The sequence below is a fragment of the Caballeronia udeis genome (assembly GCF_044909315.1).
Classification (GTDB): Bacteria; Pseudomonadota; Gammaproteobacteria; order Burkholderiales; family Burkholderiaceae; genus Caballeronia; species Caballeronia udeis_A.
Genome location: NZ_JBIYEB010000017.1, coordinates 57,092 through 114,762 on the forward strand (window position 1 = coordinate 57,092; position 57,671 = coordinate 114,762).

Annotated in this window: 53 protein-coding genes and 2 pseudogenes (2 of these 55 running past the window's edge); 26 read left to right on the forward strand and 29 right to left on the reverse strand. The window is 60.3% G+C overall.

The genetic code is table 11. The features are described from left to right. From ABH944_RS25315 to ABH944_RS25330, 4 genes are all read right to left on the reverse strand, one after another. Positions 1–880, reverse strand: partial view of a dicarboxylate/amino acid:cation symporter gene (locus tag ABH944_RS25315; protein ID WP_404610126.1) — the 5' portion only. Its footprint begins 449 nt before the window's first position; the window shows 880 of its 1,329 coding nt (coding positions 1–880); the start codon lies at positions 878–880; its stop codon lies off the left edge, out of view. A gap of 105 nt (positions 881–985) precedes the next feature. Continuing rightward, entirely contained in the window at positions 986–1,603 is a 618-nt protein-coding gene (leuD, locus tag ABH944_RS25320; protein WP_404610125.1) for a 3-isopropylmalate dehydratase small subunit, read from the reverse strand. Next, positions 1,596–3,017: a 3-isopropylmalate dehydratase large subunit gene (gene leuC, locus ABH944_RS25325; RefSeq protein WP_404610124.1), complete on the reverse strand. Its 1,422-nt coding sequence runs from the start codon at positions 3,015–3,017 to the stop codon at positions 1,596–1,598. The genes leuD and leuC overlap by 8 nt, the downstream gene beginning before the upstream one ends. Before the next feature lie 5 nt (positions 3,018–3,022). Beyond that, on the reverse strand, positions 3,023–3,901 hold the full coding sequence (locus tag ABH944_RS25330; protein WP_404610123.1) for an alpha/beta fold hydrolase: 879 nt from the start codon (positions 3,899–3,901) through the stop codon (positions 3,023–3,025). A 94-nt stretch (positions 3,902–3,995) separates the two neighbouring features. Here ABH944_RS25330 and ABH944_RS25335 point away from each other — a divergent pair, with 94 nt between their 5' ends. The 5 genes from ABH944_RS25335 to ABH944_RS25355 all read left to right on the forward strand — a co-directional run bounded on the left by ABH944_RS25335 (position 3,996) and on the right by ABH944_RS25355 (position 9,982). Then, a complete protein-coding gene (locus ABH944_RS25335) occupies positions 3,996–4,934 on the forward strand; it encodes a LysR family transcriptional regulator (RefSeq protein ID WP_404610122.1) in 939 nt (312 codons plus the stop codon). A 105-nt stretch (positions 4,935–5,039) separates the two neighbouring features. Next, on the forward strand, positions 5,040–5,552 hold the full coding sequence (locus tag ABH944_RS25340; protein WP_404610121.1) for a sigma-70 family RNA polymerase sigma factor: 513 nt from the start codon (positions 5,040–5,042) through the stop codon (positions 5,550–5,552). Between the two features lie 5 nt (positions 5,553–5,557). Further along, a complete protein-coding gene (locus ABH944_RS25345) occupies positions 5,558–6,544 on the forward strand; it encodes a FecR domain-containing protein (protein ID WP_404610120.1) in 987 nt (328 codons plus the stop codon). A 119-nt stretch (positions 6,545–6,663) separates the two neighbouring features. Then, the gene (locus tag ABH944_RS25350; protein WP_404610119.1) at positions 6,664–9,141 is read left to right on the forward strand and encodes a TonB-dependent siderophore receptor; all 2,478 of its coding nucleotides are present in this window, start codon (positions 6,664–6,666) and stop codon (positions 9,139–9,141) included. 85 nt (positions 9,142–9,226) lie between these two features. Beyond that, positions 9,227–9,982: a hypothetical protein gene (locus ABH944_RS25355; RefSeq protein WP_404610178.1), complete on the forward strand. Its 756-nt coding sequence runs from the start codon at positions 9,227–9,229 to the stop codon at positions 9,980–9,982. Between the two features lie 143 nt (positions 9,983–10,125). Here the strand turns inward: ABH944_RS25355 and ABH944_RS25360 are convergent, their stop codons facing one another. After that, entirely contained in the window at positions 10,126–10,380 is a 255-nt protein-coding gene (locus tag ABH944_RS25360) for a hypothetical protein (protein WP_404610118.1), read from the reverse strand. A 517-nt stretch (positions 10,381–10,897) separates the two neighbouring features. On the opposite strand from ABH944_RS25360, the gene ABH944_RS25365 reads away from it, so the two are divergent. From ABH944_RS25365 to ABH944_RS25380, 4 genes and pseudogenes are all read left to right on the forward strand, one after another. Continuing rightward, complete coding sequence (locus tag ABH944_RS25365) at positions 10,898–11,209, forward strand: hypothetical protein (RefSeq protein ID WP_404610117.1); 312 nt, start codon at positions 10,898–10,900, stop codon at positions 11,207–11,209. A 205-nt stretch (positions 11,210–11,414) separates the two neighbouring features. Further along, on the forward strand, positions 11,415–11,768 hold the full coding sequence (locus ABH944_RS25370) for a hypothetical protein (protein WP_404610116.1): 354 nt from the start codon (positions 11,415–11,417) through the stop codon (positions 11,766–11,768). 457 nt (positions 11,769–12,225) lie between these two features. After that, complete coding sequence (locus ABH944_RS25375) at positions 12,226–12,750, forward strand: hypothetical protein (protein ID WP_404610115.1); 525 nt, start codon at positions 12,226–12,228, stop codon at positions 12,748–12,750. A gap of 308 nt (positions 12,751–13,058) precedes the next feature. Continuing rightward, positions 13,059–13,250 (forward strand): annotated as a pseudogene (locus ABH944_RS25380) (DUF2000 family protein); the annotation flags it as partial. An 89-nt stretch (positions 13,251–13,339) separates the two neighbouring features. Here ABH944_RS25380 and ABH944_RS25385 read toward each other — a convergent pair. From ABH944_RS25385 to hpnD, 4 genes are all read right to left on the reverse strand, one after another. Continuing rightward, entirely contained in the window at positions 13,340–13,993 is a 654-nt protein-coding gene (locus ABH944_RS25385) for a phosphorylase (protein WP_404610177.1), read from the reverse strand. Positions 13,994–14,082: 89 nt separating this feature from the next. Further along, a complete protein-coding gene (shc, locus tag ABH944_RS25390; protein ID WP_404610114.1) occupies positions 14,083–16,062 on the reverse strand; it encodes a squalene--hopene cyclase in 1,980 nt (659 codons plus the stop codon). Next, entirely contained in the window at positions 16,062–17,345 is a 1,284-nt protein-coding gene (hpnE, locus tag ABH944_RS25395) for a hydroxysqualene dehydroxylase HpnE (protein ID WP_404610113.1), read from the reverse strand. The genes shc and hpnE overlap by 1 nt, the downstream gene beginning before the upstream one ends. Then, positions 17,345–18,190 (reverse strand): presqualene diphosphate synthase HpnD, encoded by an 846-nt coding sequence (hpnD, locus tag ABH944_RS25400; protein WP_404610112.1) that lies wholly within the window; start codon positions 18,188–18,190, stop codon positions 17,345–17,347. The genes hpnE and hpnD overlap by 1 nt, the downstream gene beginning before the upstream one ends. A gap of 607 nt (positions 18,191–18,797) precedes the next feature. On the opposite strand from hpnD, the gene ABH944_RS25405 reads away from it, so the two are divergent. Both ABH944_RS25405 and ABH944_RS25410 read left to right on the forward strand, forming a co-directional pair. After that, positions 18,798–21,059 (forward strand): hybrid sensor histidine kinase/response regulator, encoded by a 2,262-nt coding sequence (locus tag ABH944_RS25405; protein WP_404610111.1) that lies wholly within the window; start codon positions 18,798–18,800, stop codon positions 21,057–21,059. A 224-nt stretch (positions 21,060–21,283) separates the two neighbouring features. After that, on the forward strand, positions 21,284–22,597 hold the full coding sequence (locus tag ABH944_RS25410) for a hypothetical protein (RefSeq protein ID WP_404610110.1): 1,314 nt from the start codon (positions 21,284–21,286) through the stop codon (positions 22,595–22,597). A gap of 78 nt (positions 22,598–22,675) precedes the next feature. Here the strand turns inward: ABH944_RS25410 and ABH944_RS25415 are convergent, their stop codons facing one another. After that, on the reverse strand, positions 22,676–23,230 hold the full coding sequence (locus ABH944_RS25415) for an NADPH-dependent FMN reductase (protein ID WP_404610109.1): 555 nt from the start codon (positions 23,228–23,230) through the stop codon (positions 22,676–22,678). Positions 23,231–23,625: 395 nt separating this feature from the next. Next, positions 23,626–23,766 (reverse strand): hypothetical protein, encoded by a 141-nt coding sequence (locus ABH944_RS25420; protein WP_404610108.1) that lies wholly within the window; start codon positions 23,764–23,766, stop codon positions 23,626–23,628. Positions 23,767–24,077: 311 nt separating this feature from the next. On the opposite strand from ABH944_RS25420, the gene ABH944_RS25425 reads away from it, so the two are divergent. Continuing rightward, complete coding sequence (locus ABH944_RS25425; RefSeq protein WP_404610107.1) at positions 24,078–24,365, forward strand: DUF4148 domain-containing protein; 288 nt, start codon at positions 24,078–24,080, stop codon at positions 24,363–24,365. 131 nt (positions 24,366–24,496) lie between these two features. Here the strand turns inward: ABH944_RS25425 and ABH944_RS25430 are convergent, their stop codons facing one another. From ABH944_RS25430 to ABH944_RS25450, 5 genes and pseudogenes are all read right to left on the reverse strand, one after another. Further along, positions 24,497–25,825 (reverse strand): type II toxin-antitoxin system HipA family toxin, encoded by a 1,329-nt coding sequence (locus ABH944_RS25430; RefSeq protein WP_404610106.1) that lies wholly within the window; start codon positions 25,823–25,825, stop codon positions 24,497–24,499. Continuing rightward, positions 25,822–26,154: a helix-turn-helix transcriptional regulator gene (locus ABH944_RS25435; protein WP_404610105.1), complete on the reverse strand. Its 333-nt coding sequence runs from the start codon at positions 26,152–26,154 to the stop codon at positions 25,822–25,824. Before ABH944_RS25435 ends, ABH944_RS25430 begins: the two co-directional genes overlap by 4 nt. Positions 26,155–26,349: 195 nt before the next feature. Further along, positions 26,350–27,302 (reverse strand): annotated as a pseudogene (locus ABH944_RS25440) (AEC family transporter). A gap of 784 nt (positions 27,303–28,086) precedes the next feature. After that, on the reverse strand, positions 28,087–28,380 hold the full coding sequence (locus ABH944_RS25445) for an H-NS histone family protein (protein ID WP_404610104.1): 294 nt from the start codon (positions 28,378–28,380) through the stop codon (positions 28,087–28,089). Positions 28,381–28,459: 79 nt separating this feature from the next. Then, entirely contained in the window at positions 28,460–29,683 is a 1,224-nt protein-coding gene (locus tag ABH944_RS25450; protein ID WP_404610103.1) for a serine hydrolase domain-containing protein, read from the reverse strand. Between the two features lie 94 nt (positions 29,684–29,777). On the opposite strand from ABH944_RS25450, the gene ABH944_RS25455 reads away from it, so the two are divergent. Both ABH944_RS25455 and ABH944_RS25460 read left to right on the forward strand, forming a co-directional pair. Further along, entirely contained in the window at positions 29,778–30,251 is a 474-nt protein-coding gene (locus ABH944_RS25455; protein ID WP_404610102.1) for a hypothetical protein, read from the forward strand. A 417-nt stretch (positions 30,252–30,668) separates the two neighbouring features. After that, on the forward strand, positions 30,669–31,409 hold the full coding sequence (locus tag ABH944_RS25460) for a helix-turn-helix transcriptional regulator (RefSeq protein WP_404610101.1): 741 nt from the start codon (positions 30,669–30,671) through the stop codon (positions 31,407–31,409). Positions 31,410–31,435: 26 nt separating this feature from the next. Here ABH944_RS25460 and ABH944_RS25465 read toward each other — a convergent pair whose 3' ends face one another. The 3 genes from ABH944_RS25465 to ABH944_RS25475 all read right to left on the reverse strand — a co-directional run bounded on the left by ABH944_RS25465 (position 31,436) and on the right by ABH944_RS25475 (position 33,533). Further along, positions 31,436–31,702, reverse strand: coding sequence for a hypothetical protein (locus tag ABH944_RS25465; protein WP_404610100.1), 267 nt, complete (start codon positions 31,700–31,702; stop codon positions 31,436–31,438). A 120-nt stretch (positions 31,703–31,822) separates the two neighbouring features. After that, positions 31,823–32,071, reverse strand: coding sequence for a DUF2164 family protein (locus tag ABH944_RS25470; protein ID WP_404610099.1), 249 nt, complete (start codon positions 32,069–32,071; stop codon positions 31,823–31,825). Positions 32,072–32,087: 16 nt separating this feature from the next. Continuing rightward, positions 32,088–33,533 (reverse strand): sigma-54 interaction domain-containing protein, encoded by a 1,446-nt coding sequence (locus ABH944_RS25475; protein ID WP_404610176.1) that lies wholly within the window; start codon positions 33,531–33,533, stop codon positions 32,088–32,090. Between the two features lie 318 nt (positions 33,534–33,851). Here ABH944_RS25475 and ABH944_RS25480 point away from each other — a divergent pair, with 318 nt between their 5' ends. From ABH944_RS25480 to ABH944_RS25490, 3 genes are all read left to right on the forward strand, one after another. Next, the gene (locus ABH944_RS25480) at positions 33,852–35,252 is read left to right on the forward strand and encodes a GntP family permease (protein WP_404610098.1); all 1,401 of its coding nucleotides are present in this window, start codon (positions 33,852–33,854) and stop codon (positions 35,250–35,252) included. Between the two features lie 138 nt (positions 35,253–35,390). Continuing rightward, positions 35,391–36,191 (forward strand): 3-hydroxybutyrate dehydrogenase, encoded by an 801-nt coding sequence (locus tag ABH944_RS25485; protein ID WP_404610097.1) that lies wholly within the window; start codon positions 35,391–35,393, stop codon positions 36,189–36,191. A gap of 75 nt (positions 36,192–36,266) precedes the next feature. After that, positions 36,267–36,500: a hypothetical protein gene (locus ABH944_RS25490; protein ID WP_062085319.1), complete on the forward strand. Its 234-nt coding sequence runs from the start codon at positions 36,267–36,269 to the stop codon at positions 36,498–36,500. 157 nt (positions 36,501–36,657) lie between these two features. Here ABH944_RS25490 and ABH944_RS25495 read toward each other — a convergent pair whose 3' ends face one another. Further along, entirely contained in the window at positions 36,658–38,673 is a 2,016-nt protein-coding gene (locus tag ABH944_RS25495) for an AI-2E family transporter (protein ID WP_404610096.1), read from the reverse strand. Positions 38,674–38,933: 260 nt separating this feature from the next. Continuing rightward, positions 38,934–41,441: a PAS domain-containing protein gene (locus ABH944_RS25500; RefSeq protein ID WP_404610095.1), complete on the reverse strand. Its 2,508-nt coding sequence runs from the start codon at positions 41,439–41,441 to the stop codon at positions 38,934–38,936. A gap of 209 nt (positions 41,442–41,650) precedes the next feature. Here ABH944_RS25500 and ABH944_RS25505 point away from each other — a divergent pair, with 209 nt between their 5' ends. Then, the gene (locus ABH944_RS25505; protein ID WP_404610094.1) at positions 41,651–41,833 is read left to right on the forward strand and encodes a DUF1289 domain-containing protein; all 183 of its coding nucleotides are present in this window, start codon (positions 41,651–41,653) and stop codon (positions 41,831–41,833) included. 138 nt (positions 41,834–41,971) lie between these two features. Then, positions 41,972–42,313 (forward strand): hypothetical protein, encoded by a 342-nt coding sequence (locus ABH944_RS25510; protein WP_404610093.1) that lies wholly within the window; start codon positions 41,972–41,974, stop codon positions 42,311–42,313. A gap of 50 nt (positions 42,314–42,363) precedes the next feature. Here the strand turns inward: ABH944_RS25510 and ABH944_RS25515 are convergent, their stop codons facing one another. Both ABH944_RS25515 and ABH944_RS25520 read right to left on the reverse strand, forming a co-directional pair. Beyond that, complete coding sequence (locus ABH944_RS25515; RefSeq protein ID WP_404610092.1) at positions 42,364–42,714, reverse strand: VOC family protein; 351 nt, start codon at positions 42,712–42,714, stop codon at positions 42,364–42,366. Between the two features lie 2 nt (positions 42,715–42,716). After that, positions 42,717–43,238 (reverse strand): hypothetical protein, encoded by a 522-nt coding sequence (locus ABH944_RS25520; RefSeq protein WP_404610175.1) that lies wholly within the window; start codon positions 43,236–43,238, stop codon positions 42,717–42,719. Positions 43,239–43,627: 389 nt separating this feature from the next. Here ABH944_RS25520 and ABH944_RS25525 point away from each other — a divergent pair, with 389 nt between their 5' ends. From ABH944_RS25525 to ABH944_RS25535, 3 genes are all read left to right on the forward strand, one after another. Next, the gene (locus ABH944_RS25525) at positions 43,628–44,425 is read left to right on the forward strand and encodes an SDR family oxidoreductase (protein ID WP_404610091.1); all 798 of its coding nucleotides are present in this window, start codon (positions 43,628–43,630) and stop codon (positions 44,423–44,425) included. Between the two features lie 50 nt (positions 44,426–44,475). Then, positions 44,476–45,408, forward strand: coding sequence for a 3,5-dioxohexanoate:acetyl-CoA acetone transferase (gene kce, locus ABH944_RS25530; RefSeq protein ID WP_404610090.1), 933 nt, complete (start codon positions 44,476–44,478; stop codon positions 45,406–45,408). Positions 45,409–45,616: 208 nt separating this feature from the next. Then, positions 45,617–46,969, forward strand: coding sequence for an MFS transporter (locus ABH944_RS25535; RefSeq protein WP_404610089.1), 1,353 nt, complete (start codon positions 45,617–45,619; stop codon positions 46,967–46,969). A gap of 256 nt (positions 46,970–47,225) precedes the next feature. Here ABH944_RS25535 and serA read toward each other — a convergent pair whose 3' ends face one another. Then, positions 47,226–48,446, reverse strand: coding sequence for a phosphoglycerate dehydrogenase (gene serA, locus ABH944_RS25540; protein WP_062085308.1), 1,221 nt, complete (start codon positions 48,444–48,446; stop codon positions 47,226–47,228). Between the two features lie 418 nt (positions 48,447–48,864). Between serA and ABH944_RS25545 the strand changes: the two genes are divergently transcribed. The 3 genes from ABH944_RS25545 to ABH944_RS25555 all read left to right on the forward strand — a co-directional run bounded on the left by ABH944_RS25545 (position 48,865) and on the right by ABH944_RS25555 (position 51,560). Beyond that, complete coding sequence (locus ABH944_RS25545) at positions 48,865–49,836, forward strand: helix-turn-helix transcriptional regulator (protein ID WP_404610088.1); 972 nt, start codon at positions 48,865–48,867, stop codon at positions 49,834–49,836. A gap of 109 nt (positions 49,837–49,945) precedes the next feature. Further along, a complete protein-coding gene (locus ABH944_RS25550; protein WP_404610087.1) occupies positions 49,946–50,647 on the forward strand; it encodes a fumarylacetoacetate hydrolase family protein in 702 nt (233 codons plus the stop codon). 373 nt (positions 50,648–51,020) lie between these two features. Then, positions 51,021–51,560: a DUF1003 domain-containing protein gene (locus ABH944_RS25555; protein ID WP_404610086.1), complete on the forward strand. Its 540-nt coding sequence runs from the start codon at positions 51,021–51,023 to the stop codon at positions 51,558–51,560. 121 nt (positions 51,561–51,681) lie between these two features. Here the strand turns inward: ABH944_RS25555 and ABH944_RS25560 are convergent, their stop codons facing one another. From ABH944_RS25560 to ABH944_RS25580, 5 genes are all read right to left on the reverse strand, one after another. After that, positions 51,682–52,260 (reverse strand): GNAT family N-acetyltransferase, encoded by a 579-nt coding sequence (locus ABH944_RS25560; RefSeq protein WP_404610085.1) that lies wholly within the window; start codon positions 52,258–52,260, stop codon positions 51,682–51,684. Between the two features lie 5 nt (positions 52,261–52,265). Beyond that, positions 52,266–52,832, reverse strand: a complete 567-nt coding sequence (locus tag ABH944_RS25565; protein ID WP_404610084.1) for a helix-turn-helix domain-containing protein — start codon at positions 52,830–52,832, stop codon at positions 52,266–52,268. A gap of 114 nt (positions 52,833–52,946) precedes the next feature. Further along, a complete protein-coding gene (locus ABH944_RS25570) occupies positions 52,947–55,067 on the reverse strand; it encodes a phosphocholine-specific phospholipase C (RefSeq protein WP_404610083.1) in 2,121 nt (706 codons plus the stop codon). An 862-nt stretch (positions 55,068–55,929) separates the two neighbouring features. Continuing rightward, positions 55,930–56,451, reverse strand: coding sequence for a hypothetical protein (locus ABH944_RS25575; protein WP_404610082.1), 522 nt, complete (start codon positions 56,449–56,451; stop codon positions 55,930–55,932). Between the two features lie 680 nt (positions 56,452–57,131). Next, positions 57,132–57,317, reverse strand: coding sequence for a CsbD family protein (locus ABH944_RS25580; protein WP_404610081.1), 186 nt, complete (start codon positions 57,315–57,317; stop codon positions 57,132–57,134). Between the two features lie 256 nt (positions 57,318–57,573). Here ABH944_RS25580 and ABH944_RS25585 point away from each other — a divergent pair, with 256 nt between their 5' ends. After that, positions 57,574–57,671: the beginning of a DUF2471 family protein gene (locus ABH944_RS25585; RefSeq protein ID WP_097268892.1), read on the forward strand. The gene runs 262 nt beyond the window's last position; the window shows 98 of its 360 coding nt (coding positions 1–98); its start codon is at positions 57,574–57,576; the stop codon falls past the right edge of the window.

Consider the following 57,671-nt stretch of genomic DNA (forward strand, 5'->3'; position numbering starts at 1 on the left):
GCCCCACGATGCCGCGCGAACATCCCAGCCGCTCAAGCTTCTCCATCAACTGCGGCAACGCGGCTTCCGATGTCGATGTGCCCAGCACGATCAGCAACTCGTCCTTGATAACCGCGAGGAAGCGAAAAATGCTGAACCCGCAGGCTTTCGCCACCATGCCCAGTCCGAAGATCACGAATAAAAACGCGGTGAGATAGAACGTGCCGATCAGCTTCATCATCGGCAGCAGCGATTCAATGCCGTACTTGCCGATAGTGAATGCCATTGCGCCGAACGCCCCGATTGGCGCGAGACTCGTGATCACGTGGACGATCCTGAAGAACGCCTTCGACAGGACCTCGATCAAGCCGATCACCGGCTTCGCCGGTTCGCCCATCACGGCCAGCGCGGAGCCGAACAGCATAGCGATCAGCAGCACCGGCAGGATGTCGCCCTGCGTGAATGCGCCTACAAAGGTGTCAGGGACGATGTGCATGAAGAAACCGGCCAGCCCTTCGCCGTGCGTGGCCTGTGCGGCGTAACCGGATACGGCGCTGGCATCGAGCGTGGAGGGATCGACATTGAACCCCTTGCCGGGCTGAAGCATATGCGCCGCCAGCAGGCCAATAGCGAGCGCGGCCGTGGAAACGATTTCGAAATACAGCAGCGCCTTGCCACCCACGCGCCCGACCTTGCGCATGTCGTGCATGCTCGCAATCCCCGTCACGACCGTGCAGAAAATCACCGGGCTGATGATCATGCGAACGAGTTTGATGAAGGCATCGCCGAGGGGTTTCATCGCGATGCCGTCGACGGGAAGGAAATGCCCCAAGAGCACTCCGGCGAAGATCGCGGCGATCACCTGCAGGTACAGAATCCGGTAGAACGGCTTGCGTTTCATGTCTCCTCCTGTTTTGGGCAAAACGTGTCCCTGCCGCTTTGGCTTGGCTTTCGCCAAAGCGGTCGGGTTGTACGGTGTTTTGATGTGCGGCCGCAGCCGCGTTGGCTACATCACCGCGGCCCAGGGATAGCGCTCGAAGTGGCGCTTTTCAAAGGCTTCTATGTCGGCGAGAGCGGTCAGCGTCAGGTCGATGGTGTCCATGCCTTCGATCACCATGCGCTTGTGGCGCGCGCCCAGGGGGAACCTGAAAACCTGCGCGCGGGTTGTCGAGCGAACCGTTTGTGCTTCCAGGTCGATAAGAATCTTCGACGCCGGATCGTCCGTCGATTCGCGCAGCAACACATCCACCGCTTCACGTTCGAGTTGCACGAGCAGCAGGCGATTGTTCATCGCGTTGGAGTAGAAGATTTCGGCGAAGCTGGGTGCAATCACGGCATCGAAACCGTATTGCTGGAGTCCCCACACCGCATGTTCCCGGCTCGATCCGCACCCGAAATTCGCGCCGCCGATCAGGATGCGCGCGCCGTTATAAGCGGGCTGGTTAAGCACGCAGTCTGCGAGCGGTTCACCGTGTTCATCGAAGCGAAGGTCGTAGAGCAAGCCTTTGCTCAAACCCGCTTTGTCGATGATGCGAAGGAACTGCTTCGGCATGATCTGATCGGTGTCGAGATTCTCGATTGGCAACGGCACCGCGCCGCCTTCTATCGTGGTCACATTAGTCATGGCGATTCTCCAGCGAACGGACGTCGGTGATCTTGCCGGTCAGCGCGGCAGCGGCGGCCATCGCGGGACTCATCAGATGCGTGCGGCCGCCGCGTCCTTGCCGGCCTTCGAAGTTGCGATTCGTCGTTGACGCACAGCGCTTGCCCGCTTCGAGGAAGTCATCGTTCATCGCGAGACACATCGAGCAGCCCGGCTCGCGCCATTCGAAGCCGGCGGTTTTTAAAATCTCCGCGATACCTTCCGCTTCAGCCTGCCGGCGCACCGAGCCCGAGCCCGGCACGACCATCGCGCGTACGCCTGCTGCCACTTTGCGCCCGCGCACGATCGACGCGACGATACGCAAATCCTCGATCCGCCCATTCGTGCATGAGCCGATAAACACACGGTCAATCGGCGTTCCCGCTATTGGCCGATTCGATTCAAGACCGATGTAGTCGAGCGCACGACGCAATGCGGCGGCAGCTTCCGGCGTGGCTTGTTGGGCGGCGTCGGGCACGAGTGCATCAACGCGCATCGCCTGGTCGGGGCTCGTGCCCCATGTGACAAAGGGGGCGATGTCGCGGGCATCGAAGATGTATTCGGCGTCGAAGGTGGCGTCGGCGTCGGATTTCAAATCGCTCCAGTCGGCGAGCGCGGCTTGCCATGCGGCTTCATCGAGCGATGTGGCATGCGCGCGGACATAGTCGAACGTGGTTTTATCCGGCGCGATCAATGCCGCTCGCGCGCCCGCTTCCACGGTCATGTTGCACAAGGTCATGCGCGCTTCCGCCGAGAGCGACGCGATGGTCGTGCCCGCGAACTCCACCGCATAACCGCGTGCGCCTTGAGCGCCAATCTGGCTGATGATCCAGATGATCACATCCTTCGATGCCGTGCCATAAGGCAAGACGCCATCGATAGTGATCCGCATGGTCTGCGCCACGCGATACACCAGCGTCTGCGTCGCGAGGACGTGTTCAACCTCCGACGTGCCGATACCAAACCCCAGTGCGCCCAACGCGCCGTAGGTGGTCGTGTGGCTATCGCCGCAGAGCACCGCCATGCCGGGGCGGATCAACCCCAGTTCCGGCGCAATGATGTGCTCAATACCCTGCAGCGGATCGTTCGCGGCGTACAGCCGGATGCCCGCCTTGTCGCAATTGCGCGCGAGGTTTTCAGCTTGCAACAACGAGGCAGCGTCGCGAATCACACGCGGCGATTCGGCGTGCGTCGGAATGATGTGGCTCACCACCGCGAGTTGCTGCTTCGGACGACGCACTGGCCTGGCTTTTTCAGCGAGACCGCTGAACGCTTGCGGACTCGTGTACTCGTTCATCAGATGCAGATCGACATAGAGCAGCACGTTCTGATCGTCGATACGGGTAACCGTATGCGAGTCGACGAGCTTCTTATAGAACGTAGTGTGGTTCGACATGATGCTCAGTCTCGAAGAAACGGCAGCACACACTCGAGCAGCAACTCGGGCGCCTCTTCCGGAATGTAGTGGCCACATGGCAGCGAGTGGCCGCTGACGTTATGGGAGAAATGCTTCCATTCGGCGACAGGATCGAAGCACTTTTCGATCACGCCTGCTGCACCCCATAGCGCGAGAAAATCGCAGGCGATCTTCTGGCCTTTCGCCAGCGATTCGCGGTCGTGTTCCAGATCGATCGTGACGCTCGCGCGATAGTCCTCGCAGATGCCATGAGCAGTGCCCGGCTGTTGCAGGCAACGCAAATATTCGGCGTATGCCTCGGGCGTGAACGGCTTCAACCCCGCACTGCGGGCACCGATTGTCTGCTTCAGATACAGGTCCGCGTCGGCGCGAATCAGTGTCTCGGGGAACGGTGCGGGACGGACCAGGAAAAACCAGTGCCAATAAGCGCGAGCGAATTCGAACGAGGTTTTCTCGTACATCGCGAGCGTCGGTGCTACGTCCAGTGTGATCAGTTTCCTGACGACCGCCGGATGATCCAGCGCCATACGCGCCGCCACTCGCCCGCCGCGATCGTGAGCGAGCACCGCGAACGATTCGTAACCCAGCGTGCGCATCAGGTCGACCTGATCCTGCGCCATGCGGCGTTTCGAATAGTTGCTGTGATCCGGAAGACCTGGCGGTTTGCCGCTGTCACCGTAACCTCGCAGATCCGCGGCCACGACGGTGAAGTGTTTCGTCAGTTCAGGCACGACCTTGTGCCAGATCGCGTGAGTTTGCGGATGGCCATGCAACAGCAGCAACGCGGGGCCATTACCGCCTTGTATTGCCTTGATCCTGACGCCATCGACGGTTGCCGATACGTCCTTGAAGTCATCGAACATGATTGTCTCCAGCAGTTTTATGAAGTTTAATTGATGCATACCGCGATACAGTTTCTATTCAGGCAATCCAGACTTAACTTCCAGGAACTAATCGATGGACAGTTTTTCGGACCTCAACCTGTTCACGCTGGTCGCGCGGCATCGCAATCTGGCGGCGGCTGCGCGTGATCTCGGCGTGACGCCGCCTTCCATCAGCAAACGGCTCGCGCAACTCGAGCGGCGGCTGGGCGTGCGGCTTTTAAACCGCACCACGCGCCGTGTCAGCCTCACGCCCGAGGGAGAGTTGTATCTGGCGGACGGCTCGCGCATCCTTGACGAGCTCGCCGAACTGGAACAACTCGTCACGAAAAGCCGGGCGGAGCCGACAGGTTTGCTGCGCGTGAATGCATCGTTTGGATTTGGGCGCAGCCGGATTTCGCCGGCGGTGTCGAAGTTCATCGAGCGCTATCCGGCAATCAAGATCCAGCTTCATCTGTCGGACCGGCCGGTGAACTTGCAGGAGGAAGGGTTCGACCTGGGCATCCGTTTCGGCGATGTTCCCGACGCCCGCATCAACGCGCGTCTGCTGCTCAGGAACCGGCGAATTGTGTGTGCATCGCCGGGATATGTGGAGAAACACGGGCTGCCCGCCATGCCTCACGACCTGACGAGGCACGCGTGCCTCGTGCTGCGCGAGAACGAATCCGCCTATGGGGCATGGCATTTCACGCGCGGCAAAAAGATGGAGACCGTTAAGGTCGATGGCTCGCTCAGCAGCAATGACGGGACTGCGGTGCTGCAATGGGTGCTGGATGGACGCGGCATTGCCGTGCGCTCGCAATGGGAAACCGAAGCGCTGGTGCGTGACGGCAAGCTGGTCGTGCTGCTCAACGACTGGGCGCTCCCGAATGCGGATATCCACGCGATCTATCTGGAGCGGCATCAGTTGTCCGCGAAGCTGCGGACGTTCGTGGAGTTCCTGGGGGAAGAACTACGCACCGGGGCGGGTCAGAAAGGCCAGCCGACCACAGCCATCACGACAAGCAAGCTGTAAAAACACTGAAAGACGAATCGAACATAAGAAAACTCTCGTGTTATTATCGCGAATCATTCTCATTTACGATTTTTGGCGCCAGGCGACTGGTCGGGGCAGGCAAGCGTGCCGGCAAACAAATCGCCTCTGCATGGCGACGTGCAGACGCTCTACAGCAATCATCACGGCTGGCTGCAAGCGTGGCTGCGCAAGAAGCTCGGCTGTGCGCATCGTGCGGCGGACCTTGCACATGACACGTTCGTGCGTCTGCTGGCGCGTGACGAACCGCTCGCGCTCGACGAGCCGCGCGCTTTCCTGACCACCGTCGCGCAGCGCGTACTGTTCAATCACTGGCGGCGCGAGCAGATCGAGCGCGCTTATCTTGAAGCGCTGGCGCACAGGCCCGAAGCGCTGGTTTCATCGCCGGAAGAACGGGCGGTGCTGCTCGAAACCCTCTGCGAAATCGATGTCCGGTTGAACGGCCTGCCCGTCGCCGTCAAACGCGCATTCCTGCTCGCCCAGCTCGACGGCGCGAGCCATGCCGACATTGCCACGCAACTCAAGATATCGATATCCACCGTCAAGCGTCATCTGGTGCGTGCCGGTGCGCAATGTTTCTTCGCGTTGTCGATGGAATAACGCGCATGAATGCAAACGCTCACCCCGATATTGCGCCGGAGATCGCACGCAGCGCCGTTGAATGGTGGATGGAGCTGCAATCCGGCGATACCACGGAATCACAACGCAACGCCTTCGAGCGCTGGCTCGCTGCACATGCCGATCATGAGCGCGCGTGGCGGCATATCCAGTCCGCCAGCAGCCGCTTTCACGGTTTAAGCGATGCGATTGGCGCGAAAGTCGCGCGCGCCGCCCTGATGCCGCCTCGCTCGGCCAGGCGGCGTGCGAGCGTCAAGGCGTTGGCGGTGCTGCTGTTCGCCGGCAGCGGCGCGTGGATAGCGGAAGAGCGCGTGCCGTGGCGCGCGTGGACCGCGGACGAGCGGACAGCCGTGGGCGAGCGGCGCACGCTGACGCTCGCTGACGGCACCGTGGTGACCTTGAACACAGATAGCGCCGTGAATGTCAGCTACAGCAGCACCGAACGCCGCCTGCGCCTGCGGAGCGGCGAGATCATGGTCGTTACCGGCCATGCCGATGGCCCCATGCCACGCCCGTTCGTGGTCGAGACGGCGCAAGGCACATTGCAACCGCTCGGCACCCGGTTCGCCGCGCGGCAGCAGACGGATGCGAGCCTCCTGGATGTCTTCGATGGCGCCGTGCGGATCGAGCCAGCCGATGCGGCGCACCGCGCGACCGTGGTGCGCGCCGGGCAACGGGCGCGCTTCACGCGTTTCGATGTGGGTCCTGTCGACACGATCACCGAAAACGACGCAGCGTGGACCGATGGTCTGATCGTCGCGAGCAGCATGCGGCTGGGGGATTTTGTCGCGGAGTTGAGCCGTTATCGGCGGGGAGTGGTGCGTTGCGCGCCGGAGATTGCGGACCTGCGTTTATCGGGCACCTTCCCTCTCGCCGATACCGACCGGGTGCTGGAGACGCTCGACAGCACCCTGCCCGTCCAGCTCGAATTCGTCACGCGGTATTGGGTCACGGTGCAACCCGCGCGGTCGTGATGCGCGGTCACGAATCAAGGCATCGATAAAAAATTTGAGCTGCGTTGAGCTGTTTTCGATTCTCGCGGGACAAGGGAGATGAGAGCACTACATCGTCTATCTTCCTGCGAGCGTTGAACATGGGACAGTATCGAAAGGCCGGCTTCTGCCGTCGAATCAAAACGAGGAAAGCCGGACCGGCGCGCCGCCGGCTTGTGCGCGTGATGACAGCCACGCTGATTGCGGCCGGCGTGCCGTTCAATCTGGCGATGGCCGCCGACGTTGGCGGCGCCACGCAGACACCGCAACGCAGGACCTACGACATTCCCCCCGGGCCGCTGGAAACCACCCTTAACCGCTTCGGCCGCGAAGCCGGCATTCTGTTGTCCTTCCCAAGCGCGATCACGGCCAACCGTCAAAGCGCCGGCCTGCGCGGTGAATACGATGTCCCTCAGGCATTCGCGCAAATCCTGCACGGGACAGGGGTTGCTTCAGTGCAGCAGGCCAACGGCGGTTACACGCTCGTGGAGATCGTCGGTGCAACGGCGTCCGACGGCATGACCCTGCCGCCGGTTGCGGTGAACGCGAGTGCCCTTCATACCGCGGGCTATCAGTTGCCGAAAGAAGCGGTAGTGATGCGCTCGGACACTCCGTTGATCGATACGCCGCAAGTGGTCAACGTCGTGCCATCGCAAGTGCTGCACGACCAGCGGCCGCGCAATCTCGACGACGCGCTCGCGAACGTCAGCGGCATCGTGCAGGGCAATACGCTGGCGGGTACGCAGGACACGTTGCTCAAGCGCGGTTTCGGCGGCAACCGCGATGGCTCGATCATGCGCAACGGCATGCCGATCGTGCAGGGGCGCTCGCTCACCGCCTCGGCCGATAGCGTCGAAGTGCTCAAGGGTCCGACCTCCCTGCTCTACGGGATCATGGACCCGGGCGGCGTGGTCAACGTGGTCAGCAAACTGCCGCTGCTTACGCCTTATCACGCGATCTCTATGTCGGGTTCGACCTACGGCCACGGCCGCAACGGTGCGGGCGGGACGTTGGACACCACGGGTCCTGTCGGAGATTCGGGTCTGGCTTACCGGCTTGTTGTCGATCAGGTCAACGAGCAATACTGGCGCAACTTCGGCGAACATCGCGAGACGATGGTGGCGCCCTCGGTCGCGTGGTACGGACGCGATACGCAAGTCGTGGTGTCGTATGAATATCGCAGGTTCCTGTATCCGTTCGACCGCGGCACCGCGCTCGATCCGAAGACCAACGAACCCCTTGCCATTTCCGCCCGCGAGCGCCTTGACGAGCCGTTCAACCAGATGGCCGGCGAGTCGCATCTCGCGCAGCTTTCGGTCGATCACCAGATCAACGCCGACTGGAAAGCGCACGTGGGCTACAGCTATAACCGCGAAAGCTACGACGCCAACCAATTGCGCGTGCAGGGCATCAACAGCACCACCGGCGCGGTGTCGCGCAGCAACGACGCCACGCACGGCGCGCTCAGCACCGACAGCTACGCCATTGCTTACGTGGATGGCCACTTCACCGTCGGCGGGTTCCGTAACGACCTGCAGGTGGGCGTGGACGATGAATACCGGCGGATCTATCGTCGCGATCTGCTGCGGCAGGCGACCCAATACACCTTCAACTACCTGAATCCGGTGTACGGGCTGGAGAGCCCGTCGAGCACCATCTCCGCCAGCGACAGCGATCAAACCGACACGCTGCACGACACATCCCTCTTCTTCCAGGACAGCTTCCACCTGACCGACAAGTGGATTCTCGTGGGCGGCGCGCGCTTTCTTTCGTACAACCAGATTGCCGGAAAGGGACGGCCGTTCAAGGCGAATACGGATATAGACGACACGAAATGGCTGCCGCGTGCGGGCGTGGTTTACAAGTGGACGGATACGGTTTCGCTGTATGGAAGTTATACGAAGTCGCTCAAGCCGACGTCGACCATTGCGCCGCTGAGTTCCGGCGTGGTGATCGATTCTTCCGTGTTGCCGGAAGAGGCGACGTCATGGGAATTTGGAACCAAGGTCGCCATGCCGGGCGGGCTGACCGGGACGCTGGCGCTGTTCAATATCAATAAATCGAACGTGCTCGTATCGCAGTACAACGACACGACCAAGCTCACCGACTGGCGCACGTCGGGCAAGGCGCGCTCGCGGGGTGTGGAGCTGGATGTGGCGGGTCAGATCGGCCAGCACTGGAGCGTGATTGCAAGCTATGCGTACATTGATGCAAAGACTACGGAGGATCCGCTCTACGCCGGCAACCAGCTTTGGAACGTGGCGGCGCATACGGCGTCGCTGGCGGCCGTGTACGACTTCGGCGCGATCTTCGGCGGCGATGAATTCCGTCTGGGCGCAGGCGCGCATTACGTGGGCCGGCGCCCCGGCGATTCCGCCAACAGTTTCACGCTGCCCGCTTATACCGTCGCGGATGCCTTCGCCACCTATGACACGAAGCTCGGCGGCCGCAGGCTCTCGTTCCAGCTCAACGTCAAGAACCTCTTCAACAAGACTTACTACCCGTCGAGCGTGAACAAATATTTCGTGTCCGTGGGCGACGCGCGGCAGGTTTCATTGCTCACGACGCTGGAGTTTTGAGCGTCGGTTTGATTCGATCGATTGCTGTTTTCCGGGGATGACGATGAAGATTTTGAAGCGGTGGCTGGGTGTAGGTGGTGTCCAGATGGCGCGTCGTCGGGCGATGTTGCTCGCGCCTGCGTTGGGGTTCGTGTTGATGTCGACGACGATGCCTTTTGCTTTTGCTTCGGCTGCGGATCCGGCTTCTGTGCAGGCGGCTCGTGGCGGCACCGGCGCAGGTCGGAAGGTGGTGATGGTCGTGCAGATGAACGGGCCGAATCTTGGTGTCGACCAGAAGGCTGCGGCTCATCTTGAAGCGCGCGGGTATTCGGTTCGGATGGTGGATCAGGCGCAGACGCCGAACTCGGTGGGCGGCGTGGATCTGGTCATCATCTCGTCGACGGTTTCATCGAAGGACGTGCCGAGCGGCTGGCGCGCATTGCCCGTGCCGCTCCTCACCTGGGAAAACGATCTCCTCGATGACTTCGCGATGACCGGCAAACGCCATGACGTCGATTTCGGCGAGGCACCGAAAGAACGTTATCTGTGGCTCGTCAACGCGCCGCATCCGATAGCCGCCGGATTGCCTGCGGGCGTGGTGAACGTGTATGGCAAGCAGGCGCCAATGAGTTGGGGCAAACCAGGCCTGGGCGCGACGATCATCGCGACACTTTATGGACAGCCGGAGAAAGCCGCCATCTTCGCTTACGAAAAAGGCGCGACGATGGACTACGAGGCGCTTGCTCCCGCGCGCCGCGTGATGTTTTTCCTGAGTAACGAGACGTTCACCAATTTGTCGTCGCCGGGTATTGCTTTATTCGATGCGGCTGTCGATTGGGCAGGGAAAACAGCGTTTAATTAATTGATTTAACGCGATGGTTTGCATCGCGAATAAGCGAATGCGAAGTGCAACACGCCCGCTTTTTGGCGGGCGTGTTTTATCTATACCTATGCGGTTTGTTTCAAAACAACTTCTGTTTCGCTTTCGATTCTGGAAGACCGCTTTTATGCGGCCTGATCGAAAGACTGCTCCATGATTCGCTGTTGCGGCGAATGCCGACGTTGATCAATCTCCGCCATGCCGTACGCAAGGGCAAACTTACGCGCATCGACAGGGCAAGGGAAATGTCCGAGCACGCCAGTCGCGCGCTGCAGGCCATCAACCTCCCTGACGATCAGCATGGCTGCGTACAAGCCATCGTCATACGCGGCCAGCGGAATCAAGACGACATTCTCGTAAGCGATCTCAGCGTATTGCATGACTGATTCCCCCCAAGTTGACGACTCACTACTCTCTCAGCGCACCAGTTGGTCTGGCGCGGCATTGTGTTTAGGCATTATCAATAAACAGAAACCAAGAATCAACCGGATTTGCCCTATTGAGGGTTTATACGTGGGATTACGCCGTGGTTATGTGGCGATTACTTCATTTATTTGCTGCATTTGGTGCATGCAGCAGGGTGAACGCACGCTTATACAGACAGAGTATGTCAATTTGATGAGATACGTGGGGCAACGCATGGATGCACTGATGTTGTGCGAGTGATGCTTGCGCGTGGCGGAGGAGGTTATTGCGGGGCTTGGCAGGGTATTCCGGCCGCCGATGGCACGCAGCGCTCAGGGAGATTCTGTTGTGCCTTTTTACCCTGGCGTAGTCTGACGCTTAGGTTTGCTTGACGAATGTGTCGGCGTGGGACGCTTAGGTCCCGATGTCAGGCACGTGATATGCGCAATCCTTATACCGACAGCAATGTCCTGATGATCTATGGGGGAGCTTGTGAAACTCGATCCGACTGCATGGTTTCCGTTGAGCGACTACACGCCAGTGCGCGACGGATGGTACGAGGTGCAACTCGCGAGCGGCGAAACCGCATTCGCGAAGTTTGGTACGGACGGATGGACCGAAAAACCGATGCTCATCTTCACTCACTGGCGCGGCCTTTCCGGCGATCCAAGTAAGGTTGAGGGTGCGGAAACTATTGATGCCGAAGCGACTGCGGCCGAAGGGGTTAGGGCCGTTTGGGATACGTTCTTTCCTGGGTCTGGAGCGGAGCAGCATAAGCCGTTGGATGCGGGGCATGGAAAGTAGTATTAGTGTGATCTGATGACCCGGTGAGGGTCGATAGACTGGCGAGAGTGGATGGCTCGCCAGTTTTTTTGTTTTTGGGGTGGGTGGTTGGGGCGGCTTGGCAGCTTTCTCGCCGATGTTGGTTCCGCGTCTTCGAGGGATGCCGCTTGCCGTTGTGTGACAATCAAAGTTCTCGATCCACTCACCTACGGCACGGCGGAAGAACATGAACACGAACAAGAAGGTGACGTATCTGGTCAGCATATTTATCGGTACTCCGACGCAGCAGCACGCACAAATCAAAGACATCGCGGCGCAAGTGTCAGGTGACGACTATGAGTTCTTGCACCTGCATCAAATGGGCGCGTTCCTCGTGTTGAACACGGATCGAAATGCCAAGGAACTCGCCGGTTCGTTTTCGCGTGCAACGGCAGCCGATGATCGAGTGTTCATCTCCGAAATGGGCCAGGACTGGCACGCGCTTGGATTGAATAAAGCGATGTTCTGGTTGCAGAACCATCTGGCTACGAAGTCGCAAACACCAGCGACGAAAAAGGGGAATCCGTTTGGGGATGCGTGATTGTGGGTCAGACGGACTGTTGGGCGGCTTTTGGATAAAAAGATCTAGCTGGTTTTCCGATGATGAAGTTGTCGTCATCGACTGACAGACGGGCTGGGACAGATTTTTGACTGTCTGGCGTCAAGCACCGCCGATTAGAGCCAGCAGTCTCATTGCAAAAAGAGTCAGGGGTGCAATGCAACACCTTTCCACGCTCAGCTTCCTCTGCCCGGGAATCTCCGTCGAAAGCAAGGGCACCCCAGTCACTTCATCGACTAGAAAGGGGAAATACCCAGTATGGGCGAGCTTAATTTATCTCAAAGCGAACACGAAGCGCTAGACGCGATCGACACGGGTTTATTAACACGCCTTTGCGCAATGCCTGCGGGAAATGCGACCAGATGCCCTGGGGGTGCTTTCCCTCGGACGATGCGGGCTGTACATTAGTAAGACCCTTCAAACCTTCAGACAGGCATTGTTGGAATATGCCGAAGCAAAATCGCCGCATAAGCGTGCGGAAATGGTGCGCCGCGCCCGTCTCGCCGGTGATGATCTGCGAGCAGCCATCCAGCATATGAAGCACCGAGCTGAAAAGGAGCAAAACGAGGCGCAGTTCTTCAAGGTCGACGATATAGTCGTTCCGCCATTGCGATACAGCCAACCCGTATTCGTTCGAGTGACGTTCCAGTGGCGAAAAGCAATCGACGATCAATGGCAGTACAGTAGTATCACTTTCTCTCACACTGTCGATCTGCAACCCGACTATTCTTTGCCAGCGCCCAAACGAAAATCGAGCACCGCCGCACGGGAGCAGGAAAGACAAGATAAGCTGTGCCGCGACTGGGAACACCTGAAAAGCTTAGGCCTTCAGTCGGTTCAGGAATATTTCCGAAAAGGCGGCGATGGCGTATCCATACCCTCGACGTTTGAAGCCAAGTCCGACGCCTATACTCGTGAGTTGAACAACTACAGCGCTCAATTCTGGCCGGGGCGCGGGTCGTAGGTGCCAACGGAATAGAGATTTGAACTCGCGGTTCCGAGCTGGCCTCACAGTACCGAACATCTAATTTGGGGTGAGCGGCTGTACCGCTTACTCTTGGCATGCGTACTCGCTTCCCCTTCCCTACTGCAGTTCCGACTCGCCAGGATCGAGCGGGGTCATCCGTGACCGTATCCAACGGTCTGAACACTTTATGCAACAAGGCTTCTCGTATTCGATCTCGGTACGTTCGTTGCGATGAAACGTATCGGATTCCAATGCGCGGTGCAAAGCGGCCGTCCCGCTGCTCAAGGCTACCACCGCCAGAAGTCCGCCAAGCGATAGAACGAGAAGTAACCCGCGCCGTCTACGTCCGCGCGATGTTTTCCACTGCCCACGACGAAGCCAATCGAGAAGTGTTTCTAAAGGAGCCGGCTGATACGCCCGATCTGGTCGGACTGGCCGTGAGAGGCCAGAAGAAAGCAGTCGATAAAGCCATCAAAGGCTTATCGCTGCATGAATGACTGAAACAGAATCGAAACGCGGTCACACGCCAACCACCAACCGCCATTCCCTACTCAGCCGCGCAACGGCCAAGGCAAAACAAAAAACCCTACCCCCCCAACGCCCCCGTCACACCCATCGCATGCCGCGCCTGCACCAACGACGTCCTTGCCGCCCGCGCATCCCCCGCAACCTTCAAAAGCGCCCCCAACTGCGAGGGCTGCTTTAACAACTCGCGCAATATCGGCAGAATCGTCGTCGTCCCATCATCCCGCAACCCCGCCGTCGCAGCGCTCGGCAAACTCCGCCAAGCCGGATCAACGATCGCCCTGCAAACCGCAAACGGTAACCCTCGCGCCGTGGCAATCGCCCCGGCAATATGCGACTCCATATCGACCGCAAGCGCCCCGGTAGCCCGATAAAGCGAGCTCTTCTGCTGCTCGCCGGTCAAAGGTGCACCGACCCCGGCCATCTTCCCTCTCACCGCCCGCGCTTCCAGCGGCGTCCCCGCAAAAGCCGCAAACAGCCTCGCAGACCACTCAGGATCAGTATCAAGCACACCGAACGACCCCGACACAGAGCTAGCGATAATCAACGTCCCCGGCTCTAACTCCGGCGAAAGCCCGCCGGCCGTTCCGAAGCTGATAACCCCGGAACACCCCCGCGCCAACGCTTCACTCAACGCGCGCTCGAGCAAATCCGACCGTGCAGCAAACACCGCTTCCACACCCGGCCCGCGAGCGATACGCGCTTCAAACGCCATCCCTGTTACGGCAATGATGGGCAACCGCGCATCGCCAGAACTGGAGCCGGAGCCAGAACCCAAACCAACACCGGACCCAGATCGCGAACTCACATGCCCGCCGTCACGCGCGAAGCGCCATCGCGCATCATGTTCCTGTACCGCGCCAGCGCCCAAAGCGGGAAGAATTTTCTATACCCGTGGTATCGCAGATAAAACACTCTCGGGAATCCAGTCGCCGTAAATCGCGTCTCGTCCCACAACCCATGTTCACGCTGCGTCGCATGCAGATACTTCACGCCCTTCGCCACCGCCGGATGATCGACAAACCCCGCCGCCATCAACCCGAGCAACGCCCACGATGTCTGCGAAGCCGTGCTCGGCGCCGCTTCGTATCCGCGATAGTCGAGCTTGTAACTCTCCCCGCCCTCGCCCCAGCCGCCATCGGCGTTCTGGATGCTGATGAGCCAATGCGCGGCGCGCTGCATGCGGCTATCGGTAAGAGGCAATCCCGCTGCATTCAGAGCGCACAGCGCCGTCCACGTCCCATAGATATAGTTCAGCCCCCAACGCCCGTACCAGCTTCCATCGCGTTCCTGACCGCGCAGAATGTAGTCGAGCGCACGCTTCGAAGGCTCGCTCGTTGCCGGCTGCTCGCCCAACTGCGCGAGCATCGAAAGACAACGCCCCGACACATCAACCGTAGGCGGATCGAGCAACGCGCCGTGATCGGAGAAAGGAATGTTGTTGAGGTAATACTGCGTGTTCTCAGGCTCGAACGCGCCCCATCCGCCGTCGCTGCTCTGCATGCCGACGACCCACTCCCGCCCGCGCGCAATCGCTTCGCCATACAACGCGGTACCGTTTTCCCGATCGGCACGTTCCATCGCCATCGCGACCACGGCCGTATCGTCCACGTCCGGATAATGCGGATTCGCGAACTGGAACGCCCAGCCGCCAGGCCGGATATTCGGCCGGCGCGAGATCCAGTCGCCACGTACATCCAGAATCTGAAGCGGCACGAGCCAGTCCAACCCACGCGATACGGCAGCCCGCGCCTTGGGCGTGTCGGCTTCGAGCAACGCATGCGCGGCGAGCGACGTGTCCCATATCGGCGATAAACACGGCTGACAGTAAGCCTCGCCATCCGGCGCTTCATCGATGATCACCAGCTTCTCAATCGACTTGCGCGCAATCGCCCGGTTCGGATGATCTTCCGGATAACCCAGCACGTCGTACATCATCACGGAGTTGGCCATCGCGGGGAAAATCGCGCCGAGACCATCTTCGCCATTCAAGCGTTCATCCACAAAACGCACCGCCGCTTCCACCGCGCGTTGCCGCGTGTGGCGCGGGAACAGCGGATCAGCGGCACGCAGCACTGCATCCACGCAACGGAACAGCAGGAACCAGCCCTGATGCTGATGCGGTGCACGCGAAGCCATGCCGACGTTCACGGGGGCATCGAAGAACAGTTCATCAATGCGCACGCCCTTCGGATTGTGCGCGCGCGGCCGCTTCGCGTTGAGCACGAGCAGCGGCACGATCACGGTCCGTGCCCAGTACGACACCTTCGACAAATGAAACGGGAACCACTCGGGCAAGAGCGTGATTTCCACGGGCATCATGGGCACCGCGCGCCACGACACCACGCCGAACAGCGCGAGCAGAATCCGCGTGAACACGTTCGATTTCTCCGCGCCGCCGGCCGCGAGAATCGCGCGGCGTGCCCGCTGCATGTGTTCAGCTTCGGGCGAATCGCCGATCATCTTCAGCGCGAAATACGCCTTCACGGTGGCGCTGACGTCCATGGCGCCATCGGTGAAAAGCGGCCAGCCGCCGTCCGCCCGCTGGATCCTGCGCAAGTACCGCGCGATCTTCGCTTCGAGTTCGAGATTCGGCGTCTCGGCAAGGTAATGCACGAGGAGCACGTACTCGGCGGGAATGGTGGCGTCGGCTTCGAGTTCGTAGAGCCAGTAGCCTTCGGGATGTTGGTCGGCAAGAATGGCATCGGCAGCACGCGCCACCGACGCTTCCAGCGCCGCCGCCGTCACCGACTGGATACCGGGCGGCTGGACAGTTTCGTTCATCAGCGTTGCACCGAGAAATCAATGGAGGGATTCATAAGCAGGTCCGCAGCCTTCTGGCCGGAGCGGATCGAGCCTTCTATGGTGGCGGGCAGCCCGTTGGCCGTCCAGTCGCCGGCCAGCATCAGATTGGACCAGCGCGTACGCGTGCCCGGCCGGAGGTTTTCCTGGCTCGGCAAAGCAGCGAAAGTCGCACGCTTTTCTGTGACGATTTGCCACGTCGGCATGCGCTCGGCGGGCAAGCGCGCCGCCTTCGCCACTTCTTGCCAGATGCCATGCGCAAGCGTCTCGCGCGGGGTATCGAGAAGACGATCCGCGCCACTGATGGTCACCGAAAGACGTCCATCGAACGCGAACAGCCATTCGGCGGTGCCGTTCAGGAGGCCCGTCATGGGCTCGAAGGCCAGCGGCGGATCAATAGCGAAATGCGCATTGACGATAGCGCGAAATTCGTTCGGAGCGGTCAAGCCCGGTACGAGTTGCTGCGCCACGTTCGGCGGCACGGCAAGCACCACGCAGTCGTGAAGACCGACGTCCACGCGGCCATCGTCAAAATCAAGCGACGTGACACGCGTCTTCGAATCCGTGCCGGCGAAGCCGATCTCACGGACCCGCGACCCCAGCTTGATCTCCGCGCCGCCATACTGCAGCAGGCGCAACGCGGGATCGACGAATGCATGGCCCAGCCCATTGCGCGCGACCAGCGGCCGGCACGCCTGACCACCCAGCAGCAACGATTCCTTCAGCACGTTGCCGGCAAGCACGGCGCTGCCTTCACGCGGATCCACATTCAGCACGGCCAGGAACAGCGGGTTGATCAGCGCGTCCCACAAGCGCCCGTTCGTGCGCATGGTCTGCTGCATCGTGCGGCCGGGTTTGGCGAAGAGCAGCGGCAGCAGCGACAGATAATCCGCGGGCGTGGTGCCGGGAACCCGCGCTGCGGAATCGAAGATCCAGCCCGGCACGCGGCCCGGCGAAAGCTTCACGGTCCAGCGCGCGCCACTGCGCAAATCCATGAACGGAAACTCGGGCTGGGTCGGGCCGACAAGTTCGTCGGCCGCGCCAATCGCCTTGGCATAGCTCAGCGTGGCATGGTTGCCCGACAGCACCAGATGGTTGCCGTTATCAATCGTGGCGTTGAGCTTGATGTCGAAGTAAGAGCGGCAACGGCCACCCGCGTGCGGCGCGGCCTCGTGCAGGACCACACGCGCGCCGCGACGCTGCAACTGGACTGCAGCGGCGAGTCCCGACAACCCGGCGCCAATCACATGAACGAGACGCGACATCAGAAAATATGTCGCGCGACGATCCACAGCAGCCGCGAACGCGGCGTGCGGATGTGGTTGCGCGGGAGATCGAAGCCACGTTTCAAATTCGCTTCAAGCACGCACCGGTACGCACCCGACATGATGCGCGGCGCACGCACCTGAGCGCGCGGCGCGGTGGCCATGATCGCGTCGGATTGCGCGTAGTGGATCCGCGCACGATCGGCAAGCGCCAGGCAGACGCGCGGCAAGCGGGCATCGTTGACTATGGACGTGATGTCGGTCGTGGAAATGCCTTCTCGGGACAGCAGTTCACGCGGCAGATAAACACGTCCAATACCGGCGTCTTCATCAATGTCGCGAAGAATGTTCGTAAGTTGCAGCGCACGGCCGAGGTGGTGCGCGAGACGCCGTCCGGCATCTTCGTGCATCCCGAATATCCTCACCGATAACCGCCCGACCGCGCTCGCCACGCGGTCGCAATACAGGTCGAGCGTGGCTTCGTCGGGTGCGACGATGTCTTCGGCAGCATCCATGGCCATACCGTCGATCACGGCAATGAAGTCGTCGCGCGACAGGTGAAAGCCTTCAATGTGCTGCGTCAACACGGCCAGCGACCTGCGCGGCTTGCCGGCATAGCAATCGTCTATGTCGGCACGCCATTGTTCGAGCGCGGCGGCGCGTTCGCCGCGCGGCAGCGTGCCGTCGGCGATATCGTCCACCGCGCGGCAGAACGCGTAGACCTGATACATGGCGTCGCGCTGCGTAGCCGGCAGGATGCGCATGGCGAGATAGAACGAACTACCCGACGTTACCTTGGCAACGTCGGGAGCAGGATCGTCGGCGATAAGATTGGAAACGGCCAAGACGGACTCCGCTGTGGCGCCCCCAAGGGCAGCAGTGTTAGATCGGGCGCCGGGCATCCGGCCTCATGAAACATGCTTTGAAGCTGAATGCAAGCCTGACGCGAACCGGCTTCGGACGGCGTGCAAGCCGTGCCGGAAGCGGCGAAAAGTATATCAAGTTTGTGAGAGGTTGCCCTGCAGCGGCCTACCGCCTACTTTCAACGGGCTTGCCAGGCACCCTCCGCCGGCCTCAACCTTCGTACGAAACGTCGGCTATCAGCCTATATCCCTCGTTGCGCACTGTGCGCCGCCTTGCCTCTGAGTGACGCTGCAGCCGATATCTCTCGCCAACTTTACCGGCCCGCCGCTTTTTACCACCCGCGCTTCCGTCCCGCTGAACGCCGTCTTTTCACAATCCCTGCGCTTTGAACGTCGATGCGGGGTGTTTGGCGGAACATCGATTCATCGGTTGAAAGGCACGATTTATGCAAGCGTTACCTTTCCGGAGCGCTGGCGACCAACGAACTCACGACTAAAATGCGTGGAACTCCGCATGTCGCAATCGCTGCCTTTCGCCGTTGCATAACGACGCCGCGCTCAGTCATTCACATCGGGACGACGACTCATCATGACGCCGCAACGCGAGGAACCGGGCGCTGACCACTGGCAGGACGAGCCGCCATTCCCCGTTGTACCGGAGCGCAACTTCGCCGCCCAGCGCACCACGCTCAGGCTCCTGCTGATCGCCGCCATCGTCTTGCCGTGCCTGTACGTCGCGGTCATGGCGTGGAGCGACCTGAAAGCGCGCGAAGCCGATGCCGCGGAGGTCGTTGACCGCAATGCGCACGTCGCGGAAGAACACGCGCTGAAAGTCTTCGACATGAACGAGACGCTCAACGCCCGCGTGATCGACCTGATCGACGGCCTGGACGACAGCACGTTGCGCCGCGAAGAACTCGCCATTCACAACAAGCTCGTCGCAATGGGCGGCGGTTATCCGCAGGTGGCGGCGGTGAGCATAGTCGGCTGGGATGGACGCCTGATCGCCACAAGCCGCGCCTACCCCGCGCCGGATGTATCGATCGCCACCCGCGACGACTTCGTCGGCATTCGCGACGACAAGATGTTCGAAAACGTCTCCCGCGTGATGGTCGGGAAGCTGGCGGGCGAGACCGTGTTCAACACGGCCGTGCCGCGCAAGACCCCGGATGGCCGCTTTGCCGGCATCGTGACCATCGCGCTTCGCCCGAGCTACTTCGGCGCGTTCTATCGCGAGTTGCTGGGCGAACACTCCACCGTATCGCTTGGACTTACGCGTACGGACGGCGCAGTGCTGGCCTGGTATCCCACGCGCCCGCCCAACCGCATGGAACTTGCCGCGAGTTCGCCGTTGCGCGAGGCTTATGCGTCGGGAGAGCGCAACGGCGTCGTGCGAATGCGCTCAGGACTCGACAATGAAATGAAAATCGTGGCGTATCGGAAGGTGGGGAATTATCCGGTGTACGTGTCCAGCGGATACCCCCTCGCCACCATCTGGGCCGCGTGGTACCGGCGTGTCAGCGTGCTGATGCTGTCCCTGTTCGCGCCGTGCGTGGTGCTGTGGGGCGTGATCTGGCTGTCGCTGCGCCGCCTCGCCAATGAAGAAGATGCCTGGGAACGCTGGCAGGCTGAAGCGTCCATGCGCCGTTCGATCGAATCGGCCTACCGGCAGGCGCGCAAGATGGAAGCGCTGGGCAATCTGGTCGGCAGCGTCGCGCACGATTTCAACAACCTGCTGATGATCCTCTCGACCAACGTGCAGATTGTCCGGCGACGCGGCGCCACCGGCCTGGATCGCGAGTTGTCGGCCATGGAACGGGCGCTTAAAAGCGGCCAGTCGCTGACGCGCCAGTTGCTCGGCGTCGCCCGCAAGCAGCCGCTGCGCAACGAGACCATCGCGATCGGCAAGTGGCTGCCGGCGTGCCGCGAACTGCTGAAAGCATCGCTGGGCGCGAAAGTCGCACTGAATCTCGAAACCACCAACGACGTATGGCCGGTTCGCGTCGACGCCGCCGAACTCGAGCTTGCGCTGATCAACGTGGCCGTGAACGCCCGCGACGCAATGCCTAGCGGCGGCACCTTCTCGGTTCGCGCGGACAACGTGCATTTTCGGCACGAGGACGGGTTTCCGATCATCGGCGAATTCGTGCAGGTGACGCTGGAGGACACGGGCCCGGGCATGGGTCCCGAGATCCTCGGCCGCGCGTTCGAACCCTTGTTCACCACCAAGTCCAAGGGCATGGGCACCGGGCTCGGTCTGCCGCAAGTTTTCGCGTTCTGCGAACGGGCGGGCGGCGTGGCGACCATTGACAGTGCGGTTGGCGCGGGCACGTCGGTGCGGCTGTATCTGCCGCGCGCGAGCGCAACCGCACCCGAATCCCTCGAAACGCAACACGACACTACAACGGCCGGCGAATCGCACGGTTTGCGGGTGCTGCTGGTGGAAGACAACGAGGAAGTCGCTGCGGGCACCGAAGCGTTGTTGTCGATGATGAATCACGCGGTCACCCATGTCTTCAACGCGGACGGCGCGATCGCCTTGCTCGACGCAGCCCGTCGCGACGTCGCCAGCGGCAGTGCGTTGCCGTTCGACGTCGTGCTCTCCGATATCCACATGCCGGGCAAACTGAACGGCATCGACCTGGCAGAAATCCTGCAGAGCTGGTCGCCGCGGGTACCGGTGATCCTGGTCACCGGCTACGCCGAGGAGCTGGACCGGGCGCGTCATGTCGATGCGCGCGTGCTGTCCAAACCGTTCGATATAGCGTTGCTCGATTCGCTTCTGCAGGCCATTCGCGAAGACCTGAATGCACGCGCCGACAACCGCGAACACGGCGAAACGCAGCACTGAGCCGAGCGCCTTTTTCCATGCACCTTGTAAAAATATCCGCTCGCCGGCTGGCACGGCATGGATAGCCGTGCCTTGAGCCGGGTCACGCTGCGCGCACACGCGACCCGGCACGCGAGTTGCGAGGTATTGCGAGGTAACATGGTAGTTGCGACCTAAACTAGATTTGCGACGATTGATTTTCCCGACCCGTCGCGACTGATGACAGGCCACCCCAGGAGGCAGCCATGCGACATACCGTTATTGGTATCTTCGATACCTACGACCAGGCAGAAGTGGCGCGCAGCGCACTTGTTGCGTCCGGTTTCGCTCGTTCTGACATTGAACTCCAGGCTGCGCCCGCCGCTTCTTCGCCCGATGACCCTGCGCTGTCGCCCGACGCGGGCCAGCCACCTGAAACCGGCGGCGTGCTGGCGAATATCGAACGCTTCTTTTCGATGCTGTTCAGGGGCCGGGAGCAACCGCCCGAAGTGGCGCATTACTCCGAAGCCGTGCGGCGCGGCGGAGTGCTGGTGGCCGTCGATACCGCCACCGAAGCGCGCGCCGACGCAGCGCGCCAGACGCTGGCTGAACAAGGTGCGATTGATATCGACGAACGGGCGGCAAGCTGGGGCACGCTAAGCCACGGAGCCACGAGAACGGCCGCAGGCGATGACCGCGATCACTCCTTGCTCGACGAACTCGGCCTCGGCTCGGGCAGCGCCGTGCCGGGACGCACGCCGGTGAATCCGGCGGCGGATCCGCTTGACGCTGCACGCGCCGACGCCAACCGGGCACGCGCGTATCCGCATGCGGATCGTGACGATCCGGCTGTCGAGCCGCTTGACCCGATCAGCCCGGTTGCCCGCGATGTGTTCGCCGGCGGCAGCGATTCGTCGTATCGGGCAACGGGCGGCGATCCGATGACCAGCGGCACCGTCCGGCAAGACACGGACAAACCGGTGCGGCGCTCGGCGTCCTGTACTGCAACGTCATTGGATGAACCGCTGCTCGGCGACGCGGAGGCACCGAATCCTGCTCAGAGCATGCCTCCGGCTCGTCCGGCTGCCGGCGAGCCGCTGAGCGGCGCCGCGTCGACGCAAGGCTGGCGCCCCGTCGATCCGCTCGACCCGTTGGATGAAACCGAAACATCGTCGCGAGTAACTGCTGCGGGCGGCACGAGCGCGATGGGCACGATGGGCTCGCCCGTTCCGGGTACGCTGAGCCAGACCGGCGATTCGGCCCTTGGAACACATGCGGCAGCGCGAAGCGCGATGCCGGACGAATACATGGAGTACGAAGACGAATTCCGCTCGGACTACGAATCAAAGTACGCGGCAACGGGCGCGAGCTATGAAGAGTATGAGGAAGCGTATCGATACGGCGTCACAGCCGCCGGCGACGAACGTTACAACCGCCGCAACTGGGACGATACGATGGAAAACGAGCTGCGGCACGACTGGGAAGGCCGTAGCTCAGGCGGCGCGCATACCTGGGAGCGCTTCAAGGTCGCGGTGCGTCATGGCTGGGAGCGCGTGACGGGGCATCACCATCACCTGTAACCGGCGCTGTTCAACGCGTTGAAATGCCAACGGCCCGCTAAAGCGGGCCGTTGGCATTTTGCGTATGGGCTTTACAGCTCAAACCGTCGCAAGGCGCTGAACCCACGCGACGTATTTATCGACGAAGTTCTGCAGGAACTTGCGTGTGTCTTCGCTCACGATCGTACCGCTGGCATCAATACGGTTTATGTCGTGCTTGACGAACATCTCCGGGTGACTCATGAGCGGCACATCGAGGTAAGCGAGCACATTTCGCAAATGCGCCTGCGCGAGCGCCGTGCCGGTCGCACCCGGCGACGTGCCGAGCACCGCGCCGGGCTTGTTGCCCCACACGCTATGACCCCAGGGACGCGAACCCCAGTCCAGCGCATTTTTCAGCACGCCCGGGATCGAGCGGTTGTATTCGGCCGTCACGAACAGCAAGCCATCCGCCGCCGCTATCTTCTGCTTGAAGATTCGCGCGACTTCGGGAAAGTCGCTGTCGTAGTCCTGGCTATAGAGCGGCAAGCCTGCGATATCCAGGAACTCGAACGAAAAATCCGGTGGCGCAAGCGACGTTACCGCGTGCGCAAGCTGCTTGTTGAATGAATCTCGGCGAATGCTGCCGACAACAACCGCAATCTTGTAGGTCATGGCTTGTCCCGGTGACTGAATGGAGCGGAGGGGTAAAGGGCATTCACGGATGTGACGCACAGGGCGCGTACCCGCCGCCCATCATAGGCGTTCGACCAACGCCGACGCTATCCGAGATAGGGCGGATTGACGCTTGGACCGCGTCGGGCAGCGTACGTTTTTCACCGCATCCTGCTTCACGTTGGGCGTTTCAATCAGACCCCGGGCGACAGGCCCATTCCAAGCCATTTTCGAGATGATTTCCACAAAGTTGTCCACAGAAATTGTGGACAACTTTGCAGATGTTTAATAATTCGCACTAAACCGCCACATGCTTGGCGGACTAAGGCTAGGTGCGTGGCGAACGCGGGCAAGAGCGTCTTTTTCGCCGGCTTTTCGCCGGTGCTGGCCAAAAATCAATGACCGAAAAACACATTGCATTGTGACGGCGGGCCTTGGCATGACGACGACTGCGAATTGGCATTGTCGGCAGCGTTGGCAGCGCCCGCCATGGCTAACAGAGCGACGGCGGCGAAGATGGAAAGCATGCGTTTCATGAGACACCTCGGTAAGTTGGGAGCGATCGAACTGGATCGATGAACCGAGAATATCGATTAAGCGAATGCAGAAAAATGGCGGTGTAAGGAATTGATCTTTACGGGAACCGCAATGATTGAAGGGCTGTGCGGCTTATGAAAATGGGAAACCCCGGCGATTCCCTTCGCGTCGCGACATGAAACTCCACATTCATGCGCCAACCACAACAATATGTTTTGGCAATCGACATTGGTCATCGATAGCGATGTGAATAGACTGATTCACGTCGATGGCGTGAAACGCGCCGTCTCCAACCAGTCAGGGGATCATCGTGAAACGCGCGCTTATCGGTAGTTTGTTTGTCGCTGTGTTGGTCACATCGGCACCCGTCTTTGCTCAATCCACTGACACCGTCCAGCACAACGCCTATGCGCCGAGAACGCGGGCCGAGGTGAAGGCTGAACTGATCGCGGCGCAAAAGAGCGGTGAGCTCGACGCGATCCATACGGAAAGTTATCCGCAGTTGTTGCCGTACCAAACGGCACGGGCTGAACACGTGATGTCGGGTACGGATGCAGCCGTGGCGCAAGCGAACGGCACGCGCGTGAGTACGCAATAAGGGCAGCCTGGAAGTTAGCGAGAGGACGACAGAGCAACTCGGCAGATTCGATTGCCGATGCGACGCGTTGTCCGTCGAAATTCGCTCAGATCGTCGGCGGTTTCACCTAGGGGCCAGAGCCGTTTACACGTCTAACGTGCCTTGTGCGAGAAAGCCCCATCCGGGTCCGCGTAGGGATTGGTTTCCTTGCGGCGTTCCAACCCGTTCGGGTCTGACAGCCCTGCCTGCTCACGCAGGGGCGCAGGCTCACTCTTGCCGGGTTTGGCGTCAGCCTTGATGTCTTCAAGACCGTGCGCCCACACATCAAGCATTCGTTTGGCCACTTCCTGAAAACCGGGGAAACGGTCGGCACATTCTCGTACAAGAGGCAGTACACCCTGCACTGCCGCTGTGACGCGTTCCACGCTATCGGTCATGTCGGTCGTAGTCAGGCCGAGCCACGCGCCCCCGTACCGTACAAGCGCTTTGCCCGATGCCCATACACGCTTGCCGTACAGCGGCAGCGCGGGCAGGTTCGTCTTGTATCGCGGATAGACCGTCACCGTGACGATGTCATAGGCGGGCGCCAGGCGGACATCCTCTGCGCTGGTATACGTCACCGCGAAATTCTTCAGGTGTGCGTCAGAATTTCTCAGCGCAATGTTCAAGAGATGCAGCATGAAGAGCTTGCGGGCGTTTTCCTTGACGTTGTCGCCAGAGCTGAATTCCTGTGTCAGTTTAGCCAAGTCTTCAAGGGTCCCCTTACGATACTTCTCGACAGGATCCAACCCCTTCAACGCGCAATAGTCTTCGACAGCCAACCATTTCCCGTCTTTCGTGCGGTCGAACCGGCCTATGGCAAGAACCTGTCCGTCATCCGAGAGCCGCGTTTCCGGAACCTCGAGTCCGGCTTGGCGCGCGACTTCGAGACAGAGGTATTCGTTGACGGATAACCATGGGATATCGTCGAAGCCCGTCTTCAGGATAAATTCTTCTGTCCACACGGTCGCCTTCTCGCCGGGCTTCGACAGCGCCTTCGGCATCACTCCCGAAATGCCCTGCGTGACTCCCTCATCCAGAAGTTGCAGGAGGTTCCCGCGTGAGTCAGCGGACGCGAGCAGATCCGACATCTTCACATTGCCGCCGGTCATTCCAGGCGAGGTGCCGCGCGGCACCACCTGAACCCGCCCAATACTGTTCGCCCCCGTCAGTGCAAGCAGGCCCATATCGGTCACATCCGCATGGGGACCCAGCGTCTCGCGGATGCGGTCTTTTTTGTAGCCCTCGGGCAGGTTCATCTGAAAAAACGGATGAAGTCCCTTTTTCCAGACATAGGATTCGGCACGAACGGGCATCAGAAGCGAGACGAGGCGCTCCGCCGGGACGTCAGGCAGGTAGGTGAACACACCACTGCCGGCTTCTTCTGCCAGGGTCCCCACGAGGTTCGAAGCGACGTAGATGTCAAGGATCGGTCCGCTCATTCGGAGGCCTTTTTAATACCGGATTTCATGAGGCGCTGGCTAGCGCCGAGCCGTACCCGCTTCCGCGAGATAGGGGCACGATCTTCGTCCGGCTCGCTCAGTACGTCATCAAGCGTGCGCCGATGACCAGCCGGCCGCACGAACATCTCGAGTCCGACGGCATTGAACAGGCTTAGCACCTTGACCGCACCCAGCTCGGCCAACGCACCCGTCTCAAAAAGGCTGATGCGCGCACGCTGGACACCGCTGCGCTGCGCGACCTCCTCCTGGGTCAAATTCGCGTCGATTCTCGCCCGCTTGAAAGCTTCGCCCAATTCGGCAAGGTTCATGTTCAATATACCTTACATTAACTTCAATTTAAGCCTTAACGTATTCTATACGAAACATTATCGCTGTATCGGTTAATGTTCAGTATAAGGAACACAAAAGAGTAAATTTGATTTTATGTTTTTTATATTGAACATTAAACGGCGACGTCATGACAGCCCCCGCCTCGTCGGAACCGGGTCTTTTGATGTCCGCTATCAGCTCATGCCGGCGAGACAAACCGTGACCGTGACCAGCGAGATGACCGTGGAAAACAGAATGGTGCTGGACGTCACCTCGGCTTCGCGTTTATAAAACTCCGCCAGCATGAACGGCCCCGTGCCCGTGGGCAACGCACTGAGTATGACGGCGGTCTTCGCCCACAGGGCCGGCAGCGCAAACACATGAAACGCCAGCCACCAGGTCAGCAACGGCTGCGCAACGAGCTTGGCTGCAACCAGCATCGTGGTGATTTTCGCCGAGCCGCCTTTTGATTTCTCGCCAAGGAAAAACCCAAGCGCGACGAGTGCGCAGGGACTCGCCGCCGCGCCCAGCAATTTGAGAAACGTGTCCGCGCCGCCCGGGATAGTGAGCTCCGCTCCGCTGCATAGCCAGCCCGCGAATGGCGCGAACAACAACGGATTGCTGATGAGCGACCTGACCACTTTGCCCAGCGTCGCGGCGAACTTCTTCTCCGTCTGCAGACCCAGCTCGATCAGCACGATAGCCACGGCGAACAGCACGCACACCGTCAGGATCATCGCAATCACTGCCGGCGCGAGGCTCGCTTGACCGAAGGCGAGCAGGCATAACGGCAAGCCAATGAACCCCGCATTCGGATACGCGGCGTTGAGACCGTCGAGGCTGGCATCGGCGAGATGACGTGATTGTTTCAATCGAATCATCACCGTCAGCAGAAAGACCCACCCGCGCCCAGACCGAACGCGGCAATGAACGCAGGCTGATCGAGCGTGTGCCATGGCGTGGTCGCCATGATGTCGAAGAGCAGCGCGGGCAACGCCAGATAGACCACGAATCGATTCAGTTCCGACGACGCATTCGGCCCAAGCCGATTGGTCTTGCGACAAGCGTAACCCGCAAGGATCAACGCAAACACCGGAAGAATGATTTTCAGAAGCGGTGTGAAAAGCGACGAGACCAGCAACGACATAAGCAGCAAAGCCAAGTGAGAAAGGCCAGAAGCATAGCGGCTGAATCCGCTTGTCGCCGCGCGAAGTTTATAAAGGTGAGCGATTTCGGGAGCTGCGCGAGGTGAGTTGCATGACCAGACAAAAACTCACGCTTAAGGCTATTTGCAAGTATCGCTAACTAGATTGGAGACGTGAGCGGGCTTCACGAAGCGCTTGAGGTATACCGCTGTGAGCCTTTACTTATAAGGCTTTCAAGGTTTATCCCGTACATCGTTTTGAGATCTCCGTTGCGATCGGTTGCACGACAAGCGAAGCAGGCGCAACGCTCCGCTCGCTTGAGCGTGAAGTGAGTGACGCTATAGGTGAGGTTATACGGGAGGGTGATCCCGCGTTGTTGAGAAAGCACATGAAGAGCCGTGAGCCAGTCTTGTGCTGTGCTCTGCGCTCAACGTTAAAGTGTTCTCTATCAATGAGTTGCGACCTGTTGTTAAGACAGTTGATACCGGTCTGCGTGAGCTTTAAGTGCCTGTTGCCTGTGCTTTTCGAGAGTCTCAACGTACCATAGGTGAGGTTATGCGGGACCCGGTGTGACGGAGTAAAGCTGGCTTTTACAGCGACGCGTATCGCTTGAACACATCGGGGACCACCATGAAATTCAAACGATCCGTCGCCACGGGCTGAGCAACGCACGGCCTTGATCAATCGCGCACACAAGCTCTGCTACGACGTGACGGTGCTGCGCGAAACGCTGCATTGATACGGTCACACGTGAAGCTTGTCCGAAGCTCACGCGCAAAGAAGTGCTCAAGCATCAATCAGAAAGCGATCCTTGTTACGCCCTGTCAGCCAGCCAGGCGGACGTCCGCGTCCGCTCCATGTTTCACCTGTCTTCGGATTGCGATACTTCGGCGGCAACGGCGCCTTCCTGGCCGCCTTCGCGCGTCTGGCTGTAAAACCCAACTCTTCGGCAGTCAGGTCGTACTCGGTGATCTTGCGCTTGATATCTTCTATTGCAGCCGCGATTTCCTTCTGCTGTGCAATCGCAACTTCCTTATGCAGTTTTTCGAGTTGTGCGGTCAGTTGCTTGTAGGTAGCCATAAACTGTTCTCTGGGTTCGGCATGCGCCCGAATTGGACATGGCGTGATAACGCCGGCCATCGGTTCTTACTTTTGTGGCTTAGTCGTCAATGGCGTCATATAGATGGCGCTCGAACACAGCGGCCATTGGAAAGGGCTCCACGCTACGTCGCTGGATCAGCATGATGCCGATCATGTTTTCCACCGGATCGGCAAACCAGCTCGTACCGAGCGCGCCGGGCCAGCCAAATGAACCGGCAGAACGATAACCCAGTGTGCGCTGTTGTGCTGGATCGTCCACGATCGCCACGCCCAGACCAAACCCCTGTCCTGCCCACACAATCTGGCCAAACGCCGGAATGCGGCGCTGATCACGCGACAGGAAATTCGTGCGCATCAGGTCGACCGATCGATGCGACAGCAGACGCGGACCGCGCGCGCGTTCATCGGCGTCGCCTTGCAAACGGCCTCGGCCAAGCAGCATGCGCACGAAACGAAGATAGTCGTCAGCAGTGGAAACAAGACCACCGCCGCCGCTTTGAAAGCGCTCGGGTTTGGCAAAGCGGCTCAATGCCGGATGATCTTCCACCACGCGTTGCCGCGTGGCGGGATCGACGGCGTAGGCCACGGACAAGCGCCCGAGTTTCTCGGGCGGCACCACAAAGCCTGTGTCCGTCATACCCAACGGTTCGAAGATACGCGTGCGGAAAAATGCGTCGAGTGACTGCCCGCTGATGCGCTGGATCAACGCGCCAAGTACGTCGGTGGAGATGCCATAGTGCCAGCGCGTGCCAGGCTGGAACATCAAGGGCAGCTCGGCCACACGCTGGAGCCATGCACCGGGGTCCACCGATGCATCGACGCCGTTGAAGACGTTGCCATAGGCGTCGGCTAACGCGCCAAACGCGGTGAAGTGATAAGCGAACCCGGCACGGTGCGTGAGCAGATCGAGCAACGTGATGGGAGCGCGGGCGGGTTCCGTACGGTCGAGCGGCGCCGCGGGGTCGGTGAGGACCTGGGGATGGGCCAGTTCGGGTAACCAGCGCGACACGGGATCATCCAGTGCGATGCGGCCTTCTTCCACCAGCATCAACGCGGCGACGCTCGTTATCGGCTTGGTCATGGAAGCAATACGAAACAGCGTGTCGCGCGTCATGGGCGCGAGCGTTTCGCCGTCACGGTATCCCAGCGTGCCTACCCGGGCGATTTCGCCGTGCCTCCAGACCAGGGTGACACAGCCCGCAACGTCGCCGGCTTCGACGAACTGCTGCATCGCGGTATGAGTGCGCTCGAGGCGCGTGGCGCTGAATCCCGCGTCGGACATTCAATATCTCTCTTTGTACACATATTCTCGGCACATCATTTAAGCATGCCGGAAATGTGACTCCAAGGGAATATTTACCTCAGCTTGTAACTCCATGACACAAAACGAGAAATCAATACTTCTGATCCTTACACAAACTTCAAGCCAGCGAACAACTCAATCCGATGCTGGCTTCAAGCTGCTCAAGCCGGTCGTTGATTCGCTGCATGCGCGATTGTTGTGCGGGGACAAGTGCGGTGGACGCTATGGAATCAACGCGGTTACGCCAGTAGGACAATGGGATGCGATCTTCCGCGGAGATTCTGCCGATTACCTGCTCCAGATGAAGAATATCCGTTTCGATTTGCCGATGATTCATTCACCACTCCAAGGTAGATGTTATTTTTACTTTTTATGGAACGAGTTCGAGGCAACACACGGAACAGATAACCGTTTCCGGTGTCGCAAGCTGGATGCTCTGGGTTCGCGCAACGCACGGCATGAACAAGCCGTACCAGCGCTGGAAGGACCATCTGCAGACTATCCGAACAGGCAAGGTGCTGTATATTCCGCAAATGCGGTACAGTAAAAATTCAATAAGCCGGGATTCGAATCGGAAAATTGTCCGCGTGACAGTAGAAAGACAGGAGAAAAATGGATGCTTTCTGAAAGCAACCAATATGACCATGCTGTCAATGTAATATATGAAACACTTACGCATCCTCGCGGGTGGCACGCTGTATGCGCTGCAATCGCCGGCTTGATTGGCGCTCGTGCAGTCCGGATAACCGTAAGTGATAAGCGGCTTGCTAAATTACCTTCTGGAAGTTTCGGATATCCAGAAAATAAGGATTATTTCAATGCCCCGGAAGATCAGCCTCCGGGAATAGCGCGCGATGCTATTGAATCGTTTGCGCGCTTCGAATCGGATCAAAAAAGCGCTGATTTCGGACACATAAGCGCACCGGGCCATGTTTCAAGCCGGCATATTCTCGAAACCGGCGAATTGCTGATCACGCTGGTCTGCGAGTTTGAATCCGGCAGCGACGCCACTGCCCAGCCGGAACCGCCTTGGCTCGATCGCCTGATGCCGCATCTTTCGCGCGCTGCACAACTTCAGGACGCGGGTTATTTCGCGACGTCCGGGCGTGTCTCCCGCGTTCCCTTTCTCGACGAATGGCGTCAGCCCGCCATGCTCGTCGCGCTGAACGCGACCGTGCTCCACTTCAACGACGCCGCCGCGCAAATGCTTACGCGGACCAGGCTGGTTCAGGTCATTGATGGCTTGCTTGAACTGCAAGGCGCGCAGCAAAGCCGGATCCTGGAAGAATGCCGTGCGGCGGAAGACGAGACGAAGGCGTATCGGATGCTTCGGCTGACGGAAGAGCACGACGGGGAATCCGCCAGTCAGGACGCGCTATACGTGTTTTATCACCCGGTCGCGGTAGACCGTGGCCACGCCGCGCTGATCACGTTCTATCACCCGGATTCGCCGCCTCTTGTCGATGCGGATCTGCTCGCGACCGCGTTCGACCTGACGCCGGCGGAATGCCGGGTGGCCTGTCATATCGCGGAAGGGCGCACGCCCAAGGAGATAGCCGGGAAGACCGGCGTGCAGCACGACACCGTGCGCAAACAGTTGCAGGCGATCTATCAGAAGACGGCAACGAACCGGCAAGTCGACCTAATCCGCCTGCTCCTCAACCTGCCCGCGCACCCGGTGCCGGATTCTCCGCCACCGGGTTAGAGCCTCGCTCGAACCTAAGCTTGGCGTTACTTCGCCCTGCAGGCGATCAGCAGGTTGTTCTGGCCGTTGTCGCTGCTTTGATCGAGGACGTCGTAACTGCCCGAGCACAACGCGCGGGCGTTTTCCTGGCAGTTGCTCCAGCCGCCGTTGGTCGGGCATGTGATCATGTTGGTCGGGCGGCCATCGGATGAAAAGAGTGGCGGCGCGCTGCTGCACGCAGACAACATCGACACCGCGGCCGCAAGCGGCAACAGCGCCAGAAAACGTGATGCTCGTACGCTGGAAATCTTCATCCGGAACCCCTTTTTAATGCTGTTTTTATTGATTCCGCGAGTATGCCACGCGGAGCTTTCGGCTTGCCTCCCTGGCGGTGGATCGTGCGCTGTCCCGGTGCCTTCGCGCATAGTCCCACGCTACTTTTGAAGCCCCCAGATGTCGCTGTCGATCATTTCCATCCGGGCATCGATTTTTGCTTTTACGTCGGCGAGCGCCTGGTTGTAGAAATGCGCGCCAATGATCTTCGACAACTCGTCAAGCCACTCCTTAGCCTCGAACTGCCCGAGCCGCGCGTCGAAACGTTCTTGCGCCAGGCGCTGCAACTGGTCGATGGCAAGCGCCTCGTACTCGCGGGACAACACCGTCTTGTTCGTGTCTTTGCTCATGTTTTTTGCTCACGGTTCAAACTTCTATGTCCAGTGCAACGATCTTCTTGTACATCGTCGCCCGGCCAATGCCAATCCGCTGCGCCGCCTCGGCCACGCGGCCGCCGCTTGCGCGCAGGGCGTCGGAAAGGAAACGCTTTTCGAAGCCCGCCATGGCCTCGGCGTAGGATGTCGCGCCGGTTTCCTCAGCCACGCCTGCGGACTCCGGCGACGGCGCCAGGCTCGTTGCGCCCATGAAGGCGCCGAGCGCGCGGGCATCGATATGTTCACTGTCCGACAACATCACCGCGCGCTCCAGCACATTGCGCAACTCGCGCACGTTGCCGGGCCACGAATACGCGGAGAGCAGGCGTAAAGCGTCGTCGTGGAGCACGAACTGCCCGGCGTGACGCGGGCGGGCATCGGCGGAAAGCTCTTCGAGCATGGCGTACACCAGCGCCTCGATATCCCCCGCCCGCTCGCGCAACGGCGGCGCGTGAATGGACAGCACGTTCAGCCGATAAAACAAGTCCGCGCGGAAACGGCCGCTGGCCACCAGCGCCGGCAAATCCGCCGATGTCGCCGCGATGATCCGCACGTCCGTGCGCACGATCCGGTTCGACCCCAGCGGCTCGAACTCCTTCTCCTGCAACACGCGCAGCAACTTGCCCTGCAGCACGAGCGGCATGTCGCCGATTTCATCGAGGAACAGGGTCCCGCCATCGGCCAGTTCAAACTTGCCCACCCGGCCTTTACGATCCGCTCCCGTATAGGCGCCCGCCGCCGCGCCGAAAAACTCGACTTCGAGCAAGGTGTCGGGAATCGCCGCTACATTCACGGTCACGAGCGGCCGCGCGGCGCGCGTCGACGCGCCATGAATGGCGTGCGCCAGCAATTCCTTGCCCGTGCCCGTCTCGCCGGACAGCAGCACGGGCGAATCAACTTGCGCCGCGCGCCGGGCCTGGCGTTTGACATCGAGGCTCGCGGCGCTCGTGCCCACGAAACTCGCGAACGTGTATTTGGCGCGCCGCGCCTGCGCGAGCGATTGCCGTGTGGCGATGAGCTCCTGCTGCACGCGCGAATAATGCGAAAAGAGCGGTGTGAGCGCCTTCATTTCGTCGAAGAGCGCGAAACCGATCGCACCGACCGTGTGGCCAAAATCGTCCTTCAACGGCAGGCGCGTGACGACCAGCGGCTCGTGATCCGTTTCCAGCAGATCGAGCAGGATCGGCTTGCCCGTTGTCACGACCTCGCGCATCAGGCTGTTCGGAATCACCGCTTCGCAATCACGGCCGATCGCTTCTTGCGGATCCGAAAACCCGAAGCGCGCCGCATAGCGTTTGTTGATCCAGACGACCCGCGCGTCTTTATCGACGATAAACGTGCCTTCGCTGAAATTCTCGAAGGTCTTGAAAAGCGAATCCATCGCGCGACGCAAAACGTCGCTGTAATCGACGGGGACGTGCGTCCAGTCGTTGTGCATCGCTATCCCTTGCTCCATCTCCATGTCTCATCCAGTTTTTCTCTATCTGGAGACAGGGTATCTCGAAACGTGGAAACACAGCAAGACCGGGGTAAAACCGGGGTGAAACATTACGCGACCGCCCGTCCGGCCAAGTTTTGCGTCACAGACTTGTCTCGATCGATAGACATTATTCAAGGCGCACGGGACTCACTGGAACCTGACGTCCTTGCTGAGCAACGCTTCCCGGTCTTTGGCATGATTGCTGCATAGACGGCGCATCTCATTGCGGGCGCTGTCCTGACCCGGGACACACAACAACTAACTAACGGAGACTTAATGTCGTTCATCATCGTCCTCGCCGCCCTGGCGTTTCTCATGCTGGCCGCGTATCGCGGATACAGCGTGATCCTGGTGGCACCGCTCGCCGCCCTTGGTGCCGTGCTGCTGACTGATCCCGCCGCCGTCGCGCCGGTGTTCTCCGGCATCTTCATGGAGAAGATGGTCGGTTTCGTGAAGCTGTATTTCCCCGTGTTCCTGCTCGGCGCGGTGTTCGGCAAAGTGGTCGAATTGTCGGGATTCTCCGAATCCATCGTGGCCGCCGCCATTCGATACATCGGCAAGACACGCGTCAATGCGGTGATCGTCGCGGTGTGCGCGTTGCTCACCTATGGCGGTGTGTCGCTGTTCGTGGTCGTGTTCGCGGTCTATCCGTTCGCCGCCGAAATGTACCGGCAGAGCAATATCCCGAAGCGGCTGATGCCCGGCGCCATTGCACTCGGCGCGTTCTCGTTCACCATGGATTCGCTGCCGGGCACGCCGCAGATCCAGAACATCATTCCCACGACCTTCTTCAAGACCACCGGCTGGGCCGCGCCGTGGCTCGGCACCATCGGCTCGCTGTTTATTGTCGTGGTCGGGCTGACGTTCCTCGAATGGCGCCGCCGTTCAGTGATGGCGACGGGTGAAGGCTACGGCACGTCGCTCGTGAACGAGCCGGAACGCATGGAAAGCACGCATTTGCCGAATCCGCTGCTCGCGGTTGCGCCGCTGGTGCTGGTGGGCGTCGCGAACTTCGTGCTGACCAAGCTGATCCCGGTCTGGTACGGCGAGAGTTATTCGGTGGCCGCCAACGTACTGCCGGGCATTCACGCACCTGTTGTCACGCCGATCAAATCGGTCGTCGCCATCTGGGCCGTGGAGGGCGCGCTGCTGCTCGGCATCCTGATGGTTGTACTGACGGCTTTCGGACGCGTGCGCGAACGCTTTGCGGTGGGAACAAAAGCGGCGGTCGGCGGTGCGTTGCTTGCCTCATTGAACACCGCGTCCGAGTATGGTTTCGGCGGCGTGATTGCGGCATTGCCCGGGTTTATCGTGGTCAGCGATGCGCTCAAGAGCATCCCGAATCCGCTCGTGAACGCGGCTGTCTCGGTGAGTTCGCTGGCCGGTATCACGGGGTCGGCGTCGGGCGGCATGAGCATCGCGCTGGCGGCCATGTCCGACACGTTCATCAAAGGCGCGGAAGCGGCGCATATTCCGCTGGAAGTGCTGCATCGCGTGGTCGCCATGGCAAGCGGCGGCATGGACACGCTGCCGCATAACGGCGCGGTGATCACGTTGCTTGCCGTGACCGGATTGACGCACCGCGAGTCGTATCGCGACATTTTCGCCGTGACGATCATCAAGACGCTGGCGGTGTTTTTCGTGATCGCTGTGTATTACACGACAGGGCTGGTTTAAGGTTTTTGGTTTTTGGTTTTTGGTTTTGCATCGGCGGCTTCCTGTTAAAAGCCGCCGATGCAAACCGCCATCCCTCATCCGCATCTGGCAAACTTCCCGGCAATCCCCTTCCCATTCGTCTTCGACAGGACTCCCCGCATGACCTCATCCGCAGCAGCACCGCTCGCCGGCAAAACCGCCCTCGTCACCGGATCGACGAGCGGCATCGGCCTTGGAATCGCAACCGCTCTTGCGCAAGCCGGGGCGAATCTCGTGTTGAACGGCTTCGGCGACGCCACCGTCATCCAGGGCGCCATCGCGCAAATTGAACAGCACGGCGTGAAGGCTGTGCATCACGGCGCGGATATGTCGAAGTCCGCCGAGATCGAAGCGATGATCGCTTTCGTCATCGAACAATTCGGCTCCGTTGATGTGCTCGTGAACAACGCGGGCATCCAGCACGTTGCAACCATCGATACGTTCCCCGTCGACAAGTGGAACGCGATCATCGCAATCAACCTGAGCTCGGCGTTCCATACCATGCGCGTGGCCTTGCCGAAGATGCGCGACAACGGCTGGGGCCGCGTGATCAACGTGGCTTCCGCGCACGGGCTGGTGGGATCGGTGGGGAAATCGGCTTATGTGGCGGCGAAGCACGGCATTGTCGGATTGACGAAGGTGGCTGCGCTTGAAAACGCCCGCACCGGCGTGACGGTGAATGCGATCTGCCCGGGATTCGTGCTGACGCCGCTGGTGCAAAAGCAGATCGACGATATCGCCACACGCGACAACATTTCGCCGGACGCCGCGCGCTCGAAGTTGCTGGGAGAGAAACAGCCGTCGGAACAATTCGTCACGCCGGAACAGATCGGCAAGCTGGCGGTGTTCCTGTGCTCGGAAGGCGCCGACGAAATGCGCGGCGCAGCGCTGCAGATTGATGGCGGGTGGACGTCGCAGTGAGATTGGCGATGAGCGGGAGGCGTGCCCCCTGTGGCAACCGTTGGTACTATCGGGGTTCGTAGAACGGAGACTCCGATGACGGCCGAACACAATCGAACAGAAGAAGCGCAGGCGATGGAGCGCATTGTCAATGCCACGCGGCAGGTACAGACCGCGTTCACGGCGTTGCAGGGGCACTTCCCGCCCAAGGGTGACGGCCGGCCGTCACAGATGGCATTGCAGACCTTCGACGCCGCGCTTCAGGAACTGGAGGAAGCGCAAGCGGCGTTCGACACCATGTTGAACGACCTGTTCGACGGCAATCGCTAGAAGGGTTTTGCGCCCGGGCGGGCGCAGTCCGGATTCTGCCAACGGTCAGGCCAATACCAAGTCAACACCAGGCCACCGCCAGACCGATCCGGGATTTGATCCGTTCGCACCCGGGATGCCCGGCCAGCAGCCGCCCCCCACGGTGCGAACGAAACCCTCAAGCTCCCCGCAACACCGGCACCACGGGCTCCTTCCTGGCGCTTTCGGCCTCGCCCGACACAAGCTTGTCCGGCGGATTCAGCCCCTCCCATGAAATGCCATCGGTCGACTGACACCGCGCTGCCGCCACGCACCCTTCGACCAACTCCTTGAACGACGTAGCCGCCGAGGTCTTGCGAATCACAGCCTCGCCTTCCAGCGTGCTGTCCGGCAGCACAAGCCCCACGATCAAGTCAGCCGTGGCCGCCCGCTGATGCAGACGCCGCAGCAAATTGCGCAAATATGGCGGTGATTCGGCGGCATCGAACGAAATCACGCAGATCAGCGACACACCCGTCAGGTCGACGTCGTCAAAGCGCGTGCGGGAAAAGCGCTCGTAAGGCGCCAGATCCGCGCCCAAACCGTGCTTCCGGAACAGTTGCACCGCGATAGTCGCCGCCAGATCGTCAAGCACACCACGCCCGGCAATACACAGCACGGACGCCGTGTGGCCTTCGAGGGCGGCATCGAAGTGAGACGGCGGCGCTTCGTGCACCACACCGGCTTCGCGATCGGACATCTCCAGGCTGGCCGGCGGCTCCTCTTCCTGCCTGACCGCCATCACCACGTCCTCTACTTCCTCGAGCCCTTCGACAATATCCATCGCCGACTCGTTGATGCGTCTCAGCTGATCCGTGGTCACCACCCCGCGCAACACGTCGTTGTGCGCGATTCGCAAACCTTCCAGCGCGACCTCGTCGTAATACGCGCTGAGCGAACGCTCCTTCAACAGCGACTCCGCCTGCACGAGCGCTTCATCGGGATCGTTGGCCAGCAGCCGCTGATAAAAATTCTCCGCCGGCGTCAGCGCTGGACGGTCGCCGAACAGCACATCGAGGAATTCGAGCCGGTCCACATGCCGCCCGAGAATCACCAGGCACAAGGTGAGCGGCGTCGACAGAACCAACCCGATCGGTCCCCAGATCCAGCTCCAGAAAATCGCTGCGACAATCACCGCGAACGGCGAAAGCCCCGTGCTGTGCCCGTATAAGAGCGGTTCGACCACCTGCCCCGCCACCACGTCCGTCACACCGAACAGGACCATGGTCCAGATCATCATCGACCAGCCGGGTCCGACTGCCGCAGCGAACACCACGGCCAGCAGCGCCGCGATCCAGGTGCCCACGTACGGCACGAAACGCAGCAAGCCGGTGAGCACGCCGAACAGCAACGCGCCGGGTACGCCGATGATCGCCAGCCCGATCGAGATGACAACACCCACGCCCATGTTGATGCCGAGCTGCGCGAGAAAATAGCGGGACAGCCGGCGCGCGGCTTCGTCCATGGCGGTGGTGGCCCGGTGAAGATCGCGCGAACCGAAAAGCCGGATCAGCCTGTCGCGGAGATCGCCACGCTGCAGCAGGATAAAGATGGCGACCACGAGCACAATGCCGGTGGTTTCCAACGGACTGATCACCGGCGATAAAAACCGCTGCGCCAGCTCCACGGGCGACGGCGACGGTTCGTGGACTTCAACCGGCATGGGTGAATCAATGGGCGAGGCGGCGGGGTTCTCTTCGCTCTTGCGAATCTCGTCCTGACGATTCGGCGAAAGACGCTTGAGCGCCGCCGCGGCCTTGCCCAGAAACTCGTCCGCCCGGCCGATCGTCTTCTGCTGCACGGCGTCGATCTTGCGCTCCACCGTGACCTGATATTGCGGCAGGTCACCAGCCAGTTGCGCCACCTGCGCACCGATCAGCGCACCCACGGCGGTCAGTACCGCCAACGCCGTCAGCACGGCCACGATCACCGACGGCACCTGCCCGAATTTCAGCCGCCGCAACAAGTCCACAAACGGCGCGACGAGGAAGCTCAGCAAAATGGCAAGGATGATCGGAATCAGCACCGCGCGGCCGAAATACAGCGCGCAAATCACGACCACACCAATGACCAGCGATGTCAGCGTCCGCAACCCCGGTGCTTCGGGTGGCAAGACCGCGGCTAACGGCCGGCGGGGCACGGGATCTGGATTCATGACATCGTTCTCATTGATAACGGCGTAAGGACATAAGAAACAGCGCAGGATGACAGGCAACAACGCACTCGCCACCCTGAGCGGGATTATGGCGCGCATGCGTTTTCGGTCTCGATGGCCGCAAGCCGGTGTCCGGCAGCCCGGGTATCGAAGGAATGTTGTGAAGTCGCAGCAAGCGACATGCCATTTGCATCGAAAGGTGAGTCAATACAGGAGCAGCAAGGTGAGTCTTTACGGGAGCATGGGCCATGCCATAACGGTCAGTCGTCCAGCGCGCCCAGCGTGACCATCCTGCGGATCCGGCTCGCCATGGATTCGAGCGTGAACGGCTTGGTAATCATTTCCATGCCGGTATCGAGGAAACCATTCGTCCGGGTCGCCGCTTCGGCATAACCCGTCATGAACAATACCCTCAGCCTGGGCCGCGTCGCCCGCGCGGCGTCCGCCAGTTGCCGGCCGTTCAGCCCGGGCAGCCCGACGTCGGTGACCAGCAAATCAATTCTCGCATGCGAGTTCAGGATAGCCAGTCCGGATGGGCCATCGAAGGCTTCGAGCACCTTGTAATCCAGATCGCGCAGGATCTCGCACACGAGTTCACGCACGGACGCGTCGTCTTCCACCACCAGGATCGCGTGCCGTCCGGCCGCACGATGCGCGTCGTTGAGTTCGCTTGCGATTTCCTGCTCGCAGGCGTCACCGGAAAAGCGCGGCAGATACAACCGAATCGTCGTGCCGGCGTGGGGCGCGCTATCGATTGTTGCAATCCCGCCCGACTGTTTCGCAAAGCCGTAAGCCATCGATAACCCCAGCCCCGTGCCCTGACCCAGCGGTTTGGTCGTATAGAACGGATCGAAGGCGCGCGCCTTGACGTCAGCGGCCATGCCCGCGCCCGTATCCGACACCGATACCACCACGTAAGAGCCCGGGGTCACATCGGGGTGGCTCGCGGCAAAGTCGTGGCCGAGTTCCACGTTGTCGGTTTCAAGGGTCAGGCGGCCGCCTTCCGGCATGGCGTCGCGCGCATTGATCGCAAAATTCAGCAGCGCGTTTTCAAGCTGGTTCGTGTCGCAGCGCGTGAGCCAGAGATGCGGGTTCGGCACCACGCGTGTCTCGATCGCCTCGCCCATCGTGCGTTTGAGCAGATCGTCGATGGAATGCAACAGTTCGTTCGCGTTCACCGGCTTAGGGTCAAGCGGCTGGCGCCGCGAAAACGCCAGCAGCCGGTGGGTGAGCGATGCCGCCCGGTTGGCCGCACCGGTCGCCATTGAAATGAACCGGTCGATGTCGTTCGTGCGGCCGAGCTGGGTGTATCGGCGAATCAGTTCAAGCGGCCCCGTGATGCCCTGCAGGAGATTGTTGAAGTCGTGCGCAATTCCCCCCGTCAGTTGCCCGAGCGCCTCCATTTTCTGCGCCTGGCGCAATGCTTCCTCGGTTTGTTGAAGCGCCCGCTGAGTTTCCTTTTCGCTGGTGACGTCGCGGCCGTTGCCGTATAGCGTGTCGCCTTCGGGTGCAGCGACCCACGATACCCACCGGTACGATCCGTCCTTGTGGCGGTTGCGGTTCTCAAACCGTACCGGTCCCGACCGGGACGCCGACAGCAGCGCGGCTTCGGTGGCTTCCACGTCGTCGGGATGCACGATTTCCGCGAAGGACTTGCCGGTCAGTTCGTCCTCGCGAAAACCGAGAATGTCGGTCCAGGCGGGATTGACGGCGCGCAGCACGCCCGCGCTGCTCGCGACAATGAACAGGTCGCGCGAGTTGCGCCAGATGCTGTTGCGCTCGCGGGTGCGGGCGTCGACTTCGGCGGCCAGCGAATCGTTCAGGCGCCGCAATTGCGTTTCGCTCACGCGCAGGCGTTCTTCGAAGCGCTTGTGCCCGGTGATGTCATAGGTCACGCCCAGATAACGCAGGCCGCCCGCACTGTCTTCAATCGCTTCGCCACGGCGCGCCATCCAGCGCTCCTCGCCGTTGTCCGGGCGGCGAATCCGGTACTCGAGATAATCGAGCGCGCCGGCCGGCGTGTGGAGATGGCCTGCGCGCACGCGGTCGCGGTCATCGGGATGCACGAGTTCCAGCAGGTCGTCGAGATGGTACTCATGACGCGGCGTCAAACCCCATTGCCAGCACAGCTCTTCGGATACCGCCAGGCGCCCGCTATGCGGAAACATCTCGAAGGTGCCGATCCCCCCCGCCTGCTGCGCAATGCGCAGACGCTCCTCGCTTTCACGCAGCGCCCGGTCGCTCGCGTGGCGTTCAATGGCGAGCGCCGTGACGCTCGCCACTTGCGCGATGTCGTCCAGCTCCTCGCGCGACGGCGCTTTCGGCACAGCGTAGTAGTTGGCGAAGGTGCCAAGCAGACGGCCATCGGCAGCGCGTATGGGCATGGACCAGCAGGAGCGCAGGTCGAACCGGCGGGCGATATCGCGGAAAGCTGCCCAGACCGGGTCAGTCTGGATATCCTCCACAATCACCGGCTCGCCCCGGAACGCCGCCGCGCCGCACGACCCCATGAGCGGCCCGAATTCGAGGCCGTCCACAATGCGGTTGTAGTCGTCGGGCAAACTCGGCGCGGCACCGTGTACAAGGCGCTTCCCCGTGACATCGACAAGCAGCACGGAAGCCCGCAGCGGCTGTTCAGAGCGGTTTTCCACGCGCCGGACCACGTGCTCGAGCACCTCCCGCAGCGGCATGCCTGCAACGACGCGCCCGAGCACGGCCCGCTCGAATTCAAGCTGGTTCAGCGTGGAAAACAACAGGGGGTTTTGCATGGTCGGAAGCAAAAGCCGGTCAGTCAGGCAGCGCGCGACGAGCGAAGTGTTCCAAATCTTAGCACTCGGTATCGCTGCGTTCCGGTTTGAAAGATTACGCCCTCGCGTAGCGCGCCTATTGCCCCCATCCAGATTATGTTTTAGGTCCGCGGCATGCATCGTGCGAGATTGGAGGGACTGAAATAACGCGCATGCGCAACGGATTTGTAATGGCTGTGGAGTCACCCTGTATCAATATCTGCGAATTCGATGGCAAAACCGGACTGTGTACAGGTTGCTTGCGGACCAGGGACGAATGCAGGCAATGGAAAAAGCTGAAGAACAAGATCCGGGCAAAAATTGTCGATGAGCGGCCCAGGCGCGAGGCTAAGCTGAAGAAAGCGAACAAGTGACGCGACCCGCACATTGACGTGAAATCGCGCGCTTCAGACGCTCTCTCGACACTGTTTTGACGCCACAAAAACGCGTGCTTGATAAACGCGATAAGGCGGCAAGGACACGAAAATCCCACCCACTCAGGGAGTTCAGTCATGACCCTCATTGTTAAGTCGAAACGCGTTTTATGGATATCCGCCGCCGTGCTCGCCACGTCGTTCGCCGCTCAGGCTGTCTATGCGCAAAGCATGGGCACGAGCATGGGTTTGAGCCCCAACGACGACATGCACGCAGCGGCTAACAGCACGAAATTGATGCCGAATGCGCCGCTTGGAAGCGAGTATCCGACGCACGGCAATCAGCAAGCGGGCGAGCTGAACCTGAATCCGACCGATCCGCGTGCGCAGTTGATCAACGGTTTGCCCAATAACACGCAAAGCGGTGGTTATGGCTCGCCGCTGGCGGGGAACAAATCGAATGTGCCGCAAGGGTATTAGCTTGTACGGTCCGACGTTGAAAACCGCGGTCCTTCGCGCAGGCGGTCAGTTCACGTGTGTGCAAGCACGTTGACGAGCTTGCCGAACGGATCGCGGACGTAGAAACGCCGAACGCCCCAGGGTTCATTGGCGGGTCCGTATTCAATCGGGAAACCCGCTTCTTTCATACGATTGAAGGCGGCGTCCACGTCATCCACTTCGATCGACAGGTCAGGCACCGGCGTGCCTGACCCGCCTTCCGACGCCACGCTGACCTGGACGCTCATGTTCACATCGGAACCAAACGTCTGAATCCAGCCGTGGTCCATCAGCAGGTCCAGACCCAGCACGTCCTGATAGAAGCGCCGGGCTTTAGCCACGTCTTGCGTGCCGATATTGGCGACTATCCGCTTGACCTTCATCTTCATCTCCTCGCCTGGCTTTCGGGTACATACGGTAAGGGCTTCGCCTCGGGGTCGGTGGTCGTGTTGTCGATAACCTTGTCCACGTCCGCCGTTTTCGCGAGTTCGGAGAAAAACTTATCCTTATCGAAACCGGGCAACACACAACCTTGCACATAGATAAACCTGCGCTGCAGCATCAACCATAACGACGATTGCTCGCGCCAATGCGTGGCCATATTGATCGTGCTGAGCCGGCGCTGGACCGCTTCGGCGATCTCGGCATCGTAGCGATACGAATTGGACAGCCTGCAGCGCCCCTCCACCCAGCAGCTATTACCCCGTTCGATCCGGTAGTGCGCTTCGCTTTGCCATTCCTGCTCCGTCTCCACGGGTCCCAAAGGTGCCGGGCACTGCGGTATCGCTTTGGAGATCTGGAAAAACGGATCGTTTCCGCGGTTGCTGCGCAGGTCGTCGGCAAGCGCCGGCTGGCTCGCTACCGATGCCAGCAAACACCAGGCACAGCACTGGATGAACGGTCGCATTGTCTTGGCCTGAAGCGGTTCGTGAAACGGTTCCTGAGCGGTTGCGCCAAACGTCTTGATGAATATAACCGATGGAAACAGCCCGGCGAAAGCGCGTCTCAGCACGCAACTCCACGCCCTCCACGGACTTTCCGGCCGGCATCCTTCAGCGTTTTCCCTAAGTCCCCCTGCGTTGACATTCTTCCCGGCAGTGATCAAACTTGCTCGCAAGTGTGATCACACATCACAGCTGGCTTTATCGACGATACGGCGCGGGCAGCGCGTCCTCGTCGTGAATGCCCGCGACCCTGGAGCGCTGGGCAGCTAACGTAATAATTAGCATCACTAATTTAATGGCGCGACGCCGGACTGCCTGACGTCGCCCGTACCACGACTGCAGAGGAAGAGTAATGAGCGTTTTAAACATGCTTCAACCGCGTTCGGGCTTGCGCGTATTGGTGACCGGCGGCGGTTCGGGCATCGGTCTGGTCATCGCCCGCGCCTTCGCCGAAACGGGCGCGCGCGTGCATGTCTGCGACGCAAGCCAACAGGCGCTCTACGCGCTGCGAGCAGACCCATCCAATGAAGCCATTTCCACCACGCACGCGGACGTTGCCGATAAAACCGCTGTCGCCCGCGTCTTCGCCGACGTGGAAAGCAAGCTCGGCGGCCTCGATGTGCTGCTCAATAACGCGGGGATTGCGGGACCGACGGGCGGTATCGACGAGATGGATGTGGAGCAGTGGGAGCAGACCGTCGCGATCAACCTGAATGCGCAGTTCTACTTCGCGCGCCTCGCGGTGCCGCTGCTCAGCAAGTCAGCGGACGGCGGCTCGATCATCTCGATGTCTTCGGTGGCGGGAAGGCTTGGTTATGCATTCCGCACGCCTTATTCCGCCACCAAATGGGCGCTGGTCGGCCTCACCCGGAGCCTCGCGATCGAACTGGGACCGCACGGCATTCGCGTCAACACCATCCAGCCGGGCATTGTGCGCGGACCCCGCATGGAGCGTGTCATTGCCGCGCGCGCCGAGCAGCTCGGTTTGTCCTACCCCGAGATGGAAGCGAAGTACCTGGAAAAGATCTCGTTGCGCCGCATGACGACACAAGAGGAAATCGCGGCAACTGTCCTGTTCCTGTGTTCGCCAGGTGGCAGCGGCATCTCCGGCCAGTCCATCTCCGTGTGCGGCAACGTCGAAGTGCTCTGACGCGCCTGATCACGTTCTATTCGCAGTCCTCATTCGCAAAGGAATTCACCTTGGCTTCAACCCGCAAAGTCATCATTACCTGCGCGCCGACAGGCGCCATCCATACGCCGTCAATGTCCCCATACCTGCCCGTCACGCCGCAGGAAATTGGCGATGCCGCGCTGGCCGCCGCGGAGGCCGGCGCCGCGATCCTGCATCTGCATGCTCGAGATCCGGAGGATGGCCGGCCGACGCAGGACCCGGCGGTGTTCTCGGAATTCCTGCCGCGCATCAAGGCGAACACCAACGCCGTCATCAACCTGACCAGCGGCGGCAGTCCGCACATGAGCGTGGAAGAACGGCTTCGTCCCGCCCATCATTTCAAGCCGGAAATAGCATCGCTGAACATGGGCTCGATGAACTTCGGCCTGTATCCCATGCTCGACCGGTTCAAGGACCTCAAGCACGACTGGGAACGCCAGCACCTCGCCAACAGCCGCGACCTGGTCTTCAAGAATACGTTCAAGGACATCGAGTTCATCCTGACTTCGTGCGGCGCGAACGGCACGCGCTTCGAGTTCGAGTGCTACGACATTTCGCATCTGTACAACCTCGCGCATTTCGTCGAACGTCAGCTCGCCAAACCGCCGTTTTTTATCCAGAGCGTATTCGGCTTGCTGGGGGGTATCGGCGCGCATCCGGAAGACCTGATGCATATGCGCCGCACCGCGGATCGGCTGTTCGGCAAGGATTACGTCTGGTCGATCCTCGGTGCCGGCCGCAACCAGATTCCGCTTGCAACGCAAGGCGTAGCCCAAGGCGCGAACGTTCGCGTGGGCCTTGAGGATTCGCTGTGGATCGGGCCGGGACAGTTGGCTGAATCGAGCGCTGCGCAGGTGCGCAAGATCCGGCAGGTGATTGAAGGGCTGTCGCTGGAGGTCGCTACGCCGCAGGAAGCCCGCGCCATGCTCGGACTCAAGGGCGCCGACAACGTGAATTTCTGAGCCGGGTTTCACCGGCCCTTTGCACGCTTTACACCCTTCACAACAAAAAAATCAGCAGGAGACAACGACGATGCGGATCGAAGGAAAACACATCAACGGCAAGCGGCCACCTGAGCGCGGTCCGGATGTGCATGCCCCATGCACGCCAGGCGCGCAGCGCTTGTTCCCCGGACGCCCGGCGTCCCGTCGATCCTGATCGGAGTTTCCCATGTCAAGACCTCAAGCAAAACCGCAGGCCGCCACCCCACTCGCGCACGCGGCCGTCACGCAGTTGATGATCCGCAAGCTGATGCCGCTGCTTGTCATCGTCTATGTGATCAGCTTTCTCGACCGTACGAATATTGCGCTCGCCAAGCATTCCATGAGCGTGGACCTGGGTCTGTCCGCTGCCGCCTACGGGCTCGGCGCAGGTTTGTTTTTCCTTTCGTATGCGCTCCTTGAAATCCCCAGCAACCTGATCATGCATCGGGTAGGCGCCCGCCTCTGGATCACGCGGATCATGATCACCTGGGGCCTGCTCTCCGTTGCGATGGCGTTCGTCCGTGGAGAAACATCGTTCTACGTGCTGCGCCTGCTGCTCGGCGCCGCCGAAGCCGGCTTGTTTCCCGGCGTGATGCTGTACCTCACCTACTGGTTCAATCGTGAGGAACGAGCACGCGCCACAGGTTATTTCCTGCTTGGCGTCTGTCTGGCCAACATCGTGGGCGGACCGCTTGGCGGTGCGTTGCTCGAACTCGACGGCCTGCTTGGCTGGCACGGCTGGCAATGGCTGTTCGTGATCGAAGGACTGCCTGCCGTGGTGCTGGCGTTCGTCGTGTGGAAGGTGCTGCCGGACGGACCTGCGTCGGCACAATGGTTGTCGAAGGAACAGGCCGACGGGCTCGAACGCCGGCTCGCGGCTGAACGCGAAAGCCAGGCCAGCGGCGGCCGCGGCAGCCACTCGCTGCGCAGCGTGATAGCCGACAAACAGGTGTGGCTCGCAATCTTCGTGTACTTCTGCCATCAACTCACCATCTACACGACCATCTTCTTTTTGCCCGGCATCATTGGTGCATCGGGGCATTTTTCGCCGTTCGTTATCGGCGTGCTGACAGCCTTGCCGTGGATCGCCGCGGCTATTGGCGCCGCGACGCTGCCGCGCTTTGCCAGCACGTCTTCACGCAGCCGGCAGATCCTGACCGGCGGGTTGATCGTGATGGCGGCCGGCCTCGTGATCGCCGCGTATTCGACACCGGTCATCGGACTGCTCGGCGTATGTCTGTCGGCGTTCATGTTTTTTGTCGTGCAGTCGATCATCTTCACGTTTCCGTCGTCGCGCTTCAACGGTCCGGCACTGGCCGGAGGCCTTGCGCTGGTCAACTCATGCGGCTTGCTGGGAGGCTTCGTGGGACCCACGGTCATGGGAATGATCGAGCAGTCGACCGGGAACCCCATGAACGGCCTGGTGACCCTTGCAGGAGCATTATTTATTGCCGCGCTATGCAGCCTGCGGTTGCGTCACGGCGCCGAGGACCGCGTGAAGTCCGCCGATAGCGGGCCGGCAACCGGCAAGGCCATCTGACGGTTGTCAGTCAGGGCGTTCCGAACCGCTCGCCGAGGTGAGCGGTTCGTCCTCTATTGCGCACCAGGGCGGGACTTCGGCGGTTTTCATTTCCAGATTTGAATGAGGGTCCTCTCAAGCTGAGCAATAAGCCAAGTAGCCCGACGCTTATCGGCTGGACCAAGCGCGGTCATTCTCGCGTTCGTATTGATATTGCACTCGCCGCGGACCGGCCATTAATGCTCCGCGGAAGGCCGGGCCCATGCGTGACCCCGGGCTATTTCACCAGCAGGCGGGTTCGGATAAAGCCAGGCTCCCTGGCCAGTGCCTGTATCAACTCGCTGGACGGCGTTCTATCGAGGTCCGTCACCACATAGCCGGTCTCACCCTGTGTCTGCAGATGCTGGGCCACGATGTTGGCGCCCTCCCCCGCAAGCCGCGTATTGAGCGTCGCGAGCGCGCCCGGCGCGTTGCCATGGACGTTGAGCAGACGCGCGGGTGCGTCCAGCGGACCCGGATTGACATGCGGAAAATTGACCGATCCCACGGTGTCGCCGGTCGTCAAAAACGAAATGAGCTTCGTTGCGACTTCGGTTCCGATGTTCTCCTGCGCTTCCTCCGTGCTGCCTCCCACATGCGGCGTCAAGATCACATTCGGCAAATGCTGAAGCACGCTCTTGAAGACGTCGGCATTGGTCTTGGGCTCTTCCGGGAATACATCGATAGCGGCTCCCCCCAGCCGCTTTGCCTGCAGCGCTTGCGCGAGGGCGTCAATATCGACGACCGAACCACGCGAGGCATTGATCAGGATTGCGCCGGTTTTGAAACAAGCCAGCGTTGCCGCGTCTATCATGCGCTTCGTCTGCGCCGTGGCGGGTACGTGAAGCGTCACCACGTCGGCATGGGAAACCGCGTCGGCCAGCGATTGCGCTGCACGGGCGGAACCCAGCGAGAGCCGCGCCTGCACGTCGTAATACACGACCCGCATGCCCATGGCTTCCGCAAGCACGCCGACCTGCGAGCCGATATTTCCATACCCTACGATCGCAATGGTCTTGCCACGCGTCTCGAACGATCCGCTTGCGCCCTTGGCCCACGTTCCGGCGTGCGCCAGCACGCTCTTCTCCGGCACGCGGCGCAACAGCAGGATAGCTTCGGCGATCACCAGTTCAGCGACCGAGCGCGTATTCGAAAACGGCGCGTTGAAAACAGGGATTCCTACGTTTGCTGCTGCCTTCAGATCGACCTGCGATGTTCCGATGCAGAAACAACCGATGGCGAGCAGATGACGCGCGGCATCGATCTCCTCGCGCCGGAGATGGGTTGCCGAGCGAATCCCGACCAGGTTATGCGCCTGGAGCGCACTCATTAAATCCCCGCCGGCGAGCGCACCCGCGCGGCGCTCGACCTCCAGTTTCGCTTCGCTGAAACGCGCAACAGCGGTGTCGTGGATATTTTCGAGTAGAAGAACAGAGGTCATAGAACGCTTATGTGTCAGTGACGTGGGCCATGCGAATGCCCAGCAGGGGGTGTCCGGGTAACGCGGCCGCCATGTTGTTGCGCTCGATCACGCCGGACGGATCAACGCCCAGGCTTCGGACGTCACAACGATGTTACCGCTTGCCGGACATTCGTATTTTCCACCCTACTGCCCATGTGGCTTTTGATCCGTCATGTATTTCCAATCATCGCGCTGTCTGCTGGCTCACGGCAGGTCTTTGGGCGAAGCGGTATGCTTGACGCTTGTTTCCTGCGCTTCCTGCGTTTCTTGCGTGTCTTGCATACCCGACGCCGATGCACTGGCCAGGACAAAACACCGTGATTTTTCTTGCGATGATCCAAACGTATTGCTTACTCATGATTGCGGCAGTCCGTCATGAACTGCCGGCCTTCACGCATAACCCGATCAGGAGTTCATGCCAGTGAACGCATTCCCGAAACGCACGTCTCGCACCTATGCGATGCCGGAGCGCAGCGATCGGCTCGACTTCTACATTCGTGACCAGACTTTGCGCTCGGCGATCACGGAACCGCACAAGCACGATTACTTCCAGATCCAGATCAACCTGGGGGGCGACACGAAGCAGCAGATCGGCGATGTCACGCGTGCGTTCCCGACCGGTGCAGTTGCGTTCATCGCACCGCACCGGCTTCACATGATTCCGCACCCTGAACACTCGCGGTTCATCGTGATCAACTTTGCGCTGGACTTCCTCGGCCTGGATGTCGATGCAGTCGATGGCCGGATCGACCTCGGCAGTATTCCCATCGTCCGGTTTCCGGAGCTGGCGCCCTTCCGCTTTCAGGACGAAACGGATTTCACGCTGAACGGGTCCGATCTCGCGGAAGTCGAACGTATCGTTCATCTGATGATGGAGATAGACAGCGCGCGCGGCTTCGGCGCGACCAGCCGGCTGCGAGGCTATCTCCTGCAATTGATCGGGCTGGTCTGCGCGCGGTATGCGGACCCGCTTATGCGGCTGGCCGCACTCGGCGAGCGCGCGGTCAGCCGTCGCGACTCCATCAGCAAAGTGATGCGTCATGTTCTGGCGAACCTGGAAGACGACACGCTTTCATTGGGGTCCGCGGCGCAAGCAGCAGCGTTGACGCCCGGCTATGTGGCCCGCCTGATGAAAAAAGAAACCGGCAGGACCTTTGTGCAATGGGTGACGGATCAAAGGATCAGCCGGGCAAAGGCGTTGCTTGCCGACGATACACGCCGCGTGAAGGACATCGCGTTCGTGGTCGGCTTTCGCGACGAGGCTTATTTCACCCGACGCTTTCGGCAATCCGTGGGGACGTCGCCTACGGAATACCGGGCGTTGCAATTCGAGCTATCGGCTCTTGCGCAGCCTTTGGAAGGTGCGACCCAGGATAGGGCAATTTAATCCAAGGCGCAGGGCGGATTTGTCCTGCACGGAGCGTTGCTCGAAGCATATCGTTTGCGGGTGTCGCGGTGGTCCGCGCCAAACAACCTCCACCTTCGAGTTCGCCGATATGACCGAATACGTCTTCCCCGCCCCTCAGACCGTTACTGTGCCCGTCACCGGATCGAGCGCTGCCTTTCCGGTGCGCCGTGTCTTTTGCGTAGGGCGCAACTACGCGGATCATGCGCGCGAGATGGGCGCCAATCCCGACCGCGAGCCGCCGTTCTTCTTTACGAAACCCGCCGACGCCGTCGTGCCCGCAACGGGAACACTGGCCTACCCGATGCTCACCGAGGATCTGCACCACGAGATAGAGATGGTCATTGCCATCGGCCAGGAGGGTCGGCAGATCGACCCGCAAAACGCGTTGTCGTACGTATTCGGCTACTGCGTGGGCGTTGACCTCACGCGTCGCGACCTGCAAGCGGTGGCAAAGAAGATGAGCCGTCCGTGGGACTGGGCCAAGAGTTTCGACGAATCCGCGCCGGTAACACCCATCCGTCGTACGGCGGACATCGGTCATCCAGGCAACGGCCGTATCTGGTTATCGGTGAATGGTGAAACACGTCAAACGGGTGATCTCGGCGATATGATCTGGCCGGTTGCGGACATCATCAGCCAGGTTTCACAAGCGGTTGTCATCAAGCCCGGCGATCTGATTTTTACCGGCACGCCCGCGGGTGTAGGAGCGTTGAAACCCGGCGATAAAGTCGCTGGCGGTGTCGACGGGATTGCCGAATTTCATTTTGAAATTGGCAACGCTCAGGGCTGATTTTTCCTTTCACGATGCCAGCGGCTTCTTCCATACGCTGTACTTAGCAACGTACGGTTTTCCGGCGCGGGTCCAAGGCGAATCCAGCAAAAGTATGGGTGGATTCGCCGCTTCCTGACCCGCTTTCTGGCCCATATTCAGCCAGCGCGCAACCCTCCCGAATAATCTCACCTATAGGCTTAGCGCCGCGACAAACTCACTACGCCGCTCGGCCAAGCCTCTCGTATCATCCCCGCGACGACTCCGGATAGCAAACGGCCTTTTCGTCTGGCGTTATTTTATCCAGCCGCTGTTTTTCATCGCTGCAACGCATGCGCCGACTGTGTATAACATCGACACGCAGTTCCATTCATCGCAACGGAGACAGCGAAACATGAACAGCCCTATTCCGCCCCGCGAGCAGCATAAAGACGAGCATCACCACTTTCGTTTTCATCTTCCATACACACACCTTTCGTCGGTATTCGGTGACGACTGGTTCGCACTGAAGGCCGAGCGTTTTGCGCGTTTTTTCGGAACACCAACATTCCTGGTCGGACAAACAATTATTGTCGCCGCATGGATTGGCATCAACGTCGCGGGACTGACGAAGTTCGACGTTTATCCTTTCATTCTTCTCAACCTCGCTTTCAGTCTTCAGGCCGCTTACGCCGCGCCGTTGATCCTGCTTGCACAAACGCGGCAAGCGGATCGCGACAAGGTCAATGCCGACGCTGATGCGCGGCATCGCGAAGACCTGGCCTCGGCGAATGAGCAACGCCAGTTGCAAGCGGCACGACAGACCGATCAGCTCGTAGCCCTGCTCGAGCAAAATACCAAATTGACCGAGATCACCAAGCAAATGAGCGAACGTATTGAAGCGCTCACGCGCGAGGTGCATAGCCGGATAGAGCAAGGAAACATCAAACCGTGAGGAGACAGCAGGCTAGCCGCCTGATCGCCGCCGCTGTCTTTCAGCAAGGTCGCAAGATGGCAGCGGCGAGCAGGTTCCGAGGAGAGTTTGGCCCCGTCGCAAAAATCATCTGCAATCCGAATTAAAACTCGACTTCACCGTTGAATATAAACACTTCGCCCTTGGATCCGGTCTGCATGCCCAATCCAACGCGCTTCCAATAGATTCTGGTCCCGGTCAGCCCTCCATGCGGCTTGAGCGCGTAATCGGGTATCTCTCCCGCGAGATTGAATCCGAGACGCTCATAAAACGTCGATGCTCCGCCGTCGGTAGCGGTATCCAGGACCAGCAGCATGCGTCCACGCTTTACGGCCAGTTCCTCGGCTGCGCGCATCAGCGACGCTGCCACACCTCGCCGGCGATGGCTGGGACAGGTCATCAGTTTTGCGATTTCCGCCCGGTGCGGCTGGTTGGGTGGGCAGTCGAGCAACAGGGTGACGGTTCCGACCAGTCTGTCACCGTCCCAGGCCCCCAGAACAATTCGTTCGCCGCGAGTCGCGGCCGCCAGCGCCGTGGACCAGAACGCTTGAGCCGCATCAGGCTTCAGCGGATGCATGAAGCTGACCGAACCGCCGTTGGCGACCGTCCCGATCAATAGATCGCTGAGCATCTCGAGGATCGCCGGCGAAGCACAAAGTTCGTTGATTTCGATTTTTGACATCACGGCTAGGTCCGGGCGAGAACGACAAGGTAGGTACACGTTGAAGTGGTTTCGTTAGCCAGGGTCACCTCCGAGGGCGGACCGAATCCCAGGCAATCGCCTGCTCCCAGATCGTGCCGTTCGCCGCCCTCCACAATCACGAGATCACCCACCAGCACCCATACAACCTGACGGATATGCGCGTAAGACGAGGGGGGCAACACCACTTCTCGTCCTGCTGGCAGATCAACCTGAACGATCTCCACCGGGTGGTCCGGATTGTTGAATACCTGCCTCCGGAGATAGCCGGTCTTGGGATCACGCCAGAGCGGTTGATCGCCTGCCCGTGACAAACGGTCCCCATTGCCTTCGGCCCTCACCAGAAGTCCCGCGAGCGTCAAGTCGAAGGCACCAGCCAGTCGCACCAGCGTGACCGCGGTGGGGCTTATCTCCTCGCGTTCAATCTTGCTGATCGTGGCCTTGGCGACGCCTGAGGACTCAGCCAGATCCGCCAATGACCATCCACGCACGCTTCGCTCCAGCCGGATACGGCGAGCCAGGCGAGGTCCTGTATCGTCTATTGATGATTTCATATCGTCCATAATAGTAGACGATGAGATCGCGCGCAAGACGCGCTAAAGACGTGAGGTGATCGGTTTAACGCACCGGTGCAAGCCGGCGCGTTCCGCCGTTGGTACTCGTCAGATTCAGACAGGTTTCGTAACCGGCGCCGTAGCAGCAGGATCGCTCGTGCCCGCGCGCCCGGTTTCAACGTGTCCTGCCAGGCGGCGCTGGAATGCCGGGTTGGAAGGCATGGTCACCTGCAGGTCGTACCAGTTACTGCTGCACGATAGGTCCCAGCGATCCTCCGCGGTCTTGACGGCGGGCACCGTGATTGATCGCGGCGGCTGGCCGTAGGCAAGATCGGTGACCGTGAAGACTACCGGCACGGTGCCCTGATTGCTGAGCGTCAGATAAACATTGCCGTTGGCCACGTCGTAGCACGTCACCGTCTCGGGTTGGACGGCTGCATCGGCTGCAACCGCGCCTGTGAAACGCCGGAAGTAACCGTTCGGACCGAATACGCTCAACGAGTATTGACCATTGCTGCCGACAGCCCAGGTATCGGAAAGCTGCTTGCCAGCTTCGACGGTATAACGCTTGGGCATCGCCGTCGGGTCCGCCGTGTACACATAGAAATTCGCGCCCACGGCGCCGGTATTCGCGAAGGTCAGCGTGTACGTCTGGCTTTGCACCTGCAGCGTGCCGTTCACATGCAGTTCATAGGGCAACGGGCGCGCCGGACGCGTGCCCGGTTCCTGCGCGGCAATCACCTGCGGCGCGGTGGCCGCGGGTGCGGTCTGGCTGGTCGGCAACGCGCATTGCATATCGGCCGCTGCGATGTATCCCGCCGTGCTCGGCAGTGCCGGGACGGTAGCATCGGACTTCGAGAAATCGAACGCCGAGGTCAGGTCGCCGCATATCGCGCGACGCCACGGCGTGAGATTCGTCTCGATCACCCCAAAACGCTTCTCGATGAATTGCAGCACCGACGTGTGATCGAACACTTGCGAGCAGACAAAACCGCCCTTGCTCCAGGGCGAGACAACGGTCATCGGCACGCGCGGTCCGAGACCATAAGGCAGGTTGTCGGCGGTGTAGGTGCCGGCTTGCGCGGCAGTCACCACGGTATGGCGTTCAAGCGTAATGTCCGCTGTACTCAGGCCAGAACCCGGCAACGTGGGCGCTTGCGGGGGCACCATGTGATCGAAGAAACCATCGTTCTCGTCGTACATGATGAACAGCGCCGTCTTGCTCCATACGTCGGGGTTCGCGGTCAGGGCGTCGAGGATCATCGAGATGTATTCCGCGCCGTAGAGCGGCGTAAATTTCGGATGCTCGGAGTAGGCGGCGGGCGGCAGCAGCCAGGAGACCTGCGGCAACGCGTTAGCAACCACGTCGGCCTTGAGTTGCGTAAGCGTGCGCGCGACCATCGCCTTCGTGTTCAGCGCTGAACCGGCCGGCGCATTCACGTAGTTCTGAAAGTTCGCCAGCACGTTGGTGCCGTAGTTGCCGCTGTAGTTATCGAAGCTCGTTCCCTGCTGGTAGATCTGCCAAGAAATGCCTGCCGCTTCCAGACGCTCCGGATAGGTCGTCCAGTTGAAAGGCGCCATCTGGAGGGTGTCGAACTGGTTATCGACATAGTCGGTGTTGTCGAGCAGCGGACCGCCGCCTGCTCCGGTCGGGTCGACCATGCCGGTCATCAGGTACATGCGGTTCGGATGCGTGTTGCCGGGAATCGAACAGAAATAGTGATCGCAGACGGTGAACGCATCAGCAAGCGCGTAGTGAAACGGGATGTCCGCACGCACGTGATAACCCATCGTCATGTCGGTCTTCTGCACCGCCCATTTGTCGGCGCGGCCGTTGTCGATCGCGCCATGCGTAGTAGCCCAGGTATGCGGCAGCCCGCCAATACATTGCGCGTTGACGGCGGGGTTCGTCGTGTCGTAACGGAATGGTGTGATGGTCTGAGCCTGATTCTCCTGACGCGGCTGGAACCATACCGGCAACCCATTTGGAAGCGTCACGGGGAAGCGGTCGTTGTACCCTCGCACGCCGCTCAGGTGTCCAAGGTAATGATCGAACGAACGATTTTCCTGCATGAACACGACAATATGCTCTACGTCGTTGATCGTGCCAGTAACTGAATTCGGCTCAATCGCCAGCGCCTTGCGGATCGAGTCCGGAAAGAGCGACGCGGCAGCGCCGGCACCAGCCAGGCTGGCAGAAATTTTCAGAAAATCGCGGCGGCTCTTCGTGACCATGCGCTTACCTTTTTTATGTTCTATGGGGAGTGATTGGCCGCTCGCGAGCCTCGAGGGCGGCGAGCAGCCGTTTCAACAAACAATGGACGCAGTTTTCAGAACGTTCAGGATGACGAAGCAGGCGTGGCAGCCGGCGGACAGCTCATCTTGGCCGATACGGATGCACCACCGCACGCCGATTGACTGGGAGAATCCGAACTACCGCAGGCGGACAGCAACAGTCCGGGAAGTATCGACGCGACTATGAGCGCGCAGAGTCGAAGTTTCGACGTTTGCATGACTTTCTCTGAAGGGATCGGAATGAACGGATACGCTCGGCACGTACCCATTGATGCGGTACACCTAAACGATGGCGCTGAGAATACAGACGGTTTATGACAGAGCGTTGGAAAGGATTGAAAAGATAAGATAAGGATTGCCGGGATGCGGATGTCCTGGATCGGCTTCGGTTCGGGACGTCCCATTCAGGGATTCCAAGCCCGGCTCCGGCTCCCGAAAACACTCACCGATGAAGACTGATGACGTCAGTGCGGCGCTTCTATCAGGCCGTCTTCGGGCACGAAGTCCCTGAATGTAACCAGTACCAAGGTGAGCTGATACGGGAGCCGGTCTGGGGCCCATCAATCGCTCCGGCGAGCCCCGTTTTGCGCGCAGGTTTAATCTGGACTCCGTAGCAGACCGGGAATTTGAATATGCAGAGCAATGAGGGTCGACAGGGACAGGTCCGCGGACCTTATGAGTGCCGGGCCTGTAGACAATTGAAGTGCTTCAGACAGAGCACTCGATATTGTCTACGGTTCGACATCACCCGCGCGAACCCGAGCGGCGCGAGAACCAGCGTCTCAATGTCCGTGGCGAGATGTCACCAAAATCGGACTCGTAGCTGAAATCCTAGCGTGAAGGGCAGATCGCTGGAGGGGATGGGCGGAATCAGAATGATGTTCGCGCCAATACGGCCGTACTCCGCCATGATGACCGGCGCGAGGACCGGACCCAGTTTGTGACCGTGGCCTATGCCCCATTTGCCATAGTCGTATCCCGATATCAAACCGCCCATTGCAGCCAGCCGGACGTAACCCCAATGCGCAAATTCCGGCGCCCAGACACCGCCACCATAGAACGAAGGTGCGGTAAGTGAGTTACGAAAATAACCGCCTGTCAGTGCCCACTGCGGAGAAACCCAGCATTCAACGCCAATGCCAGGGTTGAATTGATCAAAGTGTTTTTTGGGATGGACATGATACGAACCGATCATCGCGTCCGCCCATAAGCCGTCGCTGCAAATTTCGGCGGCCGAAACCTTGGATGTCACTCCCAATGCCATCAGGGCCGCCAGCATGAGCGGAACATGGATATTTTTTGAGACAGTCGCTGACGTTTTCATTCGGCTCAAACCTGTACGTTTCGCCGTCGCAGTCTCGCCGACCACGCCTTTTTATATAAAGTTCGAGCGGAACTTTACATGAACGTCATGTGCATTTGTGTGAAATTGGGGAACGAGTTCTTGAGGACACAAACCGGCAGTGGGTTTAATTTCTAGCTAATCCTTCTGGTTTCGCTCGGTTTGATCGAGGACCGACACACGTCGTTGTTAACTTGTACTTCGCTCAGTTCGACATCTCTGAGTGCCGGCAAATGAGATGCGGAAGTGCGTCGTCGGCGGTTAGCGTGATCCGAACCACATCATCGACTTAACTCAGGGCCTGGCACCCGTGCCCGGAACTTGATGCGCATAAAGTTTCCCGGCAGCCCGCCGTCCAGGCGCGGAACCCGCAGCGGGCAAGGGCTTTGTTTTCAAACCGCCGAGCGCGCAAAAATTAAGCTTCGCACCGGGTTCATATAAGAGGCTGGATGACCGTTCAAATCTGGCCGGACAACCCAAAAGCCAACAAGCATTTCCTACAAAACGCTTGTCTATAAACAGTCAAGCGGAGCATACGAACCGTTCACGGTTACGAAGTAAGTGCAAAAGGCCGTTCCAACTCGCATTGGAACGGCCAATCGTTTTGAACGAAACGCCTATTGCGCCGGATTACCCGCTAATCCCCGCAACCAGTCACACGTTCAATGCTTCTTGAACGCATCCTTTACGTCCTCGCGCGCGTCACCAACGCCTTTTTGCACCTTGCCGGCTGCCTGCTGCATATCGCCCTTGGTTTCCCGGGCCTTGTTGCCCGTTACCTTGCCAACGGCCTCGTTGACTTTGCCCTTGACTTGATTCGCCACGCCGTCCTTCTGATCTTTGTTCATCTCGATCTCCTTTCATATTGAAGCGCGAGTCCCGGTTCGTGGGAGTCGCGGCGCCATGTCAGGGAAGCACCCTGAACCGATTCCAGAATGGCGGTTTCCACGGCAGCAGAACAGCCGCGCACGTCTGATTCCCGCGTAGGCGGAATCGCACATACGCGCGCGGCGCTCAGCGCGACGCTAGAGGAACATTGCGATAACTACTGTATGTTTGTACAGTACACACCTTGGCGCAATGGCATGAATGGAGGAGACAGCAATGGACTTCGACGAAGATCGTATGGACACCCCTGAATTTGCACGCGTGGTGCGCGACCTTGAACGAATCACGCGCGACATAGCCGCGCGCTATATCGT

Coding starts and splice junctions, on each gene's coding strand:
- leuD (WP_404610125.1), bottom strand. CDS start 1,603: ATGACTAATGTGACCACGATAGAAGGCGGCGCGGTGCCGTTGCCAATC.
- leuC (WP_404610124.1), bottom strand. CDS start 3,017: ATGTCGAACCACACTACGTTCTATAAGAAGCTCGTCGACTCGCATACG.
- ABH944_RS25330 (WP_404610123.1), bottom strand. CDS start 3,901: ATGTTCGATGACTTCAAGGACGTATCGGCAACCGTCGATGGCGTCAGG.
- ABH944_RS25335 (WP_404610122.1), top strand. CDS start 3,996: ATGGACAGTTTTTCGGACCTCAACCTGTTCACGCTGGTCGCGCGGCAT.
- ABH944_RS25345 (WP_404610120.1), top strand. CDS start 5,558: ATGAATGCAAACGCTCACCCCGATATTGCGCCGGAGATCGCACGCAGC.
- ABH944_RS25350 (WP_404610119.1), top strand. CDS start 6,664: ATGGGACAGTATCGAAAGGCCGGCTTCTGCCGTCGAATCAAAACGAGG.
- ABH944_RS25355 (WP_404610178.1), top strand. CDS start 9,227: ATGGCGCGTCGTCGGGCGATGTTGCTCGCGCCTGCGTTGGGGTTCGTG.
- ABH944_RS25360 (WP_404610118.1), bottom strand. CDS start 10,380: ATGCAATACGCTGAGATCGCTTACGAGAATGTCGTCTTGATTCCGCTG.
- ABH944_RS25370 (WP_404610116.1), top strand. CDS start 11,415: ATGAACACGAACAAGAAGGTGACGTATCTGGTCAGCATATTTATCGGT.
- ABH944_RS25385 (WP_404610177.1), bottom strand. CDS start 13,993: ATGGCGTTTGAAGCGCGTATCGCTCGCGGGCCGGGTGTGGAAGCGGTG.
- shc (WP_404610114.1), bottom strand. CDS start 16,062: ATGAACGAAACTGTCCAGCCGCCCGGTATCCAGTCGGTGACGGCGGCG.
- hpnE (WP_404610113.1), bottom strand. CDS start 17,345: ATGTCGCGTCTCGTTCATGTGATTGGCGCCGGGTTGTCGGGACTCGCC.
- ABH944_RS25405 (WP_404610111.1), top strand. CDS start 18,798: ATGACGCCGCAACGCGAGGAACCGGGCGCTGACCACTGGCAGGACGAG.
- ABH944_RS25410 (WP_404610110.1), top strand. CDS start 21,284: ATGCGACATACCGTTATTGGTATCTTCGATACCTACGACCAGGCAGAA.
- ABH944_RS25415 (WP_404610109.1), bottom strand. CDS start 23,230: ATGACCTACAAGATTGCGGTTGTTGTCGGCAGCATTCGCCGAGATTCA.
- ABH944_RS25420 (WP_404610108.1), bottom strand. CDS start 23,766: ATGAAACGCATGCTTTCCATCTTCGCCGCCGTCGCTCTGTTAGCCATG.
- ABH944_RS25430 (WP_404610106.1), bottom strand. CDS start 25,825: ATGAGCGGACCGATCCTTGACATCTACGTCGCTTCGAACCTCGTGGGG.
- ABH944_RS25435 (WP_404610105.1), bottom strand. CDS start 26,154: ATGAACCTTGCCGAATTGGGCGAAGCTTTCAAGCGGGCGAGAATCGAC.
- ABH944_RS25445 (WP_404610104.1), bottom strand. CDS start 28,380: ATGGCTACCTACAAGCAACTGACCGCACAACTCGAAAAACTGCATAAG.
- ABH944_RS25450 (WP_404610103.1), bottom strand. CDS start 29,683: ATGTCCGACGCGGGATTCAGCGCCACGCGCCTCGAGCGCACTCATACC.
- ABH944_RS25455 (WP_404610102.1), top strand. CDS start 29,778: ATGACACAAAACGAGAAATCAATACTTCTGATCCTTACACAAACTTCA.
- ABH944_RS25465 (WP_404610100.1), bottom strand. CDS start 31,702: ATGAAGATTTCCAGCGTACGAGCATCACGTTTTCTGGCGCTGTTGCCG.
- ABH944_RS25470 (WP_404610099.1), bottom strand. CDS start 32,071: ATGAGCAAAGACACGAACAAGACGGTGTTGTCCCGCGAGTACGAGGCG.
- ABH944_RS25475 (WP_404610176.1), bottom strand. CDS start 33,533: ATGCACAACGACTGGACGCACGTCCCCGTCGATTACAGCGACGTTTTG.
- ABH944_RS25480 (WP_404610098.1), top strand. CDS start 33,852: ATGTCGTTCATCATCGTCCTCGCCGCCCTGGCGTTTCTCATGCTGGCC.
- ABH944_RS25485 (WP_404610097.1), top strand. CDS start 35,391: ATGACCTCATCCGCAGCAGCACCGCTCGCCGGCAAAACCGCCCTCGTC.
- ABH944_RS25490 (WP_062085319.1), top strand. CDS start 36,267: ATGACGGCCGAACACAATCGAACAGAAGAAGCGCAGGCGATGGAGCGC.
- ABH944_RS25495 (WP_404610096.1), bottom strand. CDS start 38,673: ATGAATCCAGATCCCGTGCCCCGCCGGCCGTTAGCCGCGGTCTTGCCA.
- ABH944_RS25500 (WP_404610095.1), bottom strand. CDS start 41,441: ATGCAAAACCCCCTGTTGTTTTCCACGCTGAACCAGCTTGAATTCGAG.
- ABH944_RS25505 (WP_404610094.1), top strand. CDS start 41,651: ATGGCTGTGGAGTCACCCTGTATCAATATCTGCGAATTCGATGGCAAA.
- ABH944_RS25510 (WP_404610093.1), top strand. CDS start 41,972: ATGACCCTCATTGTTAAGTCGAAACGCGTTTTATGGATATCCGCCGCC.
- ABH944_RS25515 (WP_404610092.1), bottom strand. CDS start 42,714: ATGAAGGTCAAGCGGATAGTCGCCAATATCGGCACGCAAGACGTGGCT.
- ABH944_RS25520 (WP_404610175.1), bottom strand. CDS start 43,238: ATGCGACCGTTCATCCAGTGCTGTGCCTGGTGTTTGCTGGCATCGGTA.
- ABH944_RS25525 (WP_404610091.1), top strand. CDS start 43,628: ATGAGCGTTTTAAACATGCTTCAACCGCGTTCGGGCTTGCGCGTATTG.
- ABH944_RS25535 (WP_404610089.1), top strand. CDS start 45,617: ATGTCAAGACCTCAAGCAAAACCGCAGGCCGCCACCCCACTCGCGCAC.
- ABH944_RS25545 (WP_404610088.1), top strand. CDS start 48,865: ATGCCAGTGAACGCATTCCCGAAACGCACGTCTCGCACCTATGCGATG.
- ABH944_RS25550 (WP_404610087.1), top strand. CDS start 49,946: ATGACCGAATACGTCTTCCCCGCCCCTCAGACCGTTACTGTGCCCGTC.
- ABH944_RS25555 (WP_404610086.1), top strand. CDS start 51,021: ATGAACAGCCCTATTCCGCCCCGCGAGCAGCATAAAGACGAGCATCAC.
- ABH944_RS25560 (WP_404610085.1), bottom strand. CDS start 52,260: ATGTCAAAAATCGAAATCAACGAACTTTGTGCTTCGCCGGCGATCCTC.
- ABH944_RS25565 (WP_404610084.1), bottom strand. CDS start 52,832: ATGAAATCATCAATAGACGATACAGGACCTCGCCTGGCTCGCCGTATC.
- ABH944_RS25570 (WP_404610083.1), bottom strand. CDS start 55,067: ATGGTCACGAAGAGCCGCCGCGATTTTCTGAAAATTTCTGCCAGCCTG.
- ABH944_RS25575 (WP_404610082.1), bottom strand. CDS start 56,451: ATGAAAACGTCAGCGACTGTCTCAAAAAATATCCATGTTCCGCTCATG.
- ABH944_RS25580 (WP_404610081.1), bottom strand. CDS start 57,317: ATGAACAAAGATCAGAAGGACGGCGTGGCGAATCAAGTCAAGGGCAAA.